This window comes from Lentibacillus sp. CBA3610 (assembly GCF_013373365.1).
In the GTDB taxonomy this organism is placed as follows: Bacteria; Bacillota; Bacilli; order Bacillales; family Amphibacillaceae; genus Lentibacillus.
On record NZ_CP035925.1, the window covers coordinates 2,421,953 to 2,479,623 of the forward strand.

The 57,671-nt window shown below is 40.6% G+C and carries 50 protein-coding genes and 1 pseudogene (2 of these 51 running past the window's edge); 19 read left to right on the top strand and 32 right to left on the bottom strand.

The window, feature by feature from the left end; all coding sequences use genetic code 11:
- From Len3610_RS12010 to Len3610_RS12030, 5 genes are all read right to left on the bottom strand, one after another.
- A protein-coding gene (locus tag Len3610_RS12010; RefSeq protein WP_176448162.1) for a hydantoinase/oxoprolinase family protein crosses the window boundary here: on the bottom strand, positions 1-2,095 show its 5' portion. Its footprint begins 50 nt before the window's first position; only the first 2,095 of its 2,145 coding nucleotides appear in the window; its start codon is at positions 2,093-2,095; its stop codon lies beyond the left edge, outside the window.
- Between the two features lie 49 nt (positions 2,096-2,144).
- On the bottom strand, positions 2,145-3,443 hold the full coding sequence (locus Len3610_RS12015) for a C4-dicarboxylate ABC transporter (RefSeq protein ID WP_176448163.1): 1,299 nt from the start codon (positions 3,441-3,443) through the stop codon (positions 2,145-2,147).
- Positions 3,444-3,534: 91 nt separating this feature from the next.
- A complete protein-coding gene (locus Len3610_RS12020) occupies positions 3,535-4,200 on the bottom strand; it encodes a hypothetical protein (protein ID WP_176448164.1) in 666 nt (221 codons plus the stop codon).
- A gap of 39 nt (positions 4,201-4,239) precedes the next feature.
- On the bottom strand, positions 4,240-5,349 hold the full coding sequence (locus tag Len3610_RS12025; protein WP_176448165.1) for an ROK family protein: 1,110 nt from the start codon (positions 5,347-5,349) through the stop codon (positions 4,240-4,242).
- Positions 5,350-6,136: 787 nt separating this feature from the next.
- Positions 6,137-8,149, bottom strand: a complete 2,013-nt coding sequence (locus Len3610_RS12030; protein WP_176448166.1) for a glycoside hydrolase family 3 protein — start codon at positions 8,147-8,149, stop codon at positions 6,137-6,139.
- Positions 8,150-9,119: 970 nt separating this feature from the next.
- On the opposite strand from Len3610_RS12030, the gene Len3610_RS12035 reads away from it, so the two are divergent.
- The 3 genes from Len3610_RS12035 (at position 9,120) to Len3610_RS12045 (ending at position 11,578) form a co-directional block, all read left to right on the top strand.
- On the top strand, positions 9,120-9,764 hold the full coding sequence (locus tag Len3610_RS12035) for a coiled-coil domain-containing protein (protein WP_176448167.1): 645 nt from the start codon (positions 9,120-9,122) through the stop codon (positions 9,762-9,764).
- 684 nt (positions 9,765-10,448) lie between these two features.
- Positions 10,449-10,916: an excalibur calcium-binding domain-containing protein gene (locus Len3610_RS12040; protein ID WP_176448168.1), complete on the top strand. Its 468-nt coding sequence runs from the start codon at positions 10,449-10,451 to the stop codon at positions 10,914-10,916.
- A gap of 56 nt (positions 10,917-10,972) precedes the next feature.
- Positions 10,973-11,578, top strand: coding sequence for a class D sortase (locus tag Len3610_RS12045; RefSeq protein WP_176448169.1), 606 nt, complete (start codon positions 10,973-10,975; stop codon positions 11,576-11,578).
- Positions 11,579-11,777: 199 nt separating this feature from the next.
- Here Len3610_RS12045 and Len3610_RS12050 read toward each other — a convergent pair whose 3' ends face one another.
- The 4 genes from Len3610_RS12050 to Len3610_RS12065 form a co-directional block, all read right to left on the bottom strand.
- Positions 11,778-12,671, bottom strand: coding sequence for a beta-keto acid cleavage family enzyme (locus Len3610_RS12050; protein WP_176448170.1), 894 nt, complete (start codon positions 12,669-12,671; stop codon positions 11,778-11,780).
- A 135-nt stretch (positions 12,672-12,806) separates the two neighbouring features.
- Complete coding sequence (locus Len3610_RS12055; protein ID WP_176448171.1) at positions 12,807-13,328, bottom strand: TetR/AcrR family transcriptional regulator; 522 nt, start codon at positions 13,326-13,328, stop codon at positions 12,807-12,809.
- Between the two features lie 455 nt (positions 13,329-13,783).
- On the bottom strand, positions 13,784-14,557 hold the full coding sequence (locus Len3610_RS12060; RefSeq protein ID WP_176448172.1) for an SDR family NAD(P)-dependent oxidoreductase: 774 nt from the start codon (positions 14,555-14,557) through the stop codon (positions 13,784-13,786).
- Between the two features lie 325 nt (positions 14,558-14,882).
- Positions 14,883-15,791, bottom strand: coding sequence for a glycine betaine ABC transporter substrate-binding protein (locus tag Len3610_RS12065; RefSeq protein WP_176448173.1), 909 nt, complete (start codon positions 15,789-15,791; stop codon positions 14,883-14,885).
- A 523-nt stretch (positions 15,792-16,314) separates the two neighbouring features.
- Between Len3610_RS12065 and Len3610_RS12070 the strand changes: the two genes are divergently transcribed.
- The 4 genes from Len3610_RS12070 to Len3610_RS12085 all read left to right on the top strand — a co-directional run bounded on the left by Len3610_RS12070 (position 16,315) and on the right by Len3610_RS12085 (position 23,386).
- The gene (locus Len3610_RS12070; protein ID WP_176448174.1) at positions 16,315-17,940 is read left to right on the top strand and encodes a BCCT family transporter; all 1,626 of its coding nucleotides are present in this window, start codon (positions 16,315-16,317) and stop codon (positions 17,938-17,940) included.
- 512 nt (positions 17,941-18,452) lie between these two features.
- A complete protein-coding gene (locus Len3610_RS12075) occupies positions 18,453-20,624 on the top strand; it encodes a hydantoinase/oxoprolinase family protein (protein WP_176448175.1) in 2,172 nt (723 codons plus the stop codon).
- 32 nt (positions 20,625-20,656) lie between these two features.
- On the top strand, positions 20,657-22,849 hold the full coding sequence (locus Len3610_RS12080) for a hydantoinase B/oxoprolinase family protein (RefSeq protein ID WP_176448176.1): 2,193 nt from the start codon (positions 20,657-20,659) through the stop codon (positions 22,847-22,849).
- Positions 22,850-22,861: 12 nt separating this feature from the next.
- A complete protein-coding gene (locus Len3610_RS12085; protein ID WP_176448177.1) occupies positions 22,862-23,386 on the top strand; it encodes an acetone carboxylase subunit gamma in 525 nt (174 codons plus the stop codon).
- Positions 23,387-23,698: 312 nt separating this feature from the next.
- On the opposite strand, the gene Len3610_RS12090 is transcribed toward Len3610_RS12085, so the two are convergent.
- The 3 genes from Len3610_RS12090 to Len3610_RS12105 form a co-directional block, all read right to left on the bottom strand.
- Positions 23,699-24,454 carry a Panacea domain-containing protein gene (locus tag Len3610_RS12090; RefSeq protein ID WP_176448178.1) on the bottom strand — a complete coding sequence of 252 codons (756 nt, stop codon included), beginning with the start codon at positions 24,452-24,454 and terminating at the stop codon, positions 23,699-23,701.
- A 1,570-nt stretch (positions 24,455-26,024) separates the two neighbouring features.
- Positions 26,025-26,522: a hypothetical protein gene (locus Len3610_RS12100; protein ID WP_176448180.1), complete on the bottom strand. Its 498-nt coding sequence runs from the start codon at positions 26,520-26,522 to the stop codon at positions 26,025-26,027.
- Positions 26,523-26,909: 387 nt separating this feature from the next.
- Complete coding sequence (locus Len3610_RS12105) at positions 26,910-27,449, bottom strand: sigma-70 family RNA polymerase sigma factor (protein ID WP_176448181.1); 540 nt, start codon at positions 27,447-27,449, stop codon at positions 26,910-26,912.
- Between the two features lie 372 nt (positions 27,450-27,821).
- Between Len3610_RS12105 and Len3610_RS12110 the strand changes: the two genes are divergently transcribed.
- Positions 27,822-28,331: a hypothetical protein gene (locus Len3610_RS12110; RefSeq protein WP_176448182.1), complete on the top strand. Its 510-nt coding sequence runs from the start codon at positions 27,822-27,824 to the stop codon at positions 28,329-28,331.
- A 427-nt stretch (positions 28,332-28,758) separates the two neighbouring features.
- On the opposite strand, the gene Len3610_RS12115 is transcribed toward Len3610_RS12110, so the two are convergent.
- From Len3610_RS12115 to Len3610_RS12160, 10 genes are all read right to left on the bottom strand, one after another.
- Complete coding sequence (locus Len3610_RS12115) at positions 28,759-29,715, bottom strand: Gfo/Idh/MocA family protein (protein WP_176448183.1); 957 nt, start codon at positions 29,713-29,715, stop codon at positions 28,759-28,761.
- 4 nt (positions 29,716-29,719) lie between these two features.
- Positions 29,720-30,340, bottom strand: a complete 621-nt coding sequence (gene hxlA / locus Len3610_RS12120; protein ID WP_176448184.1) for a 3-hexulose-6-phosphate synthase — start codon at positions 30,338-30,340, stop codon at positions 29,720-29,722.
- A gap of 15 nt (positions 30,341-30,355) precedes the next feature.
- A complete protein-coding gene (locus tag Len3610_RS12125) occupies positions 30,356-31,306 on the bottom strand; it encodes a sugar kinase (RefSeq protein ID WP_176448185.1) in 951 nt (316 codons plus the stop codon).
- Positions 31,303-32,007, bottom strand: coding sequence for a ribose-5-phosphate isomerase RpiA (gene rpiA / locus Len3610_RS12130; protein WP_176448186.1), 705 nt, complete (start codon positions 32,005-32,007; stop codon positions 31,303-31,305). Before rpiA ends, Len3610_RS12125 begins: the two co-directional genes overlap by 4 nt.
- A gap of 17 nt (positions 32,008-32,024) precedes the next feature.
- Positions 32,025-33,314, bottom strand: coding sequence for a TRAP transporter large permease (locus tag Len3610_RS12135; RefSeq protein ID WP_217994021.1), 1,290 nt, complete (start codon positions 33,312-33,314; stop codon positions 32,025-32,027).
- Positions 33,311-33,796, bottom strand: a complete 486-nt coding sequence (locus tag Len3610_RS12140; protein ID WP_369693573.1) for a TRAP transporter small permease — start codon at positions 33,794-33,796, stop codon at positions 33,311-33,313. Before Len3610_RS12140 ends, Len3610_RS12135 begins: the two co-directional genes overlap by 4 nt.
- Positions 33,797-33,865: 69 nt before the next feature.
- Complete coding sequence (locus Len3610_RS12145; protein WP_176448187.1) at positions 33,866-34,897, bottom strand: TRAP transporter substrate-binding protein; 1,032 nt, start codon at positions 34,895-34,897, stop codon at positions 33,866-33,868.
- 31 nt (positions 34,898-34,928) lie between these two features.
- A complete protein-coding gene (locus Len3610_RS12150) occupies positions 34,929-35,558 on the bottom strand; it encodes a bifunctional 4-hydroxy-2-oxoglutarate aldolase/2-dehydro-3-deoxy-phosphogluconate aldolase (RefSeq protein ID WP_176448188.1) in 630 nt (209 codons plus the stop codon).
- A gap of 14 nt (positions 35,559-35,572) precedes the next feature.
- Complete coding sequence (gene hxlB, locus Len3610_RS12155; RefSeq protein ID WP_176448189.1) at positions 35,573-36,124, bottom strand: 6-phospho-3-hexuloisomerase; 552 nt, start codon at positions 36,122-36,124, stop codon at positions 35,573-35,575.
- A gap of 18 nt (positions 36,125-36,142) precedes the next feature.
- The gene (locus Len3610_RS12160) at positions 36,143-37,153 is read right to left on the bottom strand and encodes a LacI family DNA-binding transcriptional regulator (RefSeq protein WP_176448190.1); all 1,011 of its coding nucleotides are present in this window, start codon (positions 37,151-37,153) and stop codon (positions 36,143-36,145) included.
- Between the two features lie 785 nt (positions 37,154-37,938).
- Between Len3610_RS12160 and Len3610_RS12165 the strand changes: the two genes are divergently transcribed.
- The 5 genes from Len3610_RS12165 to Len3610_RS12185 all read left to right on the top strand — a co-directional run bounded on the left by Len3610_RS12165 (position 37,939) and on the right by Len3610_RS12185 (position 43,637).
- Positions 37,939-39,189 (top strand): Nramp family divalent metal transporter, encoded by a 1,251-nt coding sequence (locus Len3610_RS12165; protein ID WP_176448191.1) that lies wholly within the window; start codon positions 37,939-37,941, stop codon positions 39,187-39,189.
- A 21-nt stretch (positions 39,190-39,210) separates the two neighbouring features.
- On the top strand, positions 39,211-40,227 hold the full coding sequence (locus Len3610_RS12170) for an NAD-dependent epimerase/dehydratase family protein (RefSeq protein ID WP_176448192.1): 1,017 nt from the start codon (positions 39,211-39,213) through the stop codon (positions 40,225-40,227).
- A 1-nt stretch (position 40,228) separates the two neighbouring features.
- On the top strand, positions 40,229-41,287 hold the full coding sequence (locus Len3610_RS12175; protein WP_176448193.1) for a dihydrodipicolinate synthase family protein: 1,059 nt from the start codon (positions 40,229-40,231) through the stop codon (positions 41,285-41,287).
- Positions 41,288-41,442: 155 nt separating this feature from the next.
- Complete coding sequence (locus tag Len3610_RS12180) at positions 41,443-42,747, top strand: GGDEF domain-containing protein (RefSeq protein ID WP_176448194.1); 1,305 nt, start codon at positions 41,443-41,445, stop codon at positions 42,745-42,747.
- Positions 42,748-42,752: 5 nt separating this feature from the next.
- On the top strand, positions 42,753-43,637 hold the full coding sequence (locus Len3610_RS12185; protein WP_176448195.1) for a Gfo/Idh/MocA family oxidoreductase: 885 nt from the start codon (positions 42,753-42,755) through the stop codon (positions 43,635-43,637).
- A gap of 170 nt (positions 43,638-43,807) precedes the next feature.
- Here the strand turns inward: Len3610_RS12185 and Len3610_RS12190 are convergent.
- A pseudogene (locus Len3610_RS12190) lies at positions 43,808-44,119 on the bottom strand (nitrilase-related carbon-nitrogen hydrolase); the annotation flags it as partial.
- Between the two features lie 325 nt (positions 44,120-44,444).
- Here Len3610_RS12190 and Len3610_RS12195 point away from each other — a divergent pair.
- The 3 genes from Len3610_RS12195 to Len3610_RS12205 are packed head-to-tail and all read left to right on the top strand — an operon-like array spanning position 44,445 to position 47,323.
- Complete coding sequence (locus Len3610_RS12195; RefSeq protein ID WP_176448196.1) at positions 44,445-45,704, top strand: hydroxymethylglutaryl-CoA reductase, degradative; 1,260 nt, start codon at positions 44,445-44,447, stop codon at positions 45,702-45,704.
- A gap of 30 nt (positions 45,705-45,734) precedes the next feature.
- Positions 45,735-45,971, top strand: a complete 237-nt coding sequence (locus Len3610_RS12200) for a hypothetical protein (protein ID WP_176448197.1) — start codon at positions 45,735-45,737, stop codon at positions 45,969-45,971.
- Positions 45,971-47,323 (top strand): tripartite tricarboxylate transporter permease, encoded by a 1,353-nt coding sequence (locus Len3610_RS12205; RefSeq protein WP_176448198.1) that lies wholly within the window; start codon positions 45,971-45,973, stop codon positions 47,321-47,323. The genes Len3610_RS12200 and Len3610_RS12205 overlap by 1 nt, the downstream gene beginning before the upstream one ends.
- 478 nt (positions 47,324-47,801) lie before the next feature.
- Here Len3610_RS12205 and Len3610_RS12210 read toward each other — a convergent pair whose 3' ends face one another.
- The 3 genes from Len3610_RS12210 to Len3610_RS12220 form a co-directional block, all read right to left on the bottom strand.
- Complete coding sequence (locus tag Len3610_RS12210) at positions 47,802-48,842, bottom strand: type II toxin-antitoxin system antitoxin DNA ADP-ribosyl glycohydrolase DarG (protein WP_176448199.1); 1,041 nt, start codon at positions 48,840-48,842, stop codon at positions 47,802-47,804.
- Between the two features lie 22 nt (positions 48,843-48,864).
- Positions 48,865-49,461, bottom strand: coding sequence for a DarT ssDNA thymidine ADP-ribosyltransferase family protein (locus Len3610_RS12215; RefSeq protein WP_176448200.1), 597 nt, complete (start codon positions 49,459-49,461; stop codon positions 48,865-48,867).
- 476 nt (positions 49,462-49,937) lie between these two features.
- The gene (locus Len3610_RS12220; RefSeq protein ID WP_176448201.1) at positions 49,938-50,087 is read right to left on the bottom strand and encodes an ATP-binding protein; all 150 of its coding nucleotides are present in this window, start codon (positions 50,085-50,087) and stop codon (positions 49,938-49,940) included.
- A gap of 166 nt (positions 50,088-50,253) precedes the next feature.
- Between Len3610_RS12220 and Len3610_RS12225 the strand changes: the two genes are divergently transcribed.
- The gene (locus Len3610_RS12225) at positions 50,254-51,441 is read left to right on the top strand and encodes a hypothetical protein (RefSeq protein ID WP_176448202.1); all 1,188 of its coding nucleotides are present in this window, start codon (positions 50,254-50,256) and stop codon (positions 51,439-51,441) included.
- Between the two features lie 261 nt (positions 51,442-51,702).
- Here Len3610_RS12225 and Len3610_RS12230 read toward each other — a convergent pair whose 3' ends face one another.
- A complete protein-coding gene (locus Len3610_RS12230; RefSeq protein ID WP_176448203.1) occupies positions 51,703-52,035 on the bottom strand; it encodes a hypothetical protein in 333 nt (110 codons plus the stop codon).
- A gap of 409 nt (positions 52,036-52,444) precedes the next feature.
- Here Len3610_RS12230 and Len3610_RS12235 point away from each other — a divergent pair, with 409 nt between their 5' ends.
- Both Len3610_RS12235 and Len3610_RS21005 read left to right on the top strand, forming a co-directional pair.
- Positions 52,445-52,777, top strand: coding sequence for an amidohydrolase family protein (locus Len3610_RS12235; RefSeq protein WP_176448204.1), 333 nt, complete (start codon positions 52,445-52,447; stop codon positions 52,775-52,777).
- On the top strand, positions 52,771-52,902 hold the full coding sequence (locus Len3610_RS21005) for a hypothetical protein (protein WP_255259590.1): 132 nt from the start codon (positions 52,771-52,773) through the stop codon (positions 52,900-52,902). The genes Len3610_RS12235 and Len3610_RS21005 overlap by 7 nt, the downstream gene beginning before the upstream one ends.
- A gap of 354 nt (positions 52,903-53,256) precedes the next feature.
- Here Len3610_RS21005 and Len3610_RS12240 read toward each other — a convergent pair whose 3' ends face one another.
- The 5 genes from Len3610_RS12240 to Len3610_RS12260 form a co-directional block, all read right to left on the bottom strand.
- Complete coding sequence (locus Len3610_RS12240; RefSeq protein ID WP_176448205.1) at positions 53,257-53,856, bottom strand: acetamidase/formamidase family protein; 600 nt, start codon at positions 53,854-53,856, stop codon at positions 53,257-53,259.
- 110 nt (positions 53,857-53,966) lie between these two features.
- Positions 53,967-55,634, bottom strand: a complete 1,668-nt coding sequence (locus tag Len3610_RS12245) for a M20/M25/M40 family metallo-hydrolase (RefSeq protein ID WP_176448206.1) — start codon at positions 55,632-55,634, stop codon at positions 53,967-53,969.
- A gap of 43 nt (positions 55,635-55,677) precedes the next feature.
- Positions 55,678-56,040, bottom strand: coding sequence for a cupin domain-containing protein (locus Len3610_RS12250; RefSeq protein WP_217994022.1), 363 nt, complete (start codon positions 56,038-56,040; stop codon positions 55,678-55,680).
- A gap of 44 nt (positions 56,041-56,084) precedes the next feature.
- Entirely contained in the window at positions 56,085-57,368 is a 1,284-nt protein-coding gene (locus tag Len3610_RS12255) for a TRAP transporter large permease (protein WP_217994023.1), read from the bottom strand.
- Positions 57,365-57,671 carry the 3' portion of a TRAP transporter small permease gene (locus tag Len3610_RS12260; protein WP_176449653.1) on the bottom strand. Its footprint extends 146 nt past the window's final position, so only the last 307 of its 453 coding nucleotides appear in the window; its start codon lies beyond the right edge, outside the window — the gene reads right to left on this strand; its stop codon occupies positions 57,365-57,367. Before Len3610_RS12260 ends, Len3610_RS12255 begins: the two co-directional genes overlap by 4 nt.

A 57,671-nucleotide genomic window follows, 5' to 3' on the forward strand; every position in this document is an offset into this window, starting at 1 on the left:
CACCCTGCAGTTCCACATTAACCAGGGCCATAATCTGATTTAAGTCAATTACACCGGAGCAATCGATGATCCGCTTTCCTTGCAAGATGTAGACATCCGGAACTTGGACGCCACCATCTCCATAGCCGACGACATCTTCAAGAATTGACATAAAACTGTTTTTGATTTTTTCAACATTCATGGATATGATAGATGCACTGTTTTTTTTAAGCTTGATGACACCTTCATTATCAACAACATGCACGACGTCTTTCCGTTTTTTCATCAAACCCCATAATTTCCTTTCTTCTTTTGATGTTTTAATGACATGCAAACTATCGGTTTTATCTTCCTCGACAACCTCATCGGGTTTTGTTTGATAGGTTTCGACGACTTTTTCTTTAATTTCATCTAATGTGAGTGTTTTTCCAAGTTCTTTTGTCCTTAAGTCTGTTGCTCCTGTACCAATTGCCCTTACGATGTTTTGTGTGGCATCAACTTCAACTTGAACTTCCACGGTCGATAACTCTGCCCCCGCTCTGACAACAGCTTCTTCTGCTTCTTTCCTGATTCTCAGGATGTCGTCTTCGCTCGGATTCGACATAGAACGCTCCACAACTTCACGTACCATCGCCAGGGCGACCCCAATCGGGGAAATAACCTCGGCATTTTTATTAATTGTTGACTTGAGACCCTTTTTCTCCGCCAGGAACGGAACGACCGCTGATGCACCACCGCCACCACCGATCATGTGAAGCCCGTCAAGGTCCAAGTCATAATCCTTTATCATTTTATCAATGACAGCCATGTTCTTTTCGGCTGCTTTTTCCGATATTTCAAAGGCCAATTGTTTCGGGTCTTTTCCGGTCTCATTGGCCAAAGCCTCAATGGCAATCGCTGCGGACTCTTTATTCCCGTATGCATAATGCTCTTCCTCAACATAGCCAAGGTAATTGGCGACACAGGCAAGCGTTACTGCAAATTGTTCTCCCTGTTTATTTTCAAGCGCTACATAACTTTTTGAATCTCCTAGCGTTGGTTGTATATAAATGACTTTAATATCTTCCAGTAACTTCGGATCGGTATAGACTGCATAAGGTAGATTCGCAATATGTGCACTCCGTGGACCGACCTCTAAAATTTGGTTATTCTCGACTTTTACCATGCTGCCTCCAGCAATACCAACTGTCCGCACATCCAGTGAGTTAACATACGTCTTGTGTCCGCCTATTTGGGCATACTCAATCATAACTTTGCCATTTTTGATAACAGAAATATCTGTACTTGTTCCCCCAACTTCCAAAAATATTCCATTCGACACTTTTTCATACATGAGAGCCCCTGCTACACCTGCTGCCGGTCCGGATAACATAGTTAAAATTGGACGGGACCTTACTTCGTCCACGTTCATAACCCCACCGTCACACCGCATAATCATTAGCTGGGATTGAATGCCAGTTTTTTGAACACTTTCTTCCGTCATATTTACTGTTTGGATCATTTTTGGAAGAATACTTGCATTCAGTACGGCTGTTTTTGTACGCGTTTTCAGGCCATATAATTTAGATACTTCTTGTGTTGCAGTTGCGGGAATATCAAATCTTTTAGCTGCATCCATTATTTTCCGTTCTCTTGTTGGATTATCCACACTGTACGATTCACTTGCTACGATAACTTCTGCATCGTCATCTATTAGAGTTTGAATAGTCTCTTTGGCATTTTCCTCATTAAAATCAGATGTGTCCAGAAATTGATGGCTGGATCGCAAGTAGCGATCTTTCGCTAATTCAATTTCATCAATTTTACTATCGGCCTTTGCTTTCTTTCCCTCTAAACCTGTACCAAGAGCAAAAATCCCAACTTTTGATACGTCGCCTTCCAAAAAGGCATTGGTAGCTTGAGTGGTTCCATGTGCTAAAAAAACCACATCAGAAACCTTGATATCGCCTTCTTTCAATAATTTTTCCAGCGATTGAACAATACCTAAAGCTACCCCTTCCTGAGCAACGTGTGTGGTAGGTACTTTGGCTTTACCTACTAGTTCATAGGTTTCGTTATCAATAGCAACGGCATCTGTAAAAGTTCCTCCTACATCAATACCTATTCTGACTTTCATGTCTAAGTTCCTCCCATGTTGTTATATATTACTGTTGAGATAAACTATCTTAAAAATAGAGGAATGCAGCGATCGTCACACCAACGGCACATAACACCCACACATAAAGGATGATCTTCCGCAATACCTGATTAACATCTACACCAGCATAGTTTGCCAACCAAACATTATGTGTATTTGTTGGATCAGCAATTGCTTGCATTCTTTCGGTTGAAAACAGCGCTCCCATAACTGCAGTCGGAGATAGAAGGTTTAAACTAATTATAATACTAGCAATACCACTTCCAAGCCCCCACATATTAAGTGGACCTCTATACAACGCCAGGGGAGCCAGCAAAGCAAAAAATGCTATATATCCAGCTATATTCGTCGGTATAACGGCTTCGAGCAACGGACTCATAATTTCCCCTACCATTGGGTGACTGACTGATTCAAGAAGCATTCCAATACCAATCATTAGCATAATAACGGGAGCAACATCAGATATACCGTCATAGGCTGTTTTAGTTAAAGTATTCACGAATTTGCGGACGGATTTTTGTGTAACAATTAAACTAAATAAAATCGCGACAATAAACGATGGTATGATCGGCCAACTAAATCCGATAACCATTGCAATCGGTATAAGGGGAGTAATCAAAGCAATCATAGATACTTTCTTTTCCTCTTCCTCACCGCCAAACTCACCGTTTGATTGTGGCCACGCCGTTCCAAAACCATGTCGTTTATATTCGACCAATAGGAATATTAAGGTAAACGTCCCAGCAAGACCTACCATTATTAATGCGAAACTTTGAAGTGTATCTTGACTTACCGATAAAACACTCATGTAAAAGTTCCAATTCGCTATATTTAAAGATAAACCAGTCCCCATTGCGAATAAGAATAATGAAACTGCCGTTATCCCCGGTACACCTATACTAAACAGAATTGGCAAAACAATACTGCCCACCATAATAACTGCCCCCAGGCCTCCGACAGTTGTAAATAATATAGCAATAGCAACCGTCAATAAAACAGTCACAACCAAAGGCCGATCTCCACCAAGCTCAGCCGCCATTTTAATCGTTCGATTCGTAATCCCTGTATCAATCATGATACGCCCCAGCCACGCACCAAATGCAACTGCAATGTACGCACTAGCCAGACTGACAGTACCTGCTTCAATAATACCTGAAAGTATGCCTGTATCCGTTCCATCTTCACCTACATCAAAAAACGGAACACCAGCTATTAAAGCTATTGCTATTGCAAGAATCGGCATTGCAAGCATAGTTGGCAATTTCCTTGCTATCATAAGGCCAGCTACAATTAAAAATACAACAATGATTAATATACCCTGAAACATATTAAAACCTTCCCCCTTAGGCCTTCTAATCATTATAGAAAGGATTATAAAGCATTATTTAAAATGACAACGATCCACTAACATTCAATCGTTAGAAAACAATTGAATCTTTTATTTCTCTAGTAGCAGATTCGATGGATTCTGCATAATGACCTGTCACAACCGCGCCAATCATTAGGGCTTTTACGCCAGTATTTACTAAATGTGGTATATCCGATTGTGTTATTTTCCTTTGACTAGGTACAATTACAGGAATGTCTAAAGCGTTTACAATAGATTGATATTTTAACAAGTCTTCAAAAATTAATGCTGAACCATACTCTTCACCTGGAATGATAGAAGCTTCAAATGCGTCTATTGATGAAGTGTTCATAGACCTTAATGTTTCAATTGAATATGTTGAGTCACCTGCCACAGTTTTTTCAAGTTCCAGGTCAAGCATAAAAGACGGCATATGTTTTAAATACACGGAGTAATAATGGAACCCTATTTTTTCCAATTCTTTCAGTTCTGCTTCGTGTATATTCTCAAGGCTCCCCCCGGGAACAATACCAACCGGTCCGTAAAATTCCTTCACCAATTCCTCGAAAAATCCTAAATTTTCCTTTAATGAGCCAAATGTATTGCCGCTTGCCCGGTGCTCCACGTTCAGATGGACTTTTAAAGCATCTGCCCCACCTGCAATTGCCGCTTTGGCTGTTTCCATATTGTTAGAAGGTAAACTTACAATTAATGAAAATTCCTTTTCATACAACATTTTCTTTAGACTCAAAGTGCTCACGCTCCTTTTCAATCATTACATTTTAAATACATTCAGCAAAAACATCTTCGCTCCACCGATAAAAAATACATTTTTACCTGCATTGGAAATTTGGACTTCTAAATCATCCAATTCATAATAGCCAAAATTCCTGACATTTTGCTCCACCTTTTCTTCAATTTTGTCTAGTTTTGAAATATCACCTCCTATAATAAATAAAGACGGGCTAAGCAAGGTGGAAATGTTAACAATCCCTTTCCCCAGATAGCGGGACACTTTATTGATAACATCGGAAACGTTTGAGCTGCTGTCTTGATAGGCTTCAGATATTAAATACCATGTAAGGTCCGGCTCATTCAATTCCGTCTTGAGATTTTCAATGATCTGCTCAGATGATACAAACGTATTTAAACACCCTATTTTTCCACAGGAGCAAATTTCCCCTTCATCCGCCACCTTCATATGGGCCACATGCTCAACAGGCAGCGAAGGGACACCTCCTAACTGAATTTCGCCATCCAAATCCAAAAAACAAATATTTTCCTTTTGGTTCCTATTATGCGCCTCACCCAGCGCAGCAAAATTCACTCCCCGCTCAATTATTACAGGAACGCCCAGCATAAACCGCAGAGCTTCATCCACCGTGATAAAATCAGCGGATAAAGACGTGCTGATCGATACCCGACTGTTTTTAAAGGATTCCGGTAATCTCACACCGATGGAAACTGAGGAAATGTTGTTATTCTTTTTAAATTGACTAAAAATCTCCACAATAACATTTAAGATATCTTCAATCGGAAGGTGTTTTACCTTTCGGATAACGATATTTCCAACATCCAGTGAAGCGGTTACATTGCCGGCATAAATATGACTTTCATTGATTAAAAAACTGATATTGCACCCCATTGCCCGGTTAACACCAAGCAATTTTTGCGAACGCCCCCCCGTTGAAGGACTAGTACCTATTTCTTTTATGTACTTTTCATTGATCAATTCATCAACGATTAATGTTACAGAAGCAGAGCTCAACGCTGTTTGTTTTGCTATATTCTTTCTTGAAATTTTTCCTGTCTCCAGGATAACGTTGAAAATCTTTTGTTTGTTTTCTTTTTTATAGTTATCCAAATGAACTCTTTTCTTACCCACTTGAATGTCTCCCTTTTAATAACTTATTTTAAAGTTTAAAATAAGTTACCCTGAAAATCAAGGTTTTTTTAAACTTTAAAAAAACTCTTGTTTTTTATACTATAGATTGAGAATTGCGGTGCAATGGTAAATAATTGTGCAGCGAGGCGCTTACAGAACATGCCTGAGGGATGAAAAGCTGTTCTTCCTAAAAAAAGAAAGTCCAATAAAATACCTTTGGTATGTATTTCCAGTTAACTGTTCAATGGTTTACCGTTCACTCAAGCCAAGACGCTCCTTGGCGGATCAAATTAGCTTTGCCCTTGTATTAAATCATTCAGAGCTTGAACATATTCATTTTCAAATTTGAACAATGGAATCAAGTTGGCCATGACAATTAGTTATTGGGGTTCAATCGAGCTTGCTCGACTAATGCAGACAAACCTGCAATAGGGGGGGGATTAGATAAATAATAAGCTAACTAAAATGTGTAGAACACAATATAAAAACGATTTTTATACCCGAAACTGCCTAATATGAAAGAGGGTAATACAAGTGATTTTTCAATTCACCATTATATAATTACAAAAAACCCGCTGAAGTAATTATTAGTAGAGAGGAAAATCCCCCCTCTACTAATAAAACTGATTCAACATTGAAAGGTCAATATGACTTAAAATTCGTTTTAATCCACACCATAATTAACAAGGACAAAATCACAACTAAGAGATGTTTACCCTTTTATTATAGTGATGCGAACTTATTCGCAAGATTTCAATAAATCCCTGCCTTTGACTTGTTCAAGAATCTATTGCCACTTCCCGATTAGAGCATCTGCATGAATTTCAAGACTATTAAAGGCTGCTGAAGTTATCAAGTTATTGTCCCGCTGGTGATTCAACAACTCCTTAAATCCTTCCATATGCCGAACTACTTTATCCCCGTTTCCTTGATTTTCGTAATGGCTTACAGCTGTTAAATGCATCACTAAAGTACGAACTACTTTATCATTCTCAAATTCACCCTCATTTGTGTATTGTTTGACGATGTTCTTAATATCGAATGCACTCTTTGGCGAATAACTTAAACCATGTCCAAAAGGATAATGATTTTCAATTTTAACGGGAAGTTGGCCTCCGGGCTGAGCGCCAAATACTACATCTATGACTGCATTGATGGATGTTGTATTTGGTGCCCCGTGATAATCAAGAGCATAGGAAGCAAGATACGCATCCACTTCCGGATAGTTTTGCACATCATAAGGAAGGCCAAGCGAAACAGCTGCGACAGGTTTCCCTGTTTCCTTTAATGCCTGCGCCAATTGACTTTGCCCCACCGGCAGTTCATCGGAAGAGAAAGTTGGCACGAGAATTTGATCTGCCCCTTCCGCTTGCAACACGGCAGCTTGTATTTCTTCACTTGTAGGATCATGGCTGTCAGCTTCCCAAGAAAGCACGTCTCCGTTGCTTTGCTGTGCTATACGATCTGCAATGTCATTCACTTGCGTAACGCCTGCCACAAACGTTGTTTTTTCACTATCTGCGTCAAAAGGTAGTACATTATCGTTTTTAACTAATGTAATAGACTCGCGCGCCATTTGCCCAGCTATTTCCCGATGTTCTAGATTCCCGACAAATGCTTCAGCTTCGGACACGTTTACATAGCGGTTATCGAAAAGATCATAATCGAATTTTTTCATGAGGATACGCTCAAGGGACTCCTGCACCCGTTCCTCGGTTATTTCACCGGATTGATAGGCATTATAAAGAGCATCGTAGGTTTCCAGCTGTCTGTCCGGCGCGCCGGTTGCCATAATGAGATCCGCACCTGCCTGGAACGACATCACAGCTGCCTCTCCGGTGCCCCAGTTATCATCAATCGCTTGCATGCTCATGGCATCCGTTACGATTAATCCATCAAAGCCCATGTCTTCACGCAAAAGCCCTGTTAACACATCTTCGGATAATGTAGCCGGAAGATTTGGGTCAACAGCCTCTATTATAATATGAGTAGTCATAATCGAATCGACTCCAGCATCAATAGCTGCTTGAAAAGGTGGCAAATGTATCTCTTCAAGTTCCTCACGGTCATATGTTACAGTTGGTAATTCCAAATGAGAGTCTGTAACAGTGTCGCCATGACCCGGAAAATGTTTTGCTGTAGCAATGATGCCTTCCTCCTGATAAGCGGATACTTGAGCCGCTGTCATTTCAGACACTAAATCTGTGTTATCGCTAAAGGAACGTACACCAATAACGGGATTTTCCGGGTTGACGTTCACATCCGCAACTGGAGTATACGTCCAATTAAAACCTAATGCGACGGATTCTTGTCCAGCATTTCGTGCAAAAGCATCCGCATGTTGCAAACTATGGGTGGCTCCAACGCCCATTTGGCGGGGAAATGTCGTCGCGTCTTCGGGCACCCGATGGGCAGCCCCAATTTCCAGATCGGCCGTTGTGAACAACGGGATATTCAAGCGGGTATCCGCAGCATATTCTTGCAATTGATTATTGAGTTCAGCCTGTGTGATCGTATCTCGTTCTCCATAGGTGATAACGGATCCGACTCCGTATTCTTGAATCATTTCTTGCGTGGACTCGCTAGGCATACCGTCATCCCCAACCTGAGTCTGCGACATAACTAGCTGTCCAATCTTCTCTTTATCGTTCATTTCATCAATGATCCGTTTGACCGCATCTCTTTTTTCTTCCTTGGTTTCTGGATTAGATTCGGATACTTGTTGTTGAGTTTGAGCATGCAGGAATTCCGGACTTGCCATTAACAATATGATCATGGTCAGCGCAATAAACTTCTTCACGTATATTTCCTCCTTTGTCCCTCTCATGTGTGGAAAATATTATGCCCTTTTTGTTAAGGGATATCCCATCCTACAGATGTCTATCACTATATCCGTCGCCATCATGCCTCTATCACAAAGTACAAATCACTTTGTTAAATAACGTCCCCATCTGCCTACGTTACCACCAACGTCCACTCAAGCTGAATGTACCTCCTGCTTCTGCACTGTCACAAAAACATGCAAACGTTCCTCCACCTGAATGTTATTCTACCTAACACCTAATTGCTTTGATTCTCATTTGAAATTCCTCCTTGAATAGATTTTTATGTGAACGCCACATCAGTTCTCCTGAAAGAGCGTTAGCACCTTTTATCCATTTTTTCCTTTGATTTTGCTCCCTTCAATCTATGAAAAGCTCGTATGATATACCGAGCAGATAAGACAAAATAATCAGTAACATTAACAATACTGATGTTGTAAGGCTACTAACTATTTCCCATATTACTTGTATCACTTGACCGCTATCTACCATAGATTGAATTCATATATATAAATAAGAGTATTTTATTTGTAACTTAAACCTATTTTCTTATAGAAAGATGATATTGTATCATACAAAAAGGCATGGAGGTATAAAGGATCCGAAGAACCTTTTATTTACCACCATGCCTAGTCGAATCAGTAACATGTAATCCTATGTAATTATGTTTAACATAACACCCCTCTTATCTGAATGTCAATATATTTCAGAAAATTGGTATGCACTAACTTTTTCTTACTGCAGCATTGAAATTTCAGCATGCTATTTACCAATATGTTACATTCTGGTTAGCCTTACATACATAATTAATTTTGGAGAAATAACAGACTATATCGTAATTGCTAGAATAAAAGATAAGGAAATGAAGGCAAACACCTTAATTGGGCTGTATTGCTTTCGGCTTTATTTATGTTTGGGAGAAAACAAAATACAAGGGGGGGGTTAAAATTGAATACCTTAATAGTCATATCAATGATTTTTGTATTATTAGGTTTAAGCGGCTATCTGTTCTCACATTCAAGATTAAATAGGACAACAACGAAAAAGTATCTCCCCATTTTAACGTTTGCATTATTTTTATCTATTTTAAGTGGATGTGGGATGGATACAACAGCAGAATTAGATGAAGAGGTAGAGAAAAATGAAGAGTTAACTTCAAAAATTACAGAATTGGAAAATAGCAATTCCAGTCTTCAAGAGGAATATGACGAACTAGAAAGTCAATTTGATGAGTTAACAGAGGAAGTTGAACAACTAAATAATGAAAATGAATCGATCAAGTCAGAGAACGAAAAACTGTACGCAGAAATTGATGAACTGGAAAATAGTAACGATGAATTACAACAACAACTGGACAAAAAACAAGACATTAGTGCTAGTAGTAACAGCTCGGCTTCAACATCTACAGGGGGATCTAGTGAAGGTAGTTCTGATTCAACCCAGTCAACTCGCGGTTGTGATATAAAAGGGAGTGTAAATGGGATCTATCATACTCCCGGGAGCACCTATTACAATCAGACAAAGAATGTTGCTCAATGGTTTTGCTCTGAAGAAGAAGCCCAAGATGCTGGATATAGAGCGCCGAAAAGATAGTTTCTGGTTGGCCATAACAACATCTGATATACGTTTGAATTTATTATTTATAAACCCCGAATTATAAAACGTCTCCCTTCAGATGATGGCTCGCATACAACCACATTTGGCTCCCAATTCACACTATTTTTTATTAATGGTCTGGGTATGGCTTTAGATTCCCAGACCCCAAGGCACTGAACAGTCCCAAATCACAACTGCAATGATTCTTTGCTACCGTTTTTTTTTACAAGTGACAGTACTACTAGATCCAACCTTCTGTCAGTGACTAGGGTGCTCATTTGTATCATAACCGCAATCAGTATATGAAATAAACCTGGCTCATCTCTTTTTACTTCCTAATATTTTCCACGATAAACATCTCCATATAATCCATAAAATCGTCATCTTGCGGGGCTAGTTCAACCCCACCATTGATGTTCATCTGTGTTAGTACTCTAACCATTTGACTATAACTCAATTTTGGAATTTATTTTATTGGGTCTTGGCTAAAGTGTATACACACCTTCTTCCCACTCTTATAGCAAGTACCCCTTCACCCTAACATACATAATTTTTTTACAAATTTATTACCAATATGTTACATTACTTATAGTAGTTACATTAAATAGTAGATTTTAGTAATAGTAGAATCATCTTGTAACTGCTATGCTTTAAAATACATATCTGGGGAGGTGTAACAAAATGAAATGGACACGTTTAACATTGGCAGCTTTGCTTTCAGTACTTTTTATGTTCGGTACAGCTCAATCGGCTTTTGCTAACGACTCTCTAAACTGTGATGATTTTGACACACAATCAGAAGCTCAGGCACATTTCGATGAACAGGATGGCGATCCGGATGATTTGGATAGAGATGGAGACGGAATTGCTTGTGAGAGCCTACCTCAAGGGGATGCTACTTCCAGCAATGATGATGCATCCGAAAATGCTGACAAAACAGAAGAAGCATCTGAGGACGTATCCACCGCTGAATCTGCTTCCTCTGAAGAAGGTACATCATCAGATGATGTTGCAACAACAGATGAATCAACATCAACTGATGAAGAGGGTGGCGAACTGCCAGATACTTCAACAGCGTTACCACTTGGTATCCTGGGAGGTTTAGGAGCTATGGCACTTGGAGCGCTTGGTTTGCGCAAGCGTCAATAAACCTTAAGGCAGGCGGTTCTGACGCCTGCCTTTCTCAAGTTTTGGAGGAAAGTCCAATGATCCGTAAATTATCGCTCTTCTTGTTTGTAATTGGTTTTATTATTGTTACTTACAGTGGTTGGAATTATTTTCAGGCAACACAATCAGTTCAGGAAATTCCGGAGAAGGCAGAAGCTGAAGCCGTTGCTACAGCTGATAAGAATATTCCAGAAAAAAATGATGTGACAGTCGATCCATTAACTCTCAATTTTGATATAGAAAACGGATCCGAGATAGCAAAACTGGATATTCCGGCTATGGATAAGCGTTTTACAACGTATTGGGGAGCGGATGAGCATACTCTCGACCAAGGCGTTGGGATGTATGTGAGTGAGTGGACAACGGTCCCAAATCGCGAAGGCGGTCATACAGTACTCTCCGGTCATCGTGACACAGTCTTTATCGGTCTGGACAAGCTGGATCAAGGTGATACATTGGAAGTCCATTACGATGGTGAGACCTTTAAATATGAAATCGATAAAACATGGATTACCGATGCAGATGATCGAACGGTTATTGTCGAAAAAGAAGAGCCGACTTTAACGCTGACAACATGTTATCCATTTGATTATATAGGACACGCACCCGATCGTTATATTGTCCAGGCTAAGCTGGCTGAGTAAATGAACAGAATTTGGGAGTTTCCAGTATCACCCATTTGGTTTATGATTATTTTTCGTTTGATCCCTATTAACCAGTAACTTTTGTGTAATTGCATTAGACCCTGACCCGGGGCAGACGCAAGTATTACGTGGCGTAATCGTATAATCAGCCTGCTGAAATCTGTCCCTACATCGGTTAATCAATGGTGCTGTTGTCATGTTAGTCTTCCTTTCTGTATGGGTCTAGTAAGTTCAATTCTTCCCTTGCTTCCGCCGGTGTCATAATATCGGCTCCAAGGGTTTCTACAATGCCGGCAGCCTTGTCAACGAGCTGTTCATTTGTTGCCAGCTGGCCTTTTTTCAAGTACAAGTTGTCCTCAAGACCGACACGGATATTACCTCCCTGGAGTATCGATTCAGCAACGATTGGCATTTGCATCCGGCCAATTCCAAAAGCTGCCCATCTGCCGTTCTCCGGAATACGACTCTTCAGATAAGACAGTGTTTCTGCATCAGCTGCCGCTCCCCACGGGATACCCAGACAGAATTGATACAGTGGATCACCATCAATCAAACCTTCATTAATCAATTGATTGGCAAAGCGGACATGTCCGGTGTCAAAACATTCAAGCTCAGGCTTCACGCCGCTTTCCTGTACAAGCTTAGCCTGCCGGCGGAGCCAGTCTGTCGGGCTTACATACAACATATTGCCAAAGTTGGTACTGCCGCAATCCAACGTGCACATTTCCGGAAGAAGCTCTCCAACTGGCTCATGACGCTGTTCCGGTGTCTGCATATCTGTTCCTTCGCCGCCCTTGGTTGGATCGTCATCACTTGGAACCCAGTCACCGCCGCCACCTGAAGTGATATTAATAATGACATCTGTGTCCGATTCACGGATTCGCTCGACTGTCTCACGAAACAGATTTACATCATGGCTCAACCCGCCTGTCTCAGGGTCACGCACATGAATGTGAGCGATCGTTGCCCCTGCCTTCGCTGCTTTAATAGCCGAGTCAGCAATCTCTTTTGGCGTTACCGGAACATCCGGGTTTTTGGATGTTGTATCCCCTGCTCCTGTCAATGCTGCTGAAAGAATGACTTTCTTACTCATTTCAATCTCCTCCTATCCATTTTCAGGTACATACTCAAATATTTCATTGCTTCCAAAAAAGTGAGCTGCACGGCGTAATCAATCATAATTTTCCGTCTATTTCTCACGACCTGAATTTAAACACAATTATCCGAATTATTCTTCCGCTTGTGTTAAATTAAACAGCCTTTCCAACAAATCCTTTCTAAGTTCTTTTTCTGGTGGAGCCAACCCAAACATATCACTAAACCATAACCCATCAATCGTAAGTCTTATAATAGTCGCTGTAACTGGATCCAATCCATCTTCTTCAATTTTTTGTTGCCAATTCTGGTAGTGATCTTGTATAGGTTTAAGCAGCTCTGGATCTGTAGCAATTGCTGCCAAAAGCCCTGAAGTCAACTGCTGTGGATTATTAAGCGATACTTCAGCATAGCTTCTTAAGAAATGCCCAATGTCAGTATCTTTGCTATCGAGCTTTTCCATTTCTTCCGAATAATTTTCCAACACCCCGTTAATCCCACCTTCAATTAACGCATTCTTATTTGGAAAGTGATAAAGCAGTCCGCCCTTACTTATACCTGCTTCCTTTGCGACATTATCTAATGTTAAATGCGATACACCTCTCGTGTTGATAATACGTTGTGCTGCCTCAAATAGCTCCATTTTTTTATCCAAATGCCTACACCTCCTTCATGACATGCTTGTAAAACATCGTGAATTTAATTCTATCCATAACATTAACCGTCTATTCGGTTTATTGTCAATGCAAAGTATATAATTTTGTAGAAGGTTCAGTATTATTTTTGAGTATTTGTGTAAATTACTTATATTGTTTTTAATCCTTATCATGCCAACGAGTTCAGAGGGGTGAGCGATTTGCTTTACCAATTGGTTGAAAAAAGAAAGGGAAATCAGCCTATTTAACTGTAAATGCACTTGAGGAAGGCTCATTTCGCCGCAAGAGCCCCAAAAACGTCAAACTTATTCGGAGACCAACAAAATAGGGACTACGCAACATCTTGGGTTTTGTCATCCCCATTTTCAAATAAAAAGGGGCACCTATCCAAGTCGAAAAGAAGATAGATGCCCCGGCCCAAACCCTTGAATATTATTTTACACCCATATTGCCATCAATGCTTTGCACCTATACCTCCATCAATCCGATACTGGCTGCCGGTGATAAAGCTGCTATCATCGGAAGCAAGAAAGAGAACAAGATTGGATATATCACGTGTTTCCCCATAGCGATCTAACGGGATTTCATTCATGAGCTCTTCCTTTGCCTTAGAGTCATTTTCAGGGTTTATCCCCGATTCTATGGAGCGCATCATTCGCGTATTCACAGAAGTAGGATGAATAGAGTTAACACGAACATTGTCACTCGCCACTTCTAATGCGGCTGTTTTAGTGAGTCCTACCACTGCATGTTTTGATGCTGCATAAGGACCAATCCCAGGATCTCCCGACAATCCAGCATCAGAGGATGTGTTGATAATACTGCCACTTTTTTGCTTACTCATGACAGCAAGTACATGTTTAAGTCCCAGAAAAACCCCATGTACATTCACTTTGAATACTTTATCAAAATCTTCTATATGCTGATTAACAATTGGAGCAACCTTACCTTCAATACCCGCATTGTTAAAGAAGATGTCAATACGCCCAAATTTCTCAACTGTCTTATTGACAAAGTTTTTTACATCATTTTCATTCGAAACATCAGCTTTAATCGTGATGACATCTCCATAATGCTTGAGATTTGATTTTGCCTTATCAAGTGACTCTTTATTCATGTCTACAAGAATGACCTTGGCTCCTTCTTTCAAAAAAATCTCGCCTGTTTTTTGGCCAATCCCCCCTGCTCCACCTGTAACAATAGCAACCTTGCCTTCCAATCTTGGCATTTTTGTTTCTCCCTTCATTACTTAAATTTGTTTACTTATCAACTCACACTATTTTGTTGTATCACGCCGTTTTACTGGGTTTCAAAATATAATCCACTTTTTTCAATTTGACTGAGGCTTAGTTTATTTCTGTTTTTTTAGGGCAAGTGTCCAAAAGGATTACCAATTCACTTTTTTATCGCTTGGCATCACATCTCAGGACTTTTGTTGATTGTTTTGTTAAATGAATATCAATGGACAATCTGACGTTCAAGCAATGTACTTGATTGTAAATGTCATGATGGAATTGCTCGTATGAGGGGTTTGAATAAATGGCATGTCATCATTAATTACCCTTCATTTTGTCAATCTTGTCTTGATTATTATCAATCCACGTCTGTGCAACATCTTCGGGATTTTCCCCGTTGTCAATTTTGACGAGCATATCTTCAAGATCATCAATTGGTATACTCCAATTGCTTAAAAATTCATATGCCTCAGGTGCCTTCTCTTTCAATCCTTCATGGGCAACAACTTTAACGGTAGAACTCGGAAAAAGCTCTGGAGCTTCTTCGTGCGTTAATAATTTTATATCAAGCATATTAAACATGGTATGCGGACGCCATCCAAACAGCGCAACTGGTTCTTGCTCGTCTATTTTCTCTTGAGCCGCAGCCAACATAGCCGCCTCTGAGGAATTCACCATTTCCATATACAGATCATATGCATCAATGGCCTTTGGAATATCTTGAACTGCTGGATCACTTTCTGGTATTGCCAACACTTCATTATTTACTGTGTCTTCCTTACCTTTTAAATCGCCGACATCATTAACATCCTCCATATATTCAGGAACTGCAATTCCCCAATCCGCATTTTCATAGCTTGTAGATACAACCTCCACCGAACTGGAATATTCCTCCAGATAATGTTCGTGCTGAGGTTCCCAGTAATCCATAAAGATGTTAACATCACCTTCTGACAAACCAGTAAAAACAACTCCAAGCTCGGCCTGTTTTTCTTCTACCTTATAACCCATATTCTCCAAAACCTTTTTAGCTATTTCGGTTGGTGGAATAGTGCTCGTCCATGGTGTTTTCCCAAAAGTCAATGTTGGTTTTTCCTCGTTGTTATTACCTGTCTCATTTGAAGCGCCACTGCTACTTCCAGCATCCTCTGAATTCCCATTTGATGTGCAACCGTACATAACGATTGATAATAAAAGTGTTATCAAAATAACAAGTGTCTTCTTCATTTTAATCCTCTCCTATAAACCTATAAATCGGATAGCTTTTGTTATGACTTGCCACATACATACCTCCTCAATCAAATTGGCGCTAGTGTAACATAAGTTTGAAAAGTTCCATAAATAAGGATTTTCAAGCATTTTCGGGATATGTTCAGAGATTCTAAGATAAATACGGAGATAACGCTGTACAGAAATAATTTTACAAACTAACCAGACGGTTTGGAGTGAATAAACATTTTGTACAATATTTTATTTACGTTATATTTGAAAATAGTATCTTTACTGATGGTTTCTTAATTATGGAATGCCATGATTAAAATAAGTTCTTTTATGGGGGTGCTGAATAGATGGAGTGGGAAAATGATCATCTTGAATCCGACTCGACTTAAATGTCGATTCCCCAGAAGACTTTGGATTACTAATACGGGTTCAGGTGTTATTTAAGAGAGCGGAATCTGAGTTACTTAATAAGAGTTACGCTACTTACGATCACTTTTTAGAACATTATATTTTAAAGGGAGGTAATAATTTGAAGCACTTGAATATTGAACATAAAGTGCTATGGCCTGTTCTAATCGTTTTACTGTTAGTTTTAGTGCCTATTGGAATAAATCCTTCGAGTGCAGCAAATGTTGTCGGTACAATATTAAGCTTCATCACTGGTAATTTTGGATGGATTTTCGTCATGTTTCCATTCATGATACTTATCTTTTTTGCGTGGCTTGTTTTTGGCAAGTATGGTCAGATCAAATTAGGAGACCCCGACGATAAACCACAATTTTCAAATTTCAGTTGGTTTGCCATGATTTTTACTACGGGGATAGGCGGGGAAATTATGTATCAATCGATTATCGAACCGATCACTTTTTATAATGACCCGCCCTTTGGAGTAGAATCAGGTACATTAAGTGCAGCGGACTGGGCTATGCCCTTTGATTTTTTTTACTGGGGAATACTCGCATGGGCCATTTATGCTCTTCCAAGTGTCCCAATGGCATATGCTTTATATGTGAAAAAGATACCTCATTTGAGACTTAGTGCTGCTTGTAAACCTATTTTAGGTAAACATTCTGACGGTTTACTGGGTAAAATCGTCGATATTGCCATGATGTTTGGTTTAATCGGGGTAGTAGGAACAAGCATAGGCTTAGTAGCTCCCATGATAGCGCGATTTTTAGGTGAAATGTTTAATATTCCTGTCACGTTTGGGTTAATGGTAATTGTTATCGGTCTATGGGTAATTTTATTTGGAGGAAGTGTATATTTGGGTCTTGAGAAAGGACTTAAAAGATTGTCAAATTTTAATATCATTATCGTCGCAGCCATAACTGCCTTCGTGTTCCTTGTCGGCCCAACAGTCTTTATACTGGATAATACCATGCAATCCATAGGTGTCATGTTTAATGATTTCTTTAGAATGAGTTTTAATCTTGGCGCCATTAATAATGAAAGTTTCGCCCAAGATTGGACTGTTTTCTATTGGGCATGGTGGATTGGTTACGCATCATTAATAGGTTTGTTTACTGCCAGAATTTCCAAGGGTCGTACGATAAGACAAGTGATTATTACCCAATGCTTAATAGGGCCAGTGGGTTGCTGGCTATTTTTAGGTGTTTTTGGAAATTACGCATTGAACCTTGAATTATCCAATTTAGTTCCAGTTAGCTCAATAATGGTTAATAGTGGACAAACAGAAGGTATAATGGCTGTTATCAACACACTACCTTTGACTGCGATTCTCATACCACTATTTGTAGTCGCCTATCTTGTATTCTCAGCAACAACCTTTGACACCGCTTCGTTGATTTTATCATCTGTTGCAAGTAAGAAATTAGATAGCACTGGTCAACCCTCTCGTATCCATAGATTATTTTGGGCGTTAATTCTTGGATCCGTCGGTATCATTGTATTGGCTATAGGCGGGTTGGATGCCGTCCAATTGTCTTCAGTTATTGTAGGTGTCCCTATGATTTTGGTTTTTGCTTTAATGACGATTTCGTTTATTAAATCTGTCAAAGAAGATTTTAAGGAGAAAGATACAGGATCAACTTTAGTAAGATATCCCATACATCCTACATCAGAAACGAAAAAAGATCATGTAACTGAGCAAAACGAAGACGTTTTTACTGAAAAGGAAAGCAACATAGGGAAGTAAAAAGCTTTATTTATTAAGAAGTTTACTTAAATATGTATGATTCAAAAGATCTTGTAATGTCTAATCATTACCATGCCAATTTGTTGTATCCTGAAGGCTAAATCACGAATTTTATTGAATCTACTAAACAACTATCATCGATATATATGTGCGTTATTACACGTATGACGATTTGAACGGTCTTCCTCTGGATACCCTGATAACTTGCCTGTAGAAAATTTAGTTCAGTATTAAATCATCATTAAGAACAATTCTACTTCGAAGGATTTTGCAATCAAAAAAATCAGGCTTTAACAACATGAAAAATAATTTTGAAAAAAATTTCATTTCTTAGTGTTGACAACAAACCGTCTGGACGGTTAATGTACTTAATAGGAGGTGGAACTGCGATAAAATATGGATAAAAAGTTAACTGAAGCAATCCAAGGGGCGCAGGATTCGAATCAATGGATCTTAAGTTCCCTTGAAACAAGATTGAGCCGACTTAAAACCAACGAAGGAGGATATGCGACATGAAACAAACAAAACCACTTGTACTCGGCATCGATGCCGGTGGTACGATGACCGACACAATCCTCGTGGACAAACAAGGCAACTTCGCTGTCGGTAAGGCACCGACTACACCTAATTACGAATCGGAAGGATTTATTGAATCAGCGCGTGACGCTACTAGTCTCTGGAACCTGGATGTCAACAAAACCTTTGAAGAATTGGCGGTAGTCCTTTATTCAGGTACGGGTATGCTGAATACGTTGTTATCAAGGAGCGGAAAGCGCATTGGTCTGATTGTGACACGGGGCATGGAAGATGCCATACTTATGGGAAGAGGCCTTCAGTCATGGGCCGGTTATTCTTATGAAGACCGCTTGCATGCAGTCACCCACGCGTCTCCCGAGCCTCTTGTGCCCCTCAGTCGGGTGCGCGGTGTGACCGAGCGTGTCGACCAGTTCGGTCAGGTCGTCATTCCAGCTTATGACCACGAGGCAATCAGCGGTGTGGAAGAGCTTTTGGAGCAGGATATCGAGGCATTATGCATCTGTTGCATGTATTCACACGTCAATCCTGAACACGAATTACAAATTGGCGAAGCGGCCAAGAAGGTACTGGCTGAGCATGACGTCGACATCCCAATCTACTTTAGTCATCAGGTTCGTCCGATCATTCGCGAACAATCCCGGTTAAACAGCACGCTCATCGAGGCATATGCAACAGCTAGAGGCCGTGAGCAGCTGCTGGGCGTTGAAGCGGCTGCTAAGGAACATGGTTTCCCACACAGCATGCAAACGATGCTTTCATACGGAGGGCTCGCGGACGTACGCTATCCTCGTCTGCACGAGACAATGATCTCGGGGCCGGTCGGGGGCCTATTGGGAGCAAAACATGTTGGCGAATTGATCGGTACGGACTCGGTGATCGTCAGTGATATGGGGGGAACGAGCTTTGACATCGGTGCCATTACCCGTGGCAAAGTCCCTATTGAAGATGAGCCAACCTTGGCCCGGTTTAAACTGAATTTGCCGACACTAGCAATGGATACCATCGGTGCCGGCGGCGGTACTATTGTTAAGGTGGACCCACACACAGGTAAGGTTAGTCTAGGTCCGGAAAGCGCTGGCTCAGTGCCGGGTCCGGTGGCTATGGATATGGGCGGTACAGAGCCAACGATTGCTGACTGTGATGCGATAATGGGTCGCTTGAACCCTGATAACTTTCTCGGTGGCAAGGTCAAACTTAATATCGAGAAGGCAACGCAGGTTCTGAAAGAGAAAGTTGCCGATCCATTGGGAGTTGACGTTTATGAAGCGGCTGAGGGGATGGTGAATATGCTGGAGATGGAAGCTAAGTCTTCCATTGAATCCATTATTTCGACGCGTGGTGTTGATCCAGGTGAGTACCACTTGATGGCTTACGGCGGATCTGGACCGCTTCACATGGCTGAGTACAGCCGCAGCCTAGGTTTTAAAGGTGTCATGACATTCCCGTTTGCGGCAGCATTTTCAGCCTTTGGTTGCACTACGGCGGATTACTTGCACAGGCACAGCCAATCCGTCCATATTATGACCGGACCCGATTCTTCGGATATGGACAGGGAAGAGGCGCGACGTCAGATTAATGAAATCTGGAACGAACTTGATACCCAAGCCCGCTCTGAGTTGGTCTCTGAAGGTCATGAAGCAGACGCAGTCGTTTGTGAGCCATTCGCCATGATGCGCTACACTGGCCAACTGGAAGATGTCGAAGTTGCAGCACCAGTGACCAAATTAGAGTCAGATGAAGATTTAGATAAGCTTACACAAGCTTTTGAAGACCTGTACGAACAGATTAACCGCAGTGTGTCCGGTTATGGGACAGCCGGTTATACAATTATGGAACTCGGCTTAAATGCTCGTGTGGAAAAAGTGAAGCCAGAGCTGAGTCGCCGTCCTTTGGGGTCCAAGAATCCTGATCCCGAGGCCGCCAAAGGGAAGCGGTCTATGTATTACAATCGTGCGTGGCATGAGGCACAGCTTTGGGAAATGGACATGCTGAAGCCCGGCAACGTGCTTGAGGGCCCTGCCATTGTCGAGCACCCTGCTACGACCTTGGTCATCCCAGCGGGGGACCGGGTCCGTGTAGATGAATGGACTATTCTGCACTACGAACACGGCGAGGACACGCAAAATTCAGTTGGAAACGTATTGTAGACCGAGGTTCAATCTAAAAAAGGAGGATCCTTATGAATGACGCAGTAGAAAACAAAGCCACGGGGCTTAAGGAGCAATTGCTTGAGAACGATCGTAAATTCCAAGAAACAGGTTGTTATGCTGGCATAACGGAATTAAAATACCGTGAGGAAGATCCTCTGCGCTATGAAAGCCTGCACACAAAGCTTCGATCAATGTCGATAGCATCGCGGGAGATGGCCAGAAGCATTTCAGCTTCTCCCGGTGTGCGAGAGGTAGGGGAAATGGTTGTAGCGTTATACACCCCTGAAGGTGACGCGATTAGCCTTTCCACAGGAATTATGGTTCACGTGCATACGATGAGCCGGTTTATCAAATGGATGATTCAAAATGGTTACGAGGACTCGCCTGGTCTTTGTCCTGGTGATGTGTTCGCCAACAATGACGCTTTTATCGGTACGGTACAAGTACCAGACGTAATGGTTGTTATACCGATTTTCCATAATGACGAGCTTGTCGGCTGGGCCGGCACAGTCGCTCACGAATTGGAGGTCGGCGGCATCACACCAGGTGGTGACGTGTACTTGGCCCAAGAACGTTTTACTGAAGGCTTGTTCGTTTGTGCCGAAAAAGTGGGCGAGAAAGACGAGCTGCGCCGGGACTATCTGATTCGATTGGAACGGAACCTCCGTATGCCTATCTATTGGATGTTTGACGATAAAGCAAAATTAGCAGCTAACCTGGAATTGCGGGATCAGGTGAAAGAGCTTATCGATGAAGTCGGTTTGGACTACTACAAGCGGGCTACCCGTGAATTCATTGAAGAAGGTCGCCGCGCGCAGCTTTCGAAGGTTCAACAGCTTATGGTGCCCGGTCGCTACAGGGGACACACGTTTTATGGCCACCTCACTGAGGGTAAACCTGGAATTTTACCTTTAGGTGATGAAAACTTGCTGTATTCCATCCCGCTTGAATTGGATGTGGGCGGCGATGGCCACATGCATTTGGATTTTGAAGGCACCGGTTCTTGGGGCTATCACTCCATGAATTGTACGCCAGCTGGTATGGACGGCGGCTTGTTTGTCACCCTAACTCAGTCTATGAACTTTGAAGGTAAGGTGAACGACGGAGCCTGGCTGGCTACAGATATGAATTTACCGTCGGGGACCTGGACCAATCCAGACCGCCATACCGTAGCGACGGCCACGTCCTGGGCACTTCTGTTACCGGCCTTTGGCATTTTTCAGCGGTTGCTCAGCCGTGGCTTTGTGAGTCGGGGATTCAAAGAAGAAGCGTTTGTCGGTCAGGTAAACAGTCCAATGGTAGAAATGGGTGGTCAAAGTCAGTACGGCAGCCAGTTTGGCATGGCTATGTTTGAGTGCTCCGCAGCCGGAAGTGGCGCCCTTGGTATAAAAGACGGGATCGATAATGGCTATGTTGGTTGGAATCCCGAATCTGACATGGGCAATATGGAAGTTTGGGAGCAGGGCATACCGATGCTCTACTTAGGGCGAAGCATCGCGGCTGATTCGGGCGGACCCGGCAGCAACCGCGGCGGTACAGCCTTCACTTCACTTTGGCTCGTGCACAATACAGATGAAGTGACGATTGCTACGTCCGAACATTCAAGTCGTGTGTATGACAACGCCGGCATGTGCGGTGGCTATCCAGCGCCGACAGCCCACAGGCACTTCACTGTGCGAGATAGCAATATTCAGCAGTTGATTGAAGAACAGAAACCATTACCTCACTCGTTGGGGGAAGACCCATACACGACCGACTTGGACAGGTTGGTTGAAGGCGAGAAGAAAGAGGTTGAAGGCCCGCATATTGACAAACCGTTGCAAGCCGGGGATCTGTTTGCACACTCATACAATGGTGGAGGCGGCTATGGCGATCCCATCGAGCGGGACCCGCTGGATGTTGTCCGGGATGTTGAGAACGGCTATGTGACGCCGGAAATTGCCCAAAGAACTCATGCTGTAGTGCTTGAGCATGACGAGGAGCGTAACGCTTGGCGTGTCAACTCAGAAGCAACCGAAGCTCGACGCAAAGAAGTCCGAAACTCCCGGTTAAATAAGGCTATGCCTGTTAAGGATTGGATTGCATCCGAGCGCGAGCGCGTGTTGGAAAAGGACTTTGTTACCGAAGTGCATAAAATGTATCAGGACACAATGGGCATTTCCAGCCAATTTGCCAAAGAGTTCCGTGAATTCTGGCAGCTGCCGGAAAACTTTACAATGTAAGGAGTGATAACGATGGCAAGCTATGATAAGGAAATAGTTCGTGACTTAATTGACGGTACGCTGCCTTGGCAGTCGACGAAATCAATTATGAGTCAGTATAAAGACGACGACCGGTTTTTCAAGTACATCGATATTCTTCAAGAACGGGTGAAATTTAACGACCAGATCTTGTTGCCGATTGGCGAGCATTTGTATATTGTTGCTAAAAAAAGTGAGCCTCAAGGCGAGCGAGTTGTCAAATGTGGCTGCGGTTATGAGTTTGGTCATTACACTAACAACTGGAAGTTAAACGCTGTGATTAATGTTCGGGATGAAGAGAAAGAGATTGCTGAAATCTATCCTGGACGTCATAGCTATGATCCGGACTGGATGGAAATCCGCGAGTTTATTTGTCCGGGCTGTGCCACGCTGTTAGAAGTGGAGGCAGCTGCGCCGGGATACCCAATCGTATTTGATTTCTTGCCGTACTTAGAGACTTTTTATCGCGATTGGCTTGGTCGAGAGCTACCAGCTGAGACCAGTGCTGAACAGCCTTAAAATTACTCAAACACATGATAAAAGGGCCGTGTTATCCGGCCTTTTTATCTTCTTCAATTATGTATGACTTTCAATTTATTGTATTTTATCAGCTGGCAGGGAAAATTCGTCTAAAATCTTGTCATATCCAATCCTTATTACATCTGGTATCCGCCGGTTTAGTGAATAAAGAGAAAAAATAATCCCGGCTGTTCTTCTTTCAGAGCCGGATTAATGACAGGAGGCTTTTACTCCATTAATTTCCCTCCTTATCGGCTGCTCGGTTACAGGCACCCCCAACCAAAAAAGCCTCCCGCATTTTAAAGCGAAAGACTAGTGCTTCATCGTAAATTCTTTTATCAAATCTTCATCGATTATTTTGTTTAAGCGTCTACCTCCTTCAGTCACAATATCCCAAGGCGTTCCTGGTTGATGTGTTAGGTTTACCAATGACCATGCATTATAACTTTCGTACTTATCGAGAGTCTCATCAAGCACATCCAGATATTTACCACAGCTTGAGGTCTGTAGAAAACGTGAGTATACCGATAACTTAAACTCATCATCTTTATAAATCAAGACGTCATTATCCTCGGCAGGCTCATTTATACTACTTCTACCGTATTTTTTATACATATCATATACCTCTTCTACTACTGGTCCGTGTTGCCAGGCAACTAATTTTTCTTTAAAAGGAGCTTCAGCATACTTTTTAACATAGCTTACATAGAAAAAGTAAAGCAACTTCTGTAATTTTAAATGCGTACATTCAAGTTTAGATGTGATAAGATTTGCTATATCGAACGAGGTTATTTCATCTTCATCAGCAAGAAAGCGGGTAAACGTCTCAAACTTATTAACCGGAAATACCTCTTGAAAGAACTTGTCGTACTCTACAACTGACTCCCAAGTTTTTGCGTCAGTTTTCACATGATGAAAGCCGAAAGACAATTCAGGATAGAATGCTTTTAATTTATCAGTCAGTTCTTTAAAGTCCTTTAAGCCGAGCACGCTCTTATGCACCTGATGAAAAGCAATACGCTTCCCTTCACTATAATCGCTGTGAAGTAATATTAAATGTTCATACATAGCAAATCCCTCCTTTTTCGTAATACCATCAGCCATCTCGATATTTGGTTGGCCAATATGTATAATCCTTTTTATAAACCTTATGTGAGTCTAAATTAGACCGTTCATACTGAGCATCCCAAACTTGAAGCTCTAATGGAAAACAGGTATTATACACTCCCATAAAGTAGATATGAAAAGCTTTATAATCCTTTATCTGGCGTTCACTTGCTCTAATCCTGTTTCGCCCTCATTTTTAAGATTGATATAATCAGTAAGTTTATGAAAGTTAGGTACAAAGTCTTGATCCACGATTCTGAAACCAAGTAAATCGTTTAAATATTTGTTAATTGAAAAGCTGCCTTTTTCATCAAACCTCTTACGATGAAGTTTTGAGACAATTGAATCGTCGTTCTTCACTCTTCCAGTGATTGGTATGCCATTGGACGATGAAAGCTCCATTAAGCATAGACGACCATTGGCTACTACATATATTTTATTTTACGTTTACTTTCAACGAATTATCCGGCAAATCAACAATATTGCCCCTACCACCCTTGGAAAAACTTTACATCCACTTCGACACGATACCTCTCAATCCCTCAAGCCAATACAGGATGCAATCACAGCATCATCCCTTAAACTTTTTATAATTGGTTAGATATAATATAATCTATATTTCACTAAAAGTCAAGAACATTTGTTCGTTTTCATCACTAAAATTAACTCATAAGGGGAAAAGAGCGATTCAAACTCCCCCGAAGTGTTCATTTTTATTTAGCGAAAACTGTCTGCTTTAGTTTAGCAGTTATATAAGGCAAGCTTATCTTCATAATAACAATCGAAACAAATTTGGATTTAGGGGCATGAGGCCGAAAAAATATTTTAAAAATTTTTGGATTAGATATGCCACTTTTTATGGATTTGTTTCGATTGTAAGGATGAGGATACCATTATGGATAAACATGGTTGATGCGGTAACAAGTTGGGGCGAACAAAATGCCTAAAATCATGCGGTATCTCATCGTCACCTCACGCTAATTCTGCTTGGTAACCTTACTCCGCAACTCTTCATCGCCTTTACTGTAACGACTTCCTGTTCAGTAATTTCCTGGATGAAAAAGCTTTGCAGGATAAAACGCTTCAACAGGAACCTGCCAGCATCCTGATTATTTTCAGGAATACTCTTGGAAAGTCGGGTAGACAACAGGCGTACGCATTCAATCCACCAACACCAGCTCAATCGTAAATTTCTTTTAAATTAGGATACAGCTTCAAATACTTTTGGTAGGCTCCTTCATAAACCCCATGATTTACCATATCAGGCTCATACGTTTTAGTTTCAGCAGTTACTAAAAATCGCTCAGAGAAGTCATTATAACTTCCTGGCCACCCATGATTTACAAAGGCAGAAGAAGAGATACCTAATGCGGGCATATACTCACTGTCTATTGGTACTCTTACTGGGCGACCTATACTCCGAACCAGCAGCTCCTATACAATAATTTTATTCGGCATAAAATAATAAAACCCAGAAAGTGACAGGAACCAAACCCAGTCCCCGATGTCACAGATTAAAATGTTTTTTGTTTTATTTCTCTACCTTTACCTGGTCAGAAAATAATTGATCAAATATAACTTTAGCATATGTCTTAACTTCATGAAGCCCACTATCTATCCCATACCTTAGATATTCGTTCTTGGACATCGGAGCATCACTTACTAAATTAACTGTATTAGGGTCACAATCCCAATTTTTTATTACTTTTTGAATACCCTGTTTTAAACTGGTGCTTTTCTCACTAAACCAAGGGCCAAAATCCCATCCAAGGTTGTTAGAAAATGAAACTGGCTCCTTAGACCCTGCAACAACATCCTTTGGAAGACCAAAAAACTCTCCAGATGTTTTTTCTGGATCTGCAAGTTGAGTTAAATCATCTGCTATTGTTAATATTTTTAGTAATTCATAGGAAATATCCGGGCGTTCATGTTTATCTACTAAATATCCTTGAAGTTTATCTTCAATATCCCTACTTAGTTCAAGAACTTTTGCTACTGAATGTACCACAGGTGATGAATAATCGCTCATAAAAGAAGTTCCTCCCTACTATTGAATTTTAAATATAATAACACTTAAACTGTAAACAATCTATTTCTTAAAGATATTAATTTCTCAATGAGCTTGTGCCAAGAAAAATGATGTCTGCGTCTTTGTAGGCTGATTCATAATCGGTCTTAGAATCGATTCTGTCTGCAGCATAATTTTTCTGCATTTACTCTTCCTATCCTTGTTCATAGATTGGCGACATGCCGATTTCTTGTCCCACACCTCATAATTATATTCGACATAAAAAGACATAATTCGGGAAGTCAAGGACGACGCTTTCGATGATCTACTTGGTGTTCAGGGCGCGAACCTCGGCATATGAACGAGTTCATTGAAGAATGCTATGCGCATGGCGATTACTAACTAACCTCACGCAATTTCCTTCTCGCGCCTTTCCCCCCAACTCTTCACCGCCTCGACAGTCACACCTTCCTGTTCAGTAAGTTCCCGCAGTGGCTTGTCCTCGATAATGTGATGCTGCACCCATTTCCATTGGTTTTCCGAGAGCTGATCACGCACTTCACGCCAAAACGTGGCATGGTCCTCTACAACATCAACTTCATTTTTTGCCACCGAGTGACGCCTTCCCGCCGCTGTGATAATCATTCCAGTCATCGAAATCCGGCCGATCTTATTAGCGTAATGTGACAGCTTATACAGCTCGTTGTTTTCCTTTCGCATCAGATCGATCATGCGGTTACGGATGATATAGTTGAAATACGTTGCCATTGACCCCTTCTCCGGACGGTATTTCTCATAGGCATTCCACATCACAACCAGACCTTCCTGATAAAATTCCTGATGTGGATCCTGGATGTTCAGCCGGTGGATGTAATAGTAAATCCGCCGCTCGTTTTGATTGAAAATCTCCTCGAATGTGATGTACCTTTCTCCATTTCCATCCCTCATAAACATTAGATTAATAGACGATCTCTCACCCCTACAATCGAAACAATTTGTCATTTGGGGGCATGAAAATGAAAAATATTTTTTATTTTTTTAGCTGACAACGCCACTTTTTCCAGGTTCAATTCGATTGTAGAGGTGAGAAGACATGTAATATTTATGAAAAAAAGAGGCTCACTCAAGTGTTCATTTTTATTTAGCAATTTCTGTCTACTTTAGTTTAGCAGTAACATCATTTCGAGTGTAGGGATGAGGAGTAGACTAATATTCATTTTAATAAACGAATACTGTTTCATCCAGAAGGTACTAACTCACCATTTAACACTGTTCATAGGACATCCTTTGACTGGCATACCTTTTAAAAAGGTGAAGGGTGTGAATATAGTGGTCAGTTATAGGATTGAATGGATTTCATCTAAAAATATAAATGTACGTCATAACTACTTGCCAACAAGAAGAACAGCTGCCAGGAATTACAGTGTCTACTTAAAAAGAATGGGTCCCCTTATGGATGTCTGCAAGTACGAAGACGGCCAATATTTACTTCTAAAGGGTTTGGATGCATTTAACATATTGTCGGTCATTGATCCTCACAAAAAGGTCCCCGTGTTTATGACCGAAAAAAGCATGACTGAACTGGAGTGGACAGCTGAATTGCTTAATTCCTGTGTTACTGAAAAGGTTTACTTTAAATTTAAATATGAATATGTAATGCTGCTGTTAGAAGAAACAGGTCAAGATACTGCAAAAATCCGAAAATTAACAGGCTGGGCAGAAAACGATATTGAAAAATATAGAATCGATAAAGACGTTCCGCAAAAATACAAAAAGCTAGCCTATGAACATAATAGACAGAACCTTGTTAATGATATTTGCAGGGTATAGACAACTGCTTTATCTTTCCGCCTTTCAGCCATACAACCGGCTAACGCATGAGAAATTAGATGTATTTAAAAAGTTTATAAGGTCAGGATATGGGTTTAACCCGCGTAACCCTGGCGCTCTAGAGTTATTAAATAAAATAGTGAACAAAGATCAAGCATACAGAACACATTGGACGAATTTAATGAACAATGATTTACCTTTCAAAAACGAAGACAGAGAAATTAAATTCGTCAAGAAAATTAAAAAGGCAAATAACAGCATCAATATTATGTTGAATTGATGACAGGGCTGTGCAGCGTATGAAGCCAACATTATCTCTAATTCGACTAAATCCGGGGTGTCACTGTGACCTGAACATTATAAAGAACGTTTCCGCATAAGTCAGCAGCTTATACGAAACCGCCCTTTTAAAAAATGAAATATACTGTCAGTTTCCATGCCTGTCAATAATCGATACAACTTGTTCACTGATGTTCCGGTAATATGTGTATGTTTCACGGCAGCCACACTCAATAATCGATTTAAAATTTTGAATCTGATAGCTCATGTTTGGCAATTCCTCGTCTAAAAACAAATCAATCGGTTCTTTTCCTTGATTGCGGATAAATGTAATCTTTTTGATAGGTGCTACATCATCAATGATGAGCGTTCCTCTTTCACCGTGAATTTCACTGGCATTATAGGAAGTGGAGATCTTTGAACACATGATGGTCCCTTTGAAACCCGCGAAGTCTAACAGCATCGTTCCACTTCCATCCACTCCTGAGTTAAGCTGAAGAGCATGATAATACGACAACTCAGGCTCACCAAACAGTGCCACTGTCAAGCTTAGCGGATAGACACCAAGGTCGCGCAGAGCACCACCGCCCATTTGCCTGGAGAACACGTTTGGAAGATCTCCTTCCAGGAACCGGTCATATTTTGACGAATAGCGCATGCGTTGGAAGTAAACACTCCGCACCTTTCCAATCAATTCCAGGGCATTCTTTAGCTGCCAGAAATTTGGGGTATGGAGATTCCGCATCGCTTCAAAAAGATAGACACCCTGCCGGTCAGCCTCTTCATAAGCAGCATGAAATTCGGTTATGTTTGTAAAAATTGGCTTCTCGCAAATAACATGCTTCTGCTTCTTCAAACAGGCCATTACCTGCTCAAAATGGAGCACATTTGGCGATGCAATATAAACGGTATTCAGGCGTTTATCAGCCAGCATTGCGTCCATATCGGTGTAGGTGTTAGCAATATTATAGGCCTCAGCTAGCTCCTTTGCCTTAGACGAATCTCTGGAATAGACACCCGCTACATGAACATCGTCAACCATTTCTGCAGCCTCGATAAACGAACGGGTGATTTGGCTGGTGCCAATTGTACACAGATTCAGCATGGCCTCACCCCTTAATTATCTTGCGGATGTTCTCCGCAGCCCGTGCAGAATCATCGGCCTTCGTAATAGCACTCCCGACAATAATAATAGCCGGATGGCCTGAAGCAGCCTGTTCAGCAGTCGTTTCGTCAATACCTCCGGCAACGGCTACTTCAAACGGGAAACCTTCCACCAAGTGAAACATTTCCGTATTGAAAGCTCCCTTTTTCTGCTTATCTTTTCCTACATGCAGGCTGACAAGCTCCACACTTAGTTTTTCAAGGTCATTTAGCTTTTCCCGGTGCTGAACCTCAAGTAAATCTACCATCACACGTCCATCATATTCCCGGGCAACATCCACCGTATCCTGAATCGTCAACGCCGAGGAAAATGCCATAACAGTGACAATATCAGCCCCTGCACCAAAAGCCTGCCGTGCTTCATGACCACCGGCATCACACGTTTTCATATCAGCCATAATTAGGTGAGAAGGGAAACGTTTACGAATTTCCTTCACAATCGCCATACCATATTCCTTTATGACACCTGTACCGACTTCAATGATATCAATCGATTTTTCTGTCTGATTTAAGACATCCATGCATTCATCCCATGTTAAACGATCCAGCGCCAACTGTAATTTCATGTGCGCTCCCCTCCTTTAGCGTTCGACCCGCTCTATTTCACCAAGCTTCATTTGCACATCTTCCAAATACGGAAGGCCTTCGTTATCACCAACAACGCCAACAACCATCGAACCAATTGTATTGGCAAACCGCAATGATTTCTCAAGCGGCCAGTTGTTCAAGTAGCCGTATATATAACCAGCATCAAACCCGTCTCCTGCCCCAACCGTATCGGCGACTTTCCGCGGCGGGACAACGGGCGAATCAATGAATTGCCCATTGTGATAACCGACCGATCCTTCTTTTCCCTGTTTAAGGATAATATGGCCGATATCATATGGTTGACAGGCTTCAATAATCCTTTCCGGGTCACTTTCGCCCAAAATAATTTCCATCTCCTCAGTCCCGGCCAGCAAAATATCCACATCAGGCAGAAACGATTTTGACACCCTGCTGATTTCTTCCTTCGACCACAATTTCAATCGGATATTCGGGTCGAAACTAATCGTCAGACCTAACCGCTTTGCCAGTTCAATCGCTTTTTTTGTGACGTCAAGATTGTTCCCAGCCACTCCTGGAAAAATACCGGTAATATGAAGAACCTTGGCTTGTTTAAAATACTCTTCAGACAAATCATCAGGTGTCATGGCAGCAGTTGGTGATTTCTCACGGTAATAAAACGTGCGGACACTGCCATCCTCCATAATTTCCTTAAAATTCAATGAGGTTGGATGATCTTTAACGAAGTCAACCTGCGACGTATCAATCCCTTCTCCCCGGGCAAAATTACGTATATATTTGCCAAACTCATCATCGCCCAGCCGGCTGATCCATCCGGCTTCCAGTCCAAGCCGGGAACAGCCGACAGCTACATTCAGTTCAGCACCGCCTATATTCCTGTTAAACGAAGGAACAAATTTCATTGGCCCTGTACTGGAGGGGTTAAAAGCAATCATCGCATCCCCGATCGTAATAATATCATTCATGGTTGTACCTCCTGATCTGCACTTTGCTCTCGCCGCTTTTCTTCGACAGCTCCTTCTTCTTTTCCGATAATAATAGTGTCTGCCAGTCCAATAAACAGACCTGTATCGACAACTCCGACATTTTGCTTTAAGTGCCAGTGTGCCTCTTGCGGATTGTCTAGCTGCTGGAAATGACAGTCAAGAATATAATTGCTATTATCCGAAATAAAAGGTGACTTACCTTGATATCTTAATACCGGTTCATAACCGAGCTTTTCAATTGTGACGGCTGTTTTCTCCCAGCCAAACGGTAAAACTTCGACAGGGAGCGCAGCATGATTGATCTGCCTCACACATTTTGATTCATCGACCAGGATGACCAACTCTTTGGCTGAAGCATCTACAATTTTTTCCCTCACCAAAGAGCCGCCCCCGCCCTTCAACATATGGAAGTCTTCGCTCACCTGATTGGCACCGTCAACTGCCACATCGACAACCGTCTCGCCTTTCAATTCCACCAGCGGAATGCCAAAGTCCTGAGCCCATCCGGCCGTCCGTTCTGATGTCGGCACACCTGTCATACGCCACCCTGTCGTTACAAGATGGCTCAATTCTTCCAAAAAGTAATACATGGTAGAACCCGACCCGAGGCCAAGTGTCATATCATTGTGTATATATTTGAGAGCAGCCTTTGCTGCAGCACGTTTACTAACGTCAGTCATTCACTTTCACCTCAGCTTCAGAATAAATCGGGGTTTAACATTTTCGGAACATACATCGCGACTTCAGGGAAAAACGCAACCGCACCTAACACAATTAATATTATTGTCATATAAGGAAGCACCGCCCTGAAAGACCGCTCGATTGGCAAATTCCCAATTTTCGATGCCAGGAGCAGACATAGCCCATATGGTGGCGTGACCAACCCCACAGCCAATGTCATAACAACGATCAGTCCTAAATGCACCGGGTCCAACCCAAACTGAGCGGCAGTCGGCATAATCACCGGCACAAATAGAATCATCGCCGGAATAGCGTCCATAAATGTACCAATGAATAAGAAGAATAGAATCGTAATAATGATAAAGATCCACTTTGCATCAATATAATCGGTAAAGAATGCTTGTGCCTGCATGCCCAATTGATAGTAGCCCATAAGCTCACCAAGTGCTCCAGCTGCCGCAAGCGCAAACAGCGATAACGAGCTTAATGATAATGTATCAAATAAAACTTTAGGCAAATGCGAAAGCTTTAACGTCTTATAAAAGAACATGCTGACCAGCAGGGTATAAACTGCCGCCACAGCAGCTGCCTCAGTCGCCGTAAACACACCGGCTACAATACCGCCAATAATAATGATTGGTGTTAACAATGCTGGCAGTGATTCAAACAGCAATTTAAAGAATCTGCTTGCTTCAACTCGTTCATAGCGCTGAAAGTCCCGCTTTTTAGCCACAAAATAAACAAAAATCATCATCGCAAGGGCGACGAGGATACCGGGGACGATACCCGCCAAAAATAATGCCCCCACTGAGGCATTCGTAATACCTGCAAATATAATCATAGGAATACTAGGAGGAATAACGACACCTACTGTTGAAGATGCAGCCGTTACACCAACTGCCGTTTCATCATCATAACCATTTTTTTTCATGCTTGGAATCAGAATCTTACCTACACCGGCTGTATCAGCCTGGGAGGCACCAGAAACACCGGCGAACATCATCGAAACCAAAATATTCGCCTGTGCCAGCCCACCGCGGAGTGATCCGACGATCGCCAGGGCGAACTCGATTAATTTCTCTGAGATTTTTCCCTGGTTCATTAAATTGGCAACTAAAATGAAAAGAGGCACAGCTAACAGGACAAATGAATTCAGTTCATTCATCATCCGCATTGGCACACTCATTTCAGGGATATACTCAATATTTATAATTCCCAAAAATGCCACAATGCCTATAACGAAAGCGATTGGTATGCCAATCAACATTAAAACCAAAAATACACCGACAAGAAGATAGCCAATCATTCCTGCACCCCTCCTTCATTGAATTTTTTCACATGCTGAATCAGATGACCCAGGGAATATATAATCATCGTCCCAGCCATAATCGGAATGGAGATCCACACATATCCCATTTTCATATCCGGTAAGGCATTCCAGTTATAATCCCAGAATTGGCCAACCACTTGAATGCCAAAATAGAAGATTCCAATATTAAATAAAATAAGGATGGCATCATTGAAAATACTTAATATCGCCCGCTTTTTCCCTGTTAATTTGTTCATTAAAATATCAAAACTGAAGTGGTCACGGCGATTCACCATGACGGCAGCGCCCATAAAAACAGCCCACACAAATGAGTAGTTTGCCACTTCTTCCGTCCAGATGACTGAAATCGACAAGTGCCGTGTGACGATTTGAAACAAAACGGCAAAAAAGAATAAAAGCAGAAAGGAAACGCCGATGACAATCTGAGTTCTCTCGATGTATTTTATAATTTTATCCACGCTAATCCTCCTAACTAAACAGGAGGGACACAACCCTCCTGCCGTGTCCCCCAAATGTATCCATGCTTCTTATTTAGCCTCCCTGATTTTTTCAAGAAGATCGATTACACCAATTTCCTCAGCATATTTGTCCTGAATAGGTTCTGCAATATCAATAAACGGCTGGCGGTCAATCTCGTTGATTTCTGCTCCGTCTTCTTTCGCGATTTCTTTATATTCTTCTTCCTGGCTGTACAATGATTCCCATTCTGCATCTACAGATTCCTGAGCTGCATTCATAATAATTTCCTGCTGTTCTTCTGTATAATTGTCAAATTCATTTCCATTGATTAATAAGAAACGTGTTGTATAATCATGCCCAGTCTCTGTAATATATTTACCGTTTTCAGTTTGATGGTGGTCCTGCTGCACAAAGTAAGGATAAGCGTTTTCAGCTGAATCAACCACATCTTGCTGCAATCCCTGGTAAAGTTCTCCCCATGATACTGACGTGGGGACAGTCCCTACTTCTTCCCAGAATTCTGAAACAACACCGGATGTTTGGGTACGAATTGTCATCCCCTCCAAATCTTCCATCTGTTCAATTGGCTCTTTGCCATAGTAATGCCGTACACCGGCTGTCCAATAGCCCAATAGTTTAAAGTCGTTATTGGATTCTTCGTTAATAATCTGTGCCATTTCATCGCCGACTTCACCATTCACAACCGTTTCCCAGTGATCATAGCTGTCAAACAGATAAGGGAAAGCAAAAAGATCGACTTGATCAATACCAGTGGATGTCATGAATCCAGGTGACACGAGGACAACATCAGCAGCACCTGTCTTTAATTTTTCAACCAGCTCTGCTTCCTCTGTTCCAATCGTTCCAGCATGAACCTCTACTTCAATCTGGCCATCTGATTCGGATTCAGCAGCTTCTTTAAATGCCAGCAAACCATCCTGGTACGGGTTTTCAGGATCTGTCTGGTTATGGGCAGCAACAATTTTAATTGAATCCTCCCCGCCAGAAGATTCTGATTCACCGCTGCCTCCATCATCGCCGCATGCAGCCAGAAATCCTACCATTAACAGAACAGCCAGTGATAAAAGATACTTTCTCATGAATAAAACACTCCCTTTTAAATTTTTAAATCTATTGAGTTACCTTATCAGTAAAAGTCCTTGCTTTCTCTTTTAAATCTTCAAAATCTTTTTCGGAATACAGTTTCCGGGGATCAGCCAAATTACTGCCCACACCAACAGCAACACTTCCCGCCTCCAAATACGCCTGCATGTTGTCCAGCGTAATACCGCCTGTCACCATTAATGGGATTTGCGGAAGCGGACCATGTATACTTTTTATATATGAAGGCCCGAACATATTGGCAGGAAATACCTTTACCATGTCTGCCCCATGTTCATAAGCTGTCAGAATTTCAGTAGGTGTTAAAGCGCCGGGTACTGCCAATTTCCCATAACGTTTGGCCACTTTAATCGTGTCCACATTCAGCGTGGGTGAAACAACAAATTCAGCACCTGCAGAAATCACCTCCTTGGCGGTTTCAGGATCGAGGATCGTACCGCCTCCAATCATTATGTCATCCCCGAATTCATGACGTACCTTTTCAATGAGTCCTGCGATTCCTTTTGTTTCGGCGGTCAACTCAATCGAACGAACCCCGCCCTCCTTCAGAGCCTGAACGACCGGTATTACCGTGTCAGGAGTCGAATGCCGGATGACGGCCACAATGGGATCCCGCCGAAAACTTTCAATGGTTAACATGAAACCTCTCCCTCCTATTCCAAATTGGCATGTTTTTTCGTCAATGTGGCTGACTCAACATTGGCATGATGTTCAAGCAAAAAGACAACTATACCATCCAGCAGGAGGTGTACAGACTGATCGAACTGACTTCCCAATGTCTGGATTGTATTTCGCTGACCGATAGTTTTCTTGGTGACGGCTGGGACTTCGATGACAAGATCCCCTGAACGTCCCAGCGATGAATCTGGATTTGTCGTAATTAAGTAAACTGCTGCATCGGCCTCTTTAGCATTACGCACATAATTGAGAAGCGTCTTTGTTTCACCAGAGCCTGAAATAACGATAAGTAAGTCGCCCTCTGTAATACTTGGGGTAATGGTTTCCCCAACAACGTATACCTGATAGCCAATATGCATGAGACGCATTGCGAACATCTTGCCAGCCAGTCCCGATCGCCCTGATCCAGCGATGAAAACACGATCTTTTTCAGCCACATTCCGGGCCAGCTGTTTGGCTTGGTCAGAATCCACTTTGCCTACAACGTCCGCAACTTCACGTGCGATCGTTTCAATTATTTGCTTCATAAATTATTGCCTCCTGTCTCAACACGACGAGCGCTTCATTAAAGTTGGTTCATAATAATAATTGGTTCGCTCCATATGATTACCTTTTATTCGGTTGAGCAGCAGCTCGGCAGCTTCCTTTCCCATGTCACTGGTAGGCTGTGCCACCGTTGTCAGCTCAGGATTATAGATCGAAGCGTATGACACATCATCAATTCCGATTACCGCCAGGTCTTCAGGTATCTTCAACTGATGGTGTTTGACGAACTTAAGGATTTCAGCCAGCACCAGATCATTCCCAGCAAGTATAGCTTCAGGCGGCATCTTCAAACGCATCATTTTTTCAAGCTCACTATTAATCTTGTCCACTCCCACACTCTTTATATAATCTCCATTAACCTCTAACCCATTTACTGATAAAGCTTCTATAAAGCCATTGACCCTTTCGATTCTCGGTGTGACGTTATTAGTTGTCGTATTCGTTACAATGCCAAGGTTTGAATAACCTTTTGTTATGAATTCCTCAACCGCCAGTGCTGCCGCTTTTTTATTATCCAACATAATCGAGCTTACATCGACTTCCGGTACATCTCTATCGATAAAGACGAGTGGATAATCTTCTTCTGTCAATTCCTTGTATAAATTAATATTTGTACTGGTCGGAAAAACAATAATCCCTTCTATTTGTTTGGCACGAAGCATATCAATATATTTTTTTTCTTTTTTTGGGTCATCCTCCGCATTGCAGACAATGATGTGAAAATCGGATGCATTACAATAGTCTTCAATTGATTTGACAATTTGGGTGGAAAACTCATGCGAAATATTTGCAACAATAACACCAATCGTTGTGGAGGTCTTCTGCTTCAGTGACCGCCCAATCAGATTGGGCTTGTATCCTAATTCATTTATGGATTTGGCAATTCGTTCCTTGGTCTCTTCGCCCATATACTCATAGCGCTTATTCAGGTATTGGGAGACCGTACTCTTGGATACGCCTGCTTTTTCTGCTACATCAGTTATTGTAATCGTTCTCACTTTTGACCCCATTGGGTTATCCCTCTCATCTATGTTTCTAAATCGATTTAGTAAATCGGTTTAGTTAAAGTTTATAACAAATGAAAGCGCTTTTCAATAGTAATTTTAAAGTTCCTGTAAATTTTTTTCTTACTTCGTGAAATGTAGTCGATTAACCTGGCAAAGGGATATTACAAACACCAACTTACCCGCTCCTAAATTCCACCAGCAATCTCTCCACTTCCTCCCGCTCTAGTTCTATATCATGTGCTTCTCCTCCTTGATTTGATTCTTGAATATTCACAGTCGGTAAATGTGGTCATGAATCCGCCGCTCCGTTTAAAAATCTCCTCAAATGTGAACTTATTTTTTGCCATCCTTACCCCCATAATATCCGCCTTAAAGCTTAATAGACTTCTCTTCATACCTATAATCGAAACTTTTAAGGAAATAGGGGCATGAGAATGAAAAATACTTTTTATTTTTTCTGAACGGGAAATGCCACTTTTTCCAAGTTCATTTCGATTGTAGGGATTAGAAAGACTATTATAACCGTATTTTAATGGTGTCTATGAAAATACTGGAAAATACTGTTTCGACTACAAGATTCAATTTTTTGCTTTTGGTTTAGGGAACAAAAACACAAATTAAAAAACCATGATAACATTCAGCTAATAATAGGAACCATAGCAACAGCATCTTCAATCACCCCGCACAGCACCATTTAAAGACATATTTAAGACATTTTCTTTAATTCAAAAATAATATATAATGAATTTATAAAATTTTTAGACAATATCATTGTTAGGAGGGTTTTGATGGGAACGCAATCAGTAAAAGATGATGTCATTGAAAGCGGTAACAAAGGACGTGGTAGCAAAAAAAATATTCTATTCTTTTTAGGTCCAGCATTAATCACATCTGCATTGGTACTAGGACCTGGAAGTTTAACAACCACTTCCTCAATGGGGGCACTCTTCGGAAATGATCTGGTTTGGGTCATTGTGGGAACAGTCATTTTTATGATGATTTATACCGAGATGAGCACCAGAATTGGGCTTGCATCTGACATCAGCTTCATTCAAGTCATCAAACAGAAATGGGGTAAATGGGGTGGCGTCCTTATTGGTTTAGGAGCTTTCCTGGTAACCTCCTCATTCCAGGCAGGAAACTCGATTGGAATTGGTGTAGCCGCTTCAAATATTCTTGGACTCAGTCCTGGATTTTGGGTTGGTGTCTTCACAATAATCGGAGCTTCTTTACTATTTGCGAAAGATTTTTACACAGCATTGGAAAAATTGATGATCGGTCTGGTCGCCATGATGTTAATTTCCTTTTTAGTTACAGTATTTTTGGCAAAACCATCGATTGGATTAATAGCTGGCGGACTAATTCCATCCATTCCAGATGGTTCCATGGGTTTGATCATTGCATTTACTGCTACGTGTTTTTCTATTGTTGGCGCCAGTTATCAATCCTATCTTGTTCAAGAAAAAGGATGGACGAAAGATATGGCAAAGGATGGAATGAAAGAATCTTATCTGGGGATCTTCTTATTAGGGTTTATTTCACTGCTTGTTATGCTCACTGCAGCAGCAGTATTAAGACCAGCAGGCATTCAAGTCAATTCCATTGAAGACATGGGCCTGGCGCTTGAACCGCTTTATGGATCATGGGCAACAATACTTTTCATGATTGGCTTATTTGGTGCAGCATTTTCGTCCTTAATGGGGAATTCAACGATTGGCGGTGCCATGTTATCTGATAGTCTTGGGTTTGGAAGCAAACTCACCGATGTAAAAGTGAAGGTTGCCATTATTGCCGTGATGTTTTTCGGTTCAATCATTGCCATTATTTTTGGCGGCGCACCCGTTAATATGATTATTTTTGCACAAGCCATCACCATCATTGCTGTGCCATTTATCGCTATCGCATTATTAGTTGTTGCCAATGATAAGAAAATTATGGGTGATTTAAAAAATACATTATTCAAAAACATTATTGCAATCGCTGGGTTAATCGTACTCATTTTATTAGCGATTAATAACATCAACAATATTTTTCTATAAAATCGACTATGAGGTGATGACATGCAAACAATAGAAGAATTAAATGAAATCATGACAAAACCTTCATCCCGTTTCATACAGGATATCGAAAAAATTCATGGAGATATTATAATTCTAGGTATCGGTGGAAAAATGGGCCCATCGATGGCAAAACTCGCTAAACGTGCCATCGATGCAGCTAATATAAATAAACGCATCATTGGTGTCTCCCGTTTTTCTTCAGGTAAATTAAAAGAAGAATTAGAATCGTGCGGCATCGAAACAATTACTGCTGATTTACTAAATGACAATGAGCTACAAGCACTGCCGGAAGCTGAAAATATTATTTTTATGGCTGGCAAGAAATTTGGAACAATGGGCAATGAGCATCAAACATGGGCCATGAATACGTACCTGCCAGGAAGAGTCGCTGAAAAGTTTTCTCATTCGAATATTGTTGTGTTTTCATCAGGAAATATCTATCCTTTTGCTGATATCACAAAGGCAGGATGTACAGAGGAAACACCAGTCGATCCAGTTGGAGACTATGCTCAATCGTGTTTAGGGAGAGAGCGTCTATTCACATATTTTGCCAAACAAAATCATACACCGGTTTTGCTATTCCGCTTAAATTACGCAATTGATATGCAATATGGTGTTCTATTGGAAATCGCAAAACAAGTATATCAGGAAAGACCAGTGGATTTAACAACCGGACATGTCAATGTTATTTGGCAAGGCGATGCCAATGAGTATGCCATTCGCTCATTACTTCATTGCAACACGGACCCTGCCGTTTTAAACATCACAGGGCCAGAAACGATTTCCGTTCGCTGGTTAGCAGAAGAGTTTGGTAAATATTTTGGCAAAGAGGTTTCTTTTACAAATATAGAGGCACCAAATGCACTCCTTAATAATGCAAGTAAAGCACATCAATTGTTCGGGTACCCAAGTGTGACATTGCGGCAGATGATCGAGTGGACAGCCAATTGGCTAAGACATGGTGGTGAAATGGTAGACAAACCAACCCACTTCCAAGAAAGACAAGGAGCGTTTTAACATGTTAAACACAGCTATCAAAGAACTTTTATTTGAAGGAACTGTTATTCCTGCACATCCGCTTGCCATTACAGAAGATAAAAAATTGGATGAACAACACCAACGCGCCTTAACAAACTATTATATCGATGCTGGTGCTGGTGGCATTGCCGTTGGTGTTCATACAACGCAATTTGATATTCGTGATCCTGAATTTCAGCTGTTCGAAAAAGTACTAATGCTAGCTGCAGAAGAAGTCGACAGTCGTGATTTAAAGCGACCGTTTATAAAGATAGCAGGCATTTGCGGACCGACAGATCAAGCTATTCAAGAGGCTGAAATCGCGAAAACATTAGGTTATGATTTAGGTCTGTTAAGTTTTGGAGGCTTACATGATTGGTCGGAAGAAGAATTACTGACACATGCTGAACACGTTTCAGCGGAAATTCCCATCTTTGGCTTTTATTTGCAGCCAGCCATTGGAGGAAGATTGCTGAGCTATGATTTTTGGAAAAAATTTGCTGAAATTCCGAATGTGCACGCTATCAAAATTGCACCATTTGATCGTTATAAAACATTGGATGTCGTAAGAGCTGTATGCCATTCCAGTAGAAAAGATGCGGTTGCCCTTTACACAGGAAATGATGACAATATCATTCAAGATTTACTGACAACTTATCAGGTGAAAGCTGACGATAAAATGGTATCCAAAAACATAGTAGGTGGTTTATTAGGACACTGGGCCGTTTGGACGAAAACGGCTGTTGAGCAATTTGAGCAAATTAAGCAAATACGTGAACAAAATGGAGATTTAACGCAATTTTTCCCATTGGCACATCAAGTAACTGATGCAAACGCAGCTTTCTTTGATGCAGCGAATCATTTTAAAGGATGTATTGCCGGCATCAATGAAGTCCTTGCACGGCAAGGGCTCCTGAAAGGGAATTGGTGCTTACGGGATGAAGAGAAATTAAGCCCGCGACAATCGGCGGAAATAGATCGGGTTTATATGGATTACCCGCACTTATCCGATGATAACTTCATCAAAGAAAATCTTGCAAAATGGCTGAAACAAGTTTAACTCAAAGCTTGGAGATGAAGCTCAATCGATGGGGTGATTCATTCCCCATCGATTACTATTTTGAACTTATCGGGTTTAACTAATTATGGCATTTTATATGGTAAAAATAGAACGATAACGGACGTTTAATACTTTATGGTGAAGGAGACGTAACCATGATAACCATTGGAATAATTGGACCAAGCTGGACAAACAGTCGAATTAAGCGCTCAATGGATATGTTCCCGAATTTCGATCCCATCTATCAAACTTCCAATAATATCTATGACGCGCCTAAATTTACAAAAGCTTTAATTGGAAAATGTGATGTACTACTGTATTCCGGGTTTATCCCTTATTCCATTTCCAAACATGAAATACCGAGCAACCTCCCAGCACATTTTATTCCAATAAAAGGTGGCTCCTTATATCGTTCGTTATATAAATTACAAAAACGCCTAACAAACTTTAATATGATTTCCATTGATACCTTATCCCCACATGAAATTAACCGAATCAACCAGGAGTTGAATGAATCCATAACGAGCATTCATTACGATTCCAGACTATCCTTAGCCCAAACTGACGAAATCGTCGCCTTTCATGAAGCCGCTTACAAAAAACAAAAGACCGATTGTGCACTAACTGGATTAAAAGTCGTTTCTAAAGCCTTAACAAAAAAAGAAGTTCCAAACGAATGGATTGTGCCGACAGAAGAAGATATTATTGTCACATTGGAACGAGCACTTTTATCAACGGAGCAACGAAAAAAACTCGAGTCACAAATTGTTTTTGGTATTGTCCATATCGACAACATGGATCAATTAAAACGACAATTCACGTCAGAACAACGAATTCAACGACTTTATCTGGATGTTCAAAAAGCAATCCTGGACTTTGTGGAAGTTTTGGAGGGATATTTAACAGCTCTAAGCGGAAATGAGTATATGTTTGTGACCACACGAGGAACATTTGAGCGTGTGACACAAGGATATAAATATTTTCCACTCATCCAGGAAATGAAAAAAGAGCGAAACGTACGTATTTCGGTTGGAATCGGGTTTGGTGTATCCGCAAATGAAGCGGGTTCACACGCGCGAATGGCTTTGACCCAATCAATTGATTTTGGAGGAGAAGAATGCTTTATCGTGAAAGAAGATCGCAGCGTAATTGGGCCAATTGATAAAGACGCGCCACTCACCTATCCATTAAATATCACTGACGAGGAATTATTGAAGTTAACTGAGGAGACTAATATATCCCCCTATTATTTGCGCAAAGTGAATTCAATCATTCAACGTCAGCATAATGATACGTTTACAGCTCAGGACCTTGCTGTTTCATTAGGCGTGACAACAAGAAGTGCACACCGGATATTACTGGCTTGGCTGGATGCAAACATTGTAGAAATCACTGGTATTGAGAAACAACAGACAAAAGGTCGACCACGGCAAGTTTATAAAATGCTTTTAACGAGGTGATTCCATTGGGTTTGAAAATTGGAATGATAGGCTTAGACACATCTCATGTGGAAATTTTCACAAAATTATTGCATGATCAAAGTAGTCACTTCAACCAGGCAAAGGTCGTTTTAGGCTGTCCATCCCCCTCTGAGGATTTAGCCTTAAGTCGGGACAGAGTAAATCAATTCACGAACATTTTAAAGGACACCTATCATGTGACAATCACTGATTCTATCGAAACAATAGCCGAACAGACAGACGCCATGATGATAACTGCTGTAGATGGAAGAAACCATTTAGAGCTATTTAAACGTGTTGCACATTATCAGAAACCTGTTTTTATCGATAAACCTTTGGCTGTAACAGTTCAAGAGGCACAAGAGATATTTGCCATAAGCGAATACTATAACACACCCATCATGAGTTCTTCCTCCCTGCGTTATGCTGAATCACTACAGGAAGAAATAACAAGATCTGAAAAAACAGGACAGAAGCCAACAGGAATTTATTTGAATGGCCCGCTACCTTTTATTAAAGAAATACCCTATTATTTTTGGTACGGCATTCATATGATAGAGATACTTGTGACGTTTTTAGGACCGCATTATAAAAGCGTTCACGCTCAGGGAACTGATAATTATGATGTGATTACAGCCGAATGGCAGGATGGCAGCTTCGGGATTATTCGCGGTGATCATAAATGGCACGGAAAATTTGAAGCAGTACTACACTATGAGGACAAGTCGATTCATCTACCAATCTATCAGGACCAAACCTCTTATTATGCTTGTTTATTAAAAGAGATCATTTCCTTCTTTGAAACTGGGAAAAATCCCATACCAAAGGAGGAAACACTTGGAATTATTCAATTAATCGAAGTTGCTAATGACAAGCGTAGAGTAATTTGATAGAAACACTCCCCCAAAGTGTTCTTTTCAATTTCCGCATCCAAAAAAGCCACTGCAAGGCTCGTATTTCATGATTCTGGCAGTGGCTTGATTTTCAACTACTTTGCTTGTTCTAAATTAACTTTTCCATTAATTTACCCAGTTTCTTGAACCTGCCAGGCAAAACGATCCTATTTATCCCATACCACGTTCTCCTGTTTTTTTTCATTAACCCTCAACTGGAAAATATCTGGTCTTGAATAATGTCCTGCAACATCAAAATCAAAGTGACTTTCAGCAATCTTATCAAGGTTCAAATCAGCATAAATGATTTTTTCTTCTCCAAATACCGGCTCTGCCACATACTCTCCAAGAGGACCAACGATGCAGCTGCCGCCCCTCGTCAATTCATGCGGTGAATTTTCAAATTCTTCACGTTCAGTTATTTCTTCCGGGTACATATCTTTCGTGGAATATTGATTACATGAAAGAACAAAACATCTCCTCCGTTATATTCCGAAAGCACAGTTGAATCGTGAAACGTAAGAAAGTCTCTGAGGAAAATACCTCATCCATAGTGACAGGCACCCACATCAATAGAATTAAACTAGGTAAAAAATCATAAGAATAAATCAGTTTTATCATCAAACTGATCTCTGACAGACTGATTTTCAACATATTTATCTCCAACATTAGTAAAAAATAATAATTAAAGTGAATTTATTGAAATCACAGTAAACTTATTGTATACTTACTTTCAACAATGTTGAATTAAATTAAACATTGTTTCATAAAATGTAATCGGTTTCAATAATTGGAGGTATCATAATGACATCACGCATCTCAAAATTTTATCAAAGATCACCTGAAGAAAGACTGGAAATTGTAGCTGAATCTGCAGGCCTCTCTGAAGAAGAACAAAAAATCTTATCAGGTGAAAAGAAATTCAGTCTAAATCAAGCAGATCATATGATTGAAAATGTTATAGGAGTATTACCCATTCCATTAGGTCTAGCTGTTAACTTTAAGGTAGATGGTAAGGATGTTTTCGTTCCAATGGCCACAGAAGAACCATCAGTAATTGCTGCTGTCAGCCACGCAGCGAAATACTCATATTCCACCGGTGGATTTCACACATCATATTCCGGATCAATTATGAGAGCTCAAGTTCAAGTGACTGGCTTAAAAGATCCATATTTTGCTTCAGCTAAACTCTATGAGGCTAAAGAAGAATTACTGGCTTTTTGTAATGAACAGGATCCCACGCTTGTTTCATTTGGAGGTGGAGCGATCGATTTGGAAGTTAAGCTAATCCAGGCAGAGCACGAAAAGATGCTTGTTGTGCATTTAATTGTGGATACCAAAGATGCAATGGGTGCAAATACAGTTAATACCATGGCTGAGGCAAGTGCTCCCTTAATTGAGAAAATTACTGGTGGTCAAGTCGTGCTGCGAATTTTATCTAATTTAGCTGATCGTCGTGTTGTTCGTGCAAGAGCAGTATTTGAAAATCCTTTCGGAGAAGACCGGGAAGCTGCCGATCGTTTTATGTACGCATATAAGTTGGCTGCGCACGATCCTTACCGGGCAACAACTCATAACAAAGGCATCATGAATGGTGTTACAGCAGTCGTCCTGGCTACCGGCAATGATACGCGGGCGATTGAGGCAGGTGCCCATGCATATGCTGCCAGGTCAGGAAAATATGAAACGTTGACGCGTTATGAATTTGGAGACAATGGCAACATAGTTGGAACAATTGAGTTACCGCTTGCGATTGGTTTGGTTGGTGGGGCAACACAATCTCATCCGGTTGCTAAAACGGCAACAAAGATTTTAAATGCTCAAACATCCGAGGAATTGTCAGGAATCATAGCTTCAATTGGTTTAGCTCAGAATTTTGCAGGATTAAAAGCTTTAGCAACAGAGGGTATCCAAAAAGGACATATGAAACTACATGCCAGAAATATGGCCGCAATGGCTGGTGCAAAGGATGAACAAATTGATGAAGTTATCAGGATTGCTGCCGAAAATGAATCCTACACGTTTGATGGAATCAAGGAGATTGTTAAAAACCTTCAATCATAGAAAAATCAGCATTAAAAGGAGTGAGAACGCATGTCCCAAAAGCAACAGTCATTCTTTGATATTTGGGGTGACAATGTGAACCTTAAAGATTTATTGATAGCAATGGCTATATGTATAGTAACGACCCTTGGTGGGTTTATCGTAGCACCTGGAGATGATCCACAACCGTTGATTTTCGGACTGGTTGGTGGTGTATTGGGTTTTATCATTAGTACAATCATCATTAAACCTAAAAGAGTGATTGAAGATATGGAGGAGGAGTCCTAATGGATCCGATTTTAATATTTCAAATCGTTATAGCGGCAATATTAGGAGCTGGACTTTATACATTGATAGGCATCGCACCGGGCACTGACGAAACAGCTGTTCTTGCACCGGTGACAATCGCCTTGGTTTTGTTAGGGTTTTCACCATATGTAATCCTGGCATTTTTCATGTCCGCCATTATCGCCAAGAAACTGACAGATTCAATTCCTGTCGCTGTTGCAGGAATTCCAGGTGGCGTCATGTCAGCACCGATGGTTGAGCATGCGATGACTCTGAAGGAACATGGAGTTCCTGATATTTCGATTAAAAAGATGTCTTCCGGATCTGTCATCGGTACATTAGTGGCTATTCCACTCAGTTTTATAGTAGCTAGTCTGATCATTCCATACGCAGATATCATTAGCGAGCACTCAGGTCTTATTTTCACATTAGGTGCTATATTTTTAGCTCTTTTGGCTAAAAACAAGATTTTATCGTTATTGATTATTATTCCATTTGCAATTCTGCTGCAAGGATTACAACACCTTTATTGGGGCTTGGACATTATACCAGATGATACATCAATCTTTGTCTCGTTTTTTCTGGGCATCACCATTGGCCCCATTGTATTCTCTTTAATCGAACTAATAGACAAGAATCATAGAGACAGTTTACCATTCTTAGGTAAGAAAGAGATTCAAATCAGAAAAACCAAGACAGAAAAAGGGCTTCCGAATCCTTTTAAAATATTGGATAAAAAAGAGTCGGGAAGTTCCGCTTTAGGAAGTGTCATAGGAACACTGACATTTTTTCTTACACCAGTGGGTATGACTGTATTTATTGGTGAATTTATGACCAGACACGTTAAGGACCCAATCAAGAGGGCTTCCAGAGCTCTGGCAACTATGGATGGTGTCACAAACGCAGCATACATTTCCGGGACATTAATTCCTCTTATTGCCATAGGTTTGCCGCTATCTCCAATGGCAATTGGTCCTGCAGCCGGATTGTTTAATGCTCCCCCAGAATTCACACCAGAACATAACATACACCATCTGTTATCTATCACGGAAATATTAATCGTATCCGTAATAGGTGCTGTCATAGCATTACTTTTTACCTATTATATAATCGTTCGATACGCACAAAGCATTGTTCGGTTTGTATTTAAATACATTCCACATGAGGCACTAATAGGTCTATTTTCTGGTCTGGTGGTCATGTTGGCATTTATGGATGCAGGCTTTCTTAACATTTTCGGAACACTGCTGGTAGCATTGGTGGCCGGTTTACTTTACAAAAATGGCGTTAACTACGGTGTGATGTTTATGGTCTTATATGCTGCTCCTTGGTTATTGGGATTGTTTGGATAAAAATAAATCAAGCCACTATTCCTAGTGAGTAGTGGCTTCTTTTAAAAGTGATATTTTCAAATAAGGCATTTTTCTTAAATTCCTGTATACTACATCGGGGAGTGACAGACACCATCCGGTATGAAATTTGTGATGGTCGTGTCGCTTTCACCTCTTTCAATTCGGCCGAGATTAATGGCGCCAACTACCGGTGGACGTATCATCTTATGTGCTGGAAAAACAAGTGGAGCGGACCGGAATGTGAGTTGGGAGGTTTGGGAGAGGGTGAAACGACGGCGCTATTACCCGATTAGGATTTGCACACAATGATTTAAAAATAAAAGAATATCCCTTCAGACCAAAGTCGACCTACATAGAAAAAGTGTCATGGTAAACTGCTCATGACACTTTTCTTTACCCGGACTGTAGAGATAAAGCGACTACACCGACATGATTAGTCAAAGTTGGGAAATGACAAGTCCCCGATTGAAGTAAAAAATCAGTTATAATGCAATGCGTGTGACTGATTGATAATATATCCCATCAATGTTTTTTCAATAATACGGGCTTCATAAAGCGTTTGAATGCCCTGCCTAATTTCAGATTCAGAAAATCTGTCTCCTTTATCCTTCGACCATACTTTAAATTCTGCAACAATTTCTTCTTCATTCAGTTCCTGGTTTTCTTTCAATAGATACGTAATCGTTGACACACATTCTAGTTCGTGGTCACTGGAAAATTTATTGACTAATTCAGCAGCTTCTTTTACAAACGGCTGTAACGTTTGCAGTTTTGAATTAACTTGATCACTGACCAGTTTGTTATAAAGAATGTAATAAGCCTCTCCTGTCTTCTTGACCCCATGATAATCTTGAAATTCTTTAATATTTCGGCTAATAATATTAATTCCGTTATCATACGGTCCGAACTTATACTTTTGAAATTTAAAGTATGATTCACCAGATAAAACATCCATATAAAAGGCAGTTTTCTGTAATCGCAGTTTATTAAATCTTTGTAAGTGATGTTTGATATCCATTAGTATAAGGGCAGATAAACTCAATTTTGGTTCCACTTTCGGTTGGACTTTATAATTTTGTGATGGTTCATAAATGTATATCTCTACATTATCATCTACAACAGCCATTTTTTCCTCCATTAGTTTTTTCACGTCTTGCCAATTCAGGCCGCCATTGCCACTTCCTAATGGTGGGATGGCTACTGACTTAAGATTTAACTGGTCAATCAACAAAATAAGCGCATTTAATCCTTTCTCGATGTATTCCATTTTGGATTTAGCTCGCCATTTATCTTTAGTGGGGAAGTTTATAATGATCTTTCCGTTCTCTTCAAAATGATGAAGTGTACCGATGCGCAAATCACCTGATTTTACAGCTCTTTTATAATCCTTATTGTTTTCCGGATATTTCAGTTTAAACTGATAGGCGATACCTTTTCCCATGTACCCTTCACAGTTGACCGTGTTCACCAGTGCTTCTGTTGAAGATTGAAATAAATCACCCGTGGTATATTTAATCATACTATCACCCCACTTTCCCTCGTTAAGTATCAAACCATTCACCAATGTTCACATACGGTGGACGAGCAGAAATTTTATGAACTTGTAATTTCTCTTCAACTAATTGCTTTGTATTATCATTCTTCACATAAATGCATTGAAAGTGTTTTGCTGGAATTACTTTAGACGTTAAACATTCAGCCATTTTTACATGTTTTTTATAATCCGTTTCATTTCCCATGGTATGCATTGTGTCCCAGTCTATAAGTTCGAATCCTTCATCATAATCGTAAAGTTTGGGTTGTTCCGTCGTTAAAGGATGCTTTAGTAATATTTTAAACTTATTGTACCTTGCTTTTTCCCTGTGAATACATATATAAACGAATTCTTCCTCACTATACTTGCTTTTTACGGCCGTATCAAATGCAGAGTAAGGATGAAAATGAAATGGGACGAATTCCTGAAGATCGAGTACAGTGCGTTTAGAAATTATGTCAGGATCAGCCACATCTTGAAATAAAATTTCATGATTTTTAATTAATTTTCTTGGTGTAAGGCCTTTTTCAATAATTGAATCAATATTGGATAGTTTTGTTAAATGATATAATAGTTTCTTCTCTTTTATATTCCCCAGCCCCACGTTTTATTACCACCTAAATATAATATGATGCCTACTACAATTACGTTCTTTATCTACATTGATTATATCATATCAACACCTTTTAACATATAAAAGTGAACATTAACAGGCTCAACATCCTTCAACTATTCTTGGCTCCACGCCATTAGGAAATACGGGAATTCGATTAGGTAAATTACACCGTCGTTTTTCTTGTCAAAATTATACCCTCTTTTCATTTGTGATGACTTCACAACTACTAGTATTATCAAAATAACCTTTTCCAGCTTTCAGTTCGTATCATTCCTTTTAATCATTGACAGGCACCCATAACTGTTCCACTGATAGTTTTGTGCCTTCATCACCATTTTGGCATCGGCCGGTTTAAATAGATATACCGACTTACTTCGAACATCCCTTTCTTCGATTCTAATTGTTTATCATAATACCGTTTTTCAAACACATGGCCGGTGATTCGGTTCTTCATGTTTTAATATTCAGCATACCGCTTGTTGATGAGTGACATAACTTTGGAAATAAGTTGTTTTCCCCGGCTTTGGATTCGTTCCTCCACCAATAAGCGAAACAGCTGACGCGGAATGATGTGGGTCCCGAAATGGTGGGATTTGATAATTCGTATTCGTCATACCCGCAACCGATAGATGCTCATGACATCAAATTGACTCGTTTGAGTGGTAACAGGCACCTAAATTATTACGTGTATTTTATCTGACGCTTACGTTCTTTTGACATACTTGAACACCCATAACCATATAGTCTAAAACAGAGAATTGGTTATAGGGGTGCATACAAATGAAAAGGTTATATGAAGTGAATTTATCGCATGATTCGATAACACCATATCAAGCTAAAATATCTGATCTAAGGCATTTAATAAGAGAAGAAGAAATAGATGAAATAGTTAGTAAAAAATTCCCACTTGAAAAATGTGGAGAAATGGAAGAGTTGCTAAAAATAAAAGGAACTAGATCATTATTAGAGGGCTTTAATCAAATCGATTGTATTAAATTTGACATAATAGCATCCTTGGATAGTATTAGATTAGCTGGTTTTAGCGAGTCGCAAATGGTGTTAGAGTTTTCCCCTGATAGGAACATCCCCGGCGATCGGGAACTCTTGGCTGAAGGTATTTATTCTTTCACTTATGATTTTTTAGAGTATAACTTTTCCATGGGGAAGTTTTCAAATTACTGCTTAGAAAACCAACATCTTGATTTACTTGAGTATAATACAAATAAGTTGTTAAGAGAAGTTTCAAATAAAACTAACCAATACAGAATTTTAAAAGCCGATAATGATAATTATTTTATAAGGGCACACACATCAACCAGATATAAGAATTACGATAATCATTTGGCGATCTATTTGGCACTTTATTCCGTAAATATTTATGCCAAAAGGCAACGTACTACCTTTCGTATGAATAAGGCATATATTACTGATTCTGATTTATACATATTTATAGAGCAGGAAAATCCTTTTTTAATCAAACAAGTTGGATATGTGTATTTTGGAATAATGATAAAAAATAATGAACTTGCGGATGGGGCACTCACAATAGATTTTCGTTTCCGCGTTCATAGTGACGAAGGAATGAAATTTAGTGTTCTTCAAGAACAAGTATTGTCTATCAGTCATGCGGTTACAGTAAGCAATATATCAAATAAATTGGAAAATCTAAATCGCTTTGCTGATCTTAGAAATAACGCCTTAAATTTAATCAATGTTATAAAAAAATCTCCTTACCTATCAGAAGATAACCTATATGATATTTTCAAAAAAATTATTTACAGTAAAACAGCTTTTTCTAAAGAGACCAAAGAACGGGTCAAAGAAATTAAGGAAACACTTAATAATACATACACAATCATTAACTTATTTGATAGATTAGGTGAGATAACGACCGATATTGAGGAACGGCTTCATCTTGAGAGAATATATGATAATGCGTTAAAAAATCACGCAAAGGGTAATAAATGAATTTGTTAATTCAAAAATCCTTATCCCCATCATGCCGAATCATAGATCTTTAACCAGCTCAGTTTGAAATATTACAAGAATTTTTCGATCTCTCGTGGAGGAGCGTAAATCACTCCATTTATTTATTTTAACAGTATTCATAGCCATCGTCCTTGGGTAAAATGACCGGAAGTGGCAGGCCACCCACAACTAACTCGCGGCAATTTCCTTTCTCGGCGCCTTTCCCAACTCTTCACCGCCTCGACAGTCACACCTTCCTGTTCAGCAAGTTCCGTAACGGCTTGTCCTCGATAATATGATGTTGCACCCATTCCATTGGTTTTCCGATAGCTGGTCACGCACTTCACGCCAAAACGTTGCATGGTCATCTACAACATCTACTTCATTTTTTACCACCGAGTGACGCTTGCCCTTGCTGTGATAATAATTACCATCATCGAAATCCGACCGGTGCTCGTTGGCATAACGTGACAGCTTATCCAGCTCGTTGTTTTCCTTCCGCATCAAATCAATCATGCGATTACAGAGATATAGTTGAAATACGTTGCCATTGGTCCTTCTCCGGCCGTATTTCTCAGAGCGTTCACATCGCAACCAGACCTTCCTGATAATATCATGATGCGGAATCCTGGATGTTCAGCCGATGGATGTAATAGTAAATCCGCCGCTCGTTTTGATTGAAAATCTCCTCGATTGTGATGTCACCTTTCGCCATTTTCATCCCCCATAAACATTAGATTAATAGACGATCTCTCACCCCTACAATCGAAACAATTTGTCATTTGGGGGCATGAAAATGAAAAATATTTTTTATTTTTTTCGGCTGACAACGCCACCTTTTCCAGGTTCACTTCGATTGTAGGGGTGAGATAGGCATGTAACATTTATGAAAAAAAGCGGCTCACTCAAGTGTTCATTTTTATTTAGCGAAAAGTGTTTACTTTAGTTTAGCAGTTACACGGTGATCATTCCGGGAAACCTGTGGAATGGAGAAAGTTCCGAGATGAGGGAAAATGTTGATATTATAGTCAAAGGCAACCGCATTGAAGATGTTAGGCCGCATGATGAATCCCATAAAGGAGAGTATGTGGATGCAAGTGATCTGACGGTTATTCCTGGATTGTGGGATGCACACGTACATCAAGAACTTTCAGCTTTATTTCTTGGAGGATGTCAAGGCCGGCAGTTGCTTTCCTTTGGTATCACAAGCACCATTTCAGTGGGCGATCCAGCTTACCGTTCCATTGAAGATCGTGAAGCCATTACGTCCGGCGCTTGCGTTGCCCCACGTCTTTTTGCAAGTGGTGAACCGATTGATGGCTCCCGTGTATGGTAGAAGGCAATCCATTAGAAAATATAGAAGATGCAGCTAATGTGAAAATGGTCATGAAAAACGGGAAACTAAATACGGTTAATGACATACTGGAACCCTATAAACAGCGGATGATGAAATTAGCGTAGCCAAGATCATAGCGCTTGTCGAGGAACTTGCAGAAGAAGGGGAATTTGTAAACGATAATGCTGTTAGATTCTTAAAAACACATTTAAATGCAGTGAGTCATTATGAAGCGGAAGAAAAAGCGGATAAAGTAATCAAGCATATGGATGGGTTTAAACAATTAATAAATCAGTTTAAAGAGGAAAAAGTAATTACCGAAAGGGCTTATCAGTCCCTTAGCGATAGTGCAGACGAATTGCTTGAGAAATGACAAAGAGGAATAGGCAATATTCCAAATGTAAAACTGTCCCAAAAGTTGATACCTTTGGGACAGTCTTTTAATAGCCCAACGTTTATCATTACAAAATAAAATAAATTCATTCAAAAGGAGAAAAGCATTTCCAGAAACACATTTCCCCTTCCTCAAAATACTCATTTGTGTGATCCCAACCTATTTTAGGAAATTCCACTCCTACCACATACATGGACGGACCCACAAACTGGTACGTATTAATCCGTATTTCAGAATTGGCCGTAAAGTGGAGGTACGCTTCTTTGGAATCCATACCATACTCCTCAGTTAGCCATTGCATCATGCCTATAAAGGCTCCATTAAGTGCCCTGTCCATACTGCCGGCATTTTTTGCGCTATCGACCTGAATGATGCTTTCGGGTTTTTCAATGCGCAAAACACCCGGAATCGTCTTCTGCGGTATGATATCACACTTCGCGATAGTATCTACTGCACTCTCGTCTGCTAATCCGGTATATTCTGAATCACCCTGCGAACCATGACCATCACCGAAAAATAACAACCCTCCATCGTGGTAGGTGTTCATTATAACTTTGCTGCCTTTACATACATCACGGACATCGATATTGCCGCCCCAAGGTCCTTGGCTGACCAGCGTGTTTTCTACTCCTCGTTCCGGAGCAGTGACGATTGTACCGAGAAAGGGATGCAGTAGAAAGGTCACACCCCTGTTAACGTGAAACGTGCCGGTTTCATCTGACGTTGTCCCGTTCAGCCCTAGCTGATGATGGGCAATCCGGAAATAAGGTTCTTGAAATTCTGGGTAGTCATAATCTACACGAACGCATATTCATTCAGTATATGAACTGTTGTTTTTCGTATTAGCGTCGGCAGTGTTTCAAAGGAGTATGGCTTGTAAACGCGTTCCGTCCATTTATGTCCATCTTTCCCATATACTCCCATATTAATAGATGGCAGGTTAAATTCTTTGATGGTTGAAAATGGAATATTATAATGTCTTTTCCACTCAGGCAGATTATCCAACAAAGGCGGCAATTCTTCTTTAGCTTCATGGATGGACAGGAAGCTGCCATCCGCTAGGTAAGGGAAAAATTTCTTTATAGCGAATTTCTCCCCGGTCTCTTCACTGACAGCCTCAATCGCCTTCTCAATAGATTCCTTAATAAATTCATCCCTGCTGTCATTATCTTTCAAATAGTTATGCGGCAAAAACGGCGGTGCGAAAAACAGAATAACCCGTGGCTTTTTATTCGGATCCAGCTCCTGCAATGCGCTGACAATTTCAAAACTCAGTTCGCGCAATTCTGTTGTATCATTATCAGCCAGCACTTGGTTTATGACCGCCTGTGTATCGATACCCTTGGCTTCAAGATACGCATTGAATTCCCGATAGGTTGTTACCTCCACATCCCATGATAAATTCCGCGTCGGATATCCGGTTTTCGACGTGAAGGCATTAAACTGATCCCTCAGATAATGCGCCGTTTCTGTACATGCCTGTTTCGTCTCAGCCAGAAGCTGATCAAGTACTTCCTCCGGCGTGGCTTCAAATAAAAAGTAGTTATAATAAAGCTGGCTGCTCGGAGCCGTCTGGACGGTATACTGCTGTTTTGTATCCCGCTGATAGAGACAGGTCGGAGGCAGGACATACTCCCCAGGTATTGTTTCCGCCAGTGCATAGTTGTTATGAATGCGCTCAGTTATTTTGGCCGCAATAAAATTCGGGTCAATCCCTGCAAGTGTGTCGCCAACATGTGACTCCCGGCCATAAATGAAAAAGCTTGGCAACACTTTACCTGCTGTCCCTGTGTAAACATATTTATTTTTATCCCCGTCATATAACGGCGTCGTGAAATCGGTGTTAATTGCCATGACATAATTTAAGCCATGTGCTCTCTGCATGCTTTTTAACTCCGATAAAGCAGTAATGATTCCCTTATGCTCGCTTTCTTCATCACCGTTCAATATTAACAGGATATTTCCGTTTAATTCCCGGGTATGTTCGGAAAAATATAGAAGGTTTGCAATGTGAACGGCTGCACCACTTTTCATATCGAGGGCACCGCGCCCAAACAACCAGTCACCCGTTTGCGCCTCCTGCTTCAATTCCTCATCATAGGTGTATCCGGCAAAATATGATTCGAGGTCATCCGGTGCAAAAGCACGGTCTTTCAGAGCACCGAAGTCGTTTACGCCGACGGTATCAATATGTGCATGATATATGATGGTGTCTTTGGTCTCGGGAGAACCTTCCACGAATGCAAATAAATTCTTGCGGCCGACTGGATCGTCTTCAACGTCCTGAGTCCATAAGTTATTTGGATAACGCTGAAAATACGGAAAGGACTGCAGCATCTGATAGAGTTCGTCAATTATGACCCTTTCTCCAACTGTACTGTTGATGCTCTTTATGCCGACTAAATGACGCGTGATTGTTTCAACTTGTTCTTTGGTGGAAAGACTTTTAAGTTGATGAAACATAGGTATACCTCCAAAGTTGTTTAATTGATGCAAGATTCAGTAACTATTCTGTTTCTGTAACGCGTTCAGGATAAACGACAGCAATGATTTCCATTTCCTCTTCATTGGGATTGTCTAATCCATGTCCCTGTCCAAAATCAATCTGGCATACATCACCTGGTTTAACAGGGATACGCTCTTTATCATTATTAATAAAATAACCTGCTCCGCTTAACACGTAATAAGTCTCGGCTTCTTTGCAATGCTGGTGAAATCCAATATTAGAATGTGGCGGCACTTTTACATGTGCCAACAAAGACACATTACCCATGGTATCATCAGAATTTAATAGTTCAGCAATTTCAATATTTCCGCTTCCCCCATGGGGATTCTTAATCTCCCTTTTTTCAGTTACGCCTTTTATCAAAAAATTCACCCTCTCTTAACACATGAATAATGCTCCACAGCTATTTATTCAAACAAGTTTGGAACACTAGTTGAAATACTTGGAACGAAAATAATAACTAATACAAAAATTGCTAAAATGGCAATCACATGCAATATATACGGAAATGTATGCTCTATTCCCATATCCCGATCGGTTATACTAGCCCCCGCAATCAGTGATAATCCTACAGGAGGTGTGATATTCGCCAGGGCAAAATTCATAATTAAAATCATACCGAAATGTATTGGGTCTATTCCATATTGCATAGCTATTGGCATAAAAATTGGACCTAATAAAATAATAAGGGACGTGACCTCTGTCAATGTTCCAAGGATAAGTAAGATTACCGAAACGATTAGCAAAAACTGAGTTGGTGTGCTTGCATATTGAAGAAAGAAGTCTGTAATCATATTAGGAATTCTGTTAGTTGTCAACATATAAGTAAAAGCATTAGCCGCAGATATAATGATTAATATAGTGGCTGAAGTGACTGCAGAATTAATCATTATTTCTTTAAATTTACTTATGTTTAATTCCTTATAAAACAATGATAATACAAAGCCGTATATTACAGCTAAAACTGCTGCCTCAGTTGCTGTTGCAAAACCACTGAAAATACTTACCAATATAAAAACCGGCGTCATCAATGGCAAAAATGCTTCTTTAAAAATAACAAAAAACTTTTTTGCATTTACTTCAGTTTGCTCAATAACTCCAAAACCCTTGCGTTTGGACATGAAACCTACATAAACACAAATTATTGCAGTCAATAATATGCCTGGCAGAAACCCAGCTAAAAATAGTTCTCCTATAGAGATATTGGTTGTTATTCCAAGGATTACCATTGTGATACTTGGTGGTATGATTAATCCCAAAACTCCGGCCGGTCCAATAATACTTGCAATAAACGAATCACTGTATTTTTGCTCCTTCATTCTCGGGACCATTACAGAGCCAACAGCGTAAGTTGTCGCTACTGTAGAACCCGATATTGCCCCAAACAATGCCGAAGTTACTACCGAGGTCATAGCTAAACCTCCAGATAATTTACCTACAATTACATTTGCTAATCGGATTAACCGTTTTGTTAATCCACCCTTTCCCATAATGTTTCCAGCAAGTATAAAAAGTGGCAGCGCCAGGTAGGAGAAATCATTGACACCGGAGAACATTCTTTGAACAATTAATTCAAGTGATATTCCATTTATAATCAACATTCCTGCTGTCACTAGTCCCATAGTGAATGCAACAGGCGTCCCAAGGAAGAGCAGAAGAAAGAATGAAATTAAAATGTATACGATCATCATGAAGAAGCAACTCCCTTCTTAAGGACATTAAGTATATTAGCTGACAAAAACAAGATTGAAAAGACAGCCGTTATTGGTATAATTGAATAGACCAGCCCCATTGGAACCTGCAATGCTGAAGAGCTTGTTCCCATCGACAACAATGTAAGATCAAAACCATAAAACCCTAATATGGCAAACAATATTATTATGATAATATCAACTAATATATTGATCATTTTTTGTAAGTTCTCATTTACTAAACTTACAAAATATTTAACAGCTAAATGAATCTTTTCATGTATTGCTAAACTGGTACCTATA

What these genes read in the sequence shown, in the direction of transcription:
- Len3610_RS12150 (WP_176448188.1), bottom strand. Translation starts at nt 35,558, where the DNA reads ATGTTAACCATTGAAAGTTTTCGGCGGGATCCCATTGTGGCCGTCATC.
- rpiA (WP_176448186.1), bottom strand. Translation starts at nt 32,007, where the DNA reads ATGACTGACGTTAGTAAACGTGCTGCAGCAAAGGCTGCTCTCAAATAT.
- Len3610_RS12220 (WP_176448201.1), bottom strand. Translation starts at nt 50,087, where the DNA reads ATGACGAATACGAATTATCAAATCCCACCATTTCGGGACCCACATCAT.
- Len3610_RS12040 (WP_176448168.1), top strand. Translation starts at nt 10,449, where the DNA reads ATGAAATGGACACGTTTAACATTGGCAGCTTTGCTTTCAGTACTTTTT.
- Len3610_RS12050 (WP_176448170.1), bottom strand. Translation starts at nt 12,671, where the DNA reads ATGAGTAAGAAAGTCATTCTTTCAGCAGCATTGACAGGAGCAGGGGAT.
- Len3610_RS12100 (WP_176448180.1), bottom strand. Translation starts at nt 26,522, where the DNA reads ATGAGCGATTATTCATCACCTGTGGTACATTCAGTAGCAAAAGTTCTT.
- Len3610_RS12125 (WP_176448185.1), bottom strand. Translation starts at nt 31,306, where the DNA reads ATGAATGATATTATTACGATCGGGGATGCGATGATTGCTTTTAACCCC.
- Len3610_RS12235 (WP_176448204.1), top strand. Translation starts at nt 52,445, where the DNA reads ATGAGGGAAAATGTTGATATTATAGTCAAAGGCAACCGCATTGAAGAT.
- Len3610_RS12085 (WP_176448177.1), top strand. Translation starts at nt 22,862, where the DNA reads ATGGCAAGCTATGATAAGGAAATAGTTCGTGACTTAATTGACGGTACG.
- Len3610_RS12175 (WP_176448193.1), top strand. Translation starts at nt 40,229, where the DNA reads ATGTTAAACACAGCTATCAAAGAACTTTTATTTGAAGGAACTGTTATT.
- Len3610_RS12160 (WP_176448190.1), bottom strand. Translation starts at nt 37,153, where the DNA reads ATGGGGTCAAAAGTGAGAACGATTACAATAACTGATGTAGCAGAAAAA.
- hxlA (WP_176448184.1), bottom strand. Translation starts at nt 30,340, where the DNA reads ATGAAATTACAGTTGGCGCTGGATCGTTTAACATGGGATGAATGCATG.
- Len3610_RS12075 (WP_176448175.1), top strand. Translation starts at nt 18,453, where the DNA reads ATGAAACAAACAAAACCACTTGTACTCGGCATCGATGCCGGTGGTACG.
- Len3610_RS12165 (WP_176448191.1), top strand. Translation starts at nt 37,939, where the DNA reads ATGGGAACGCAATCAGTAAAAGATGATGTCATTGAAAGCGGTAACAAA.
- Len3610_RS12255 (WP_217994023.1), bottom strand. Translation starts at nt 57,368, where the DNA reads ATGATGATCGTATACATTTTAATTTCATTCTTTCTTCTGCTCTTCCTT.
- Len3610_RS12090 (WP_176448178.1), bottom strand. Translation starts at nt 24,454, where the DNA reads ATGTATGAACATTTAATATTACTTCACAGCGATTATAGTGAAGGGAAG.
- hxlB (WP_176448189.1), bottom strand. Translation starts at nt 36,124, where the DNA reads ATGAAGCAAATAATTGAAACGATCGCACGTGAAGTTGCGGACGTTGTA.
- Len3610_RS12170 (WP_176448192.1), top strand. Translation starts at nt 39,211, where the DNA reads ATGCAAACAATAGAAGAATTAAATGAAATCATGACAAAACCTTCATCC.
- Len3610_RS12245 (WP_176448206.1), bottom strand. Translation starts at nt 55,634, where the DNA reads ATGTTTCATCAACTTAAAAGTCTTTCCACCAAAGAACAAGTTGAAACA.
- Len3610_RS12065 (WP_176448173.1), bottom strand. Translation starts at nt 15,791, where the DNA reads ATGAAGAAGACACTTGTTATTTTGATAACACTTTTATTATCAATCGTT.
- Len3610_RS12135 (WP_217994021.1), bottom strand. Translation starts at nt 33,314, where the DNA reads ATGATTGGCTATCTTCTTGTCGGTGTATTTTTGGTTTTAATGTTGATT.
- Len3610_RS12180 (WP_176448194.1), top strand. Translation starts at nt 41,443, where the DNA reads ATGATAACCATTGGAATAATTGGACCAAGCTGGACAAACAGTCGAATT.
- Len3610_RS12225 (WP_176448202.1), top strand. Translation starts at nt 50,254, where the DNA reads ATGAAAAGGTTATATGAAGTGAATTTATCGCATGATTCGATAACACCA.
- Len3610_RS12205 (WP_176448198.1), top strand. Translation starts at nt 45,971, where the DNA reads ATGGATCCGATTTTAATATTTCAAATCGTTATAGCGGCAATATTAGGA.
- Len3610_RS12195 (WP_176448196.1), top strand. Translation starts at nt 44,445, where the DNA reads ATGACATCACGCATCTCAAAATTTTATCAAAGATCACCTGAAGAAAGA.
- Len3610_RS21005 (WP_255259590.1), top strand. Translation starts at nt 52,771, where the DNA reads ATGGTAGAAGGCAATCCATTAGAAAATATAGAAGATGCAGCTAATGTG.
- Len3610_RS12060 (WP_176448172.1), bottom strand. Translation starts at nt 14,557, where the DNA reads ATGCCAAGATTGGAAGGCAAGGTTGCTATTGTTACAGGTGGAGCAGGG.
- Len3610_RS12200 (WP_176448197.1), top strand. Translation starts at nt 45,735, where the DNA reads ATGTCCCAAAAGCAACAGTCATTCTTTGATATTTGGGGTGACAATGTG.
- Len3610_RS12015 (WP_176448163.1), bottom strand. Translation starts at nt 3,443, where the DNA reads ATGTTTCAGGGTATATTAATCATTGTTGTATTTTTAATTGTAGCTGGC.
- Len3610_RS12080 (WP_176448176.1), top strand. Translation starts at nt 20,657, where the DNA reads ATGAATGACGCAGTAGAAAACAAAGCCACGGGGCTTAAGGAGCAATTG.
- Len3610_RS12210 (WP_176448199.1), bottom strand. Translation starts at nt 48,842, where the DNA reads ATGATTAAATATACCACGGGTGATTTATTTCAATCTTCAACAGAAGCA.
- Len3610_RS12115 (WP_176448183.1), bottom strand. Translation starts at nt 29,715, where the DNA reads ATGCTGAATCTGTGTACAATTGGCACCAGCCAAATCACCCGTTCGTTT.
- Len3610_RS12105 (WP_176448181.1), bottom strand. Translation starts at nt 27,449, where the DNA reads ATGAGGGATGGAAATGGAGAAAGGTACATCACATTCGAGGAGATTTTC.
- Len3610_RS12045 (WP_176448169.1), top strand. Translation starts at nt 10,973, where the DNA reads ATGATCCGTAAATTATCGCTCTTCTTGTTTGTAATTGGTTTTATTATT.
- Len3610_RS12145 (WP_176448187.1), bottom strand. Translation starts at nt 34,897, where the DNA reads ATGAGAAAGTATCTTTTATCACTGGCTGTTCTGTTAATGGTAGGATTT.
- Len3610_RS12020 (WP_176448164.1), bottom strand. Translation starts at nt 4,200, where the DNA reads ATGTTGTATGAAAAGGAATTTTCATTAATTGTAAGTTTACCTTCTAAC.